The sequence below is a fragment of the Nocardia sp. NPDC060259 genome, assembly GCF_042728775.1.
In the GTDB taxonomy this organism is placed as follows: Bacteria; Actinomycetota; Actinomycetes; order Mycobacteriales; family Mycobacteriaceae; genus Nocardia.
This window is the reverse complement of the sequence record NZ_JBHXAY010000013.1, coordinates 55859-101055: the sequence shown is the minus strand read 5'-3', so window position 1 is coordinate 101055 and position 45197 is coordinate 55859. Positions and strand designations below refer to the sequence as shown.

At 68.4% G+C, this 45197-nt stretch carries 47 protein-coding genes and 2 pseudogenes (1 of these 49 cut by a window edge); 30 read left to right on the top strand and 19 right to left on the bottom strand.

Annotated features, from left to right (window positions below):
- Both ACFWF2_RS08485 and ACFWF2_RS08480 read left to right on the top strand, forming a co-directional pair.
- A partial coding sequence (locus tag ACFWF2_RS08485) for a thioesterase family protein (RefSeq protein WP_379305990.1) occupies positions 1-816 on the top strand: 816 nt, incomplete at its 5' end.
- A 14-nt stretch (positions 817-830) separates the two neighbouring features.
- Positions 831-2252, top strand: a complete 1422-nt coding sequence (locus ACFWF2_RS08480) for an MFS transporter (RefSeq protein ID WP_379305988.1) — start codon at positions 831-833, stop codon at positions 2250-2252.
- A gap of 8 nt (positions 2253-2260) precedes the next feature.
- Here ACFWF2_RS08480 and ACFWF2_RS08475 read toward each other — a convergent pair whose 3' ends face one another.
- Genes ACFWF2_RS08475 through ACFWF2_RS08445 form a run of 7 tightly spaced genes read right to left on the bottom strand, consistent with a single transcriptional unit; the run spans position 2261 to position 6462 of the window.
- Positions 2261-2491, bottom strand: coding sequence for a VOC family protein (locus tag ACFWF2_RS08475; protein WP_379305986.1), 231 nt, complete (start codon positions 2489-2491; stop codon positions 2261-2263).
- Positions 2416-2916, bottom strand: coding sequence for a hypothetical protein (locus ACFWF2_RS08470; protein ID WP_379305984.1), 501 nt, complete (start codon positions 2914-2916; stop codon positions 2416-2418). The genes ACFWF2_RS08475 and ACFWF2_RS08470 overlap by 76 nt, the downstream gene beginning before the upstream one ends.
- Complete coding sequence (locus ACFWF2_RS08465) at positions 2913-3326, bottom strand: NUDIX domain-containing protein (RefSeq protein WP_379305982.1); 414 nt, start codon at positions 3324-3326, stop codon at positions 2913-2915. Before ACFWF2_RS08465 ends, ACFWF2_RS08470 begins: the two co-directional genes overlap by 4 nt.
- Before the next feature lie 19 nt (positions 3327-3345).
- A complete protein-coding gene (locus ACFWF2_RS08460; RefSeq protein WP_189028763.1) occupies positions 3346-3825 on the bottom strand; it encodes a carboxymuconolactone decarboxylase family protein in 480 nt (159 codons plus the stop codon).
- Positions 3822-4901, bottom strand: a complete 1080-nt coding sequence (locus ACFWF2_RS08455; protein ID WP_379305980.1) for a dihydrodipicolinate reductase — start codon at positions 4899-4901, stop codon at positions 3822-3824. Before ACFWF2_RS08455 ends, ACFWF2_RS08460 begins: the two co-directional genes overlap by 4 nt.
- A gap of 60 nt (positions 4902-4961) precedes the next feature.
- Positions 4962-6074 carry a winged helix DNA-binding domain-containing protein gene (locus tag ACFWF2_RS08450; protein ID WP_379305978.1) on the bottom strand — a complete coding sequence of 371 codons (1113 nt, stop codon included), beginning with the start codon at positions 6072-6074 and terminating at the stop codon, positions 4962-4964.
- A 10-nt stretch (positions 6075-6084) separates the two neighbouring features.
- Complete coding sequence (locus ACFWF2_RS08445; protein ID WP_379085899.1) at positions 6085-6462, bottom strand: BlaI/MecI/CopY family transcriptional regulator; 378 nt, start codon at positions 6460-6462, stop codon at positions 6085-6087.
- A gap of 180 nt (positions 6463-6642) precedes the next feature.
- On the opposite strand from ACFWF2_RS08445, the pseudogene ACFWF2_RS08440 reads away from it, so the two are divergent.
- The 4 genes and pseudogenes from ACFWF2_RS08440 to ACFWF2_RS08425 form a co-directional block, all read left to right on the top strand.
- Positions 6643-7191: pseudogene (locus tag ACFWF2_RS08440) on the top strand (sigma-70 family RNA polymerase sigma factor); the annotation flags it as partial.
- A gap of 104 nt (positions 7192-7295) precedes the next feature.
- Positions 7296-7604: a flavodoxin gene (locus tag ACFWF2_RS08435; RefSeq protein ID WP_379305975.1), complete on the top strand. Its 309-nt coding sequence runs from the start codon at positions 7296-7298 to the stop codon at positions 7602-7604.
- Between the two features lie 32 nt (positions 7605-7636).
- On the top strand, positions 7637-8872 hold the full coding sequence (dinB, locus tag ACFWF2_RS08430; protein ID WP_379305973.1) for a DNA polymerase IV: 1236 nt from the start codon (positions 7637-7639) through the stop codon (positions 8870-8872).
- A 113-nt stretch (positions 8873-8985) separates the two neighbouring features.
- Positions 8986-9339 (top strand): PLD nuclease N-terminal domain-containing protein, encoded by a 354-nt coding sequence (locus ACFWF2_RS08425; RefSeq protein WP_379305971.1) that lies wholly within the window; start codon positions 8986-8988, stop codon positions 9337-9339.
- On the opposite strand, the gene ACFWF2_RS08420 is transcribed toward ACFWF2_RS08425, so the two are convergent.
- Genes ACFWF2_RS08420 through ACFWF2_RS08400 form a run of 5 tightly spaced genes read right to left on the bottom strand, consistent with a single transcriptional unit; the run spans position 9340 to position 14185 of the window.
- On the bottom strand, positions 9340-10218 hold the full coding sequence (locus tag ACFWF2_RS08420) for a phosphoribulokinase (protein ID WP_379305969.1): 879 nt from the start codon (positions 10216-10218) through the stop codon (positions 9340-9342).
- Positions 10219-10226: 8 nt separating this feature from the next.
- Positions 10227-11318, bottom strand: a complete 1092-nt coding sequence (locus ACFWF2_RS08415; protein ID WP_379305967.1) for a class 1 fructose-bisphosphatase — start codon at positions 11316-11318, stop codon at positions 10227-10229.
- Positions 11303-12322, bottom strand: coding sequence for an AAA family ATPase (locus ACFWF2_RS08410; protein WP_379305965.1), 1020 nt, complete (start codon positions 12320-12322; stop codon positions 11303-11305). Before ACFWF2_RS08410 ends, ACFWF2_RS08415 begins: the two co-directional genes overlap by 16 nt.
- Positions 12312-12734: a ribulose bisphosphate carboxylase small subunit gene (locus ACFWF2_RS08405; RefSeq protein WP_379305963.1), complete on the bottom strand. Its 423-nt coding sequence runs from the start codon at positions 12732-12734 to the stop codon at positions 12312-12314. Before ACFWF2_RS08405 ends, ACFWF2_RS08410 begins: the two co-directional genes overlap by 11 nt.
- Positions 12735-12742: 8 nt before the next feature.
- A complete protein-coding gene (locus ACFWF2_RS08400) occupies positions 12743-14185 on the bottom strand; it encodes a form I ribulose bisphosphate carboxylase large subunit (protein ID WP_379305961.1) in 1443 nt (480 codons plus the stop codon).
- A 124-nt stretch (positions 14186-14309) separates the two neighbouring features.
- On the opposite strand from ACFWF2_RS08400, the gene ACFWF2_RS08395 reads away from it, so the two are divergent.
- From ACFWF2_RS08395 to ACFWF2_RS08310, 18 genes and pseudogenes are all read left to right on the top strand, one after another.
- Positions 14310-15191 carry a LysR family transcriptional regulator gene (locus tag ACFWF2_RS08395; protein ID WP_379305959.1) on the top strand — a complete coding sequence of 294 codons (882 nt, stop codon included), beginning with the start codon at positions 14310-14312 and terminating at the stop codon, positions 15189-15191.
- A 60-nt stretch (positions 15192-15251) separates the two neighbouring features.
- Entirely contained in the window at positions 15252-16445 is a 1194-nt protein-coding gene (locus tag ACFWF2_RS08390; protein ID WP_379305957.1) for a hypothetical protein, read from the top strand.
- 94 nt (positions 16446-16539) lie between these two features.
- Positions 16540-17634: a hypothetical protein gene (locus tag ACFWF2_RS08385; RefSeq protein WP_379305955.1), complete on the top strand. Its 1095-nt coding sequence runs from the start codon at positions 16540-16542 to the stop codon at positions 17632-17634.
- Positions 17635-17733: 99 nt separating this feature from the next.
- Positions 17734-18135, top strand: coding sequence for a hypothetical protein (locus ACFWF2_RS08380; protein WP_379305953.1), 402 nt, complete (start codon positions 17734-17736; stop codon positions 18133-18135).
- A gap of 370 nt (positions 18136-18505) precedes the next feature.
- Positions 18506-18886, top strand: a complete 381-nt coding sequence (locus ACFWF2_RS08375; protein ID WP_189028737.1) for an NADH-quinone oxidoreductase subunit A — start codon at positions 18506-18508, stop codon at positions 18884-18886.
- Positions 18887-18896: 10 nt separating this feature from the next.
- Positions 18897-19451, top strand: a complete 555-nt coding sequence (locus ACFWF2_RS08370) for a NuoB/complex I 20 kDa subunit family protein (RefSeq protein WP_379305951.1) — start codon at positions 18897-18899, stop codon at positions 19449-19451.
- Positions 19448-20203, top strand: a complete 756-nt coding sequence (locus tag ACFWF2_RS08365) for an NADH-quinone oxidoreductase subunit C (RefSeq protein ID WP_379305949.1) — start codon at positions 19448-19450, stop codon at positions 20201-20203. The genes ACFWF2_RS08370 and ACFWF2_RS08365 overlap by 4 nt, the downstream gene beginning before the upstream one ends.
- Positions 20203-21516, top strand: coding sequence for an NADH dehydrogenase (quinone) subunit D (nuoD, locus tag ACFWF2_RS08360; RefSeq protein ID WP_379305947.1), 1314 nt, complete (start codon positions 20203-20205; stop codon positions 21514-21516). Before ACFWF2_RS08365 ends, nuoD begins: the two co-directional genes overlap by 1 nt.
- Positions 21513-22214: an NADH-quinone oxidoreductase subunit NuoE gene (gene nuoE, locus ACFWF2_RS08355; RefSeq protein ID WP_379305945.1), complete on the top strand. Its 702-nt coding sequence runs from the start codon at positions 21513-21515 to the stop codon at positions 22212-22214. The genes nuoD and nuoE overlap by 4 nt, the downstream gene beginning before the upstream one ends.
- A gap of 1 nt (position 22215) precedes the next feature.
- Positions 22216-23538 carry an NADH-quinone oxidoreductase subunit NuoF gene (gene nuoF, locus ACFWF2_RS08350; RefSeq protein WP_379305943.1) on the top strand — a complete coding sequence of 441 codons (1323 nt, stop codon included), beginning with the start codon at positions 22216-22218 and terminating at the stop codon, positions 23536-23538.
- A complete protein-coding gene (locus ACFWF2_RS08345; protein WP_379305941.1) occupies positions 23535-25994 on the top strand; it encodes an NADH-quinone oxidoreductase subunit G in 2460 nt (819 codons plus the stop codon). The genes nuoF and ACFWF2_RS08345 overlap by 4 nt, the downstream gene beginning before the upstream one ends.
- On the top strand, positions 25987-27771 hold the full coding sequence (gene nuoH / locus ACFWF2_RS08340) for an NADH-quinone oxidoreductase subunit NuoH (RefSeq protein ID WP_379305939.1): 1785 nt from the start codon (positions 25987-25989) through the stop codon (positions 27769-27771). Before ACFWF2_RS08345 ends, nuoH begins: the two co-directional genes overlap by 8 nt.
- The gene (locus ACFWF2_RS08335; RefSeq protein WP_379305937.1) at positions 27768-28589 is read left to right on the top strand and encodes an NADH-quinone oxidoreductase subunit J; all 822 of its coding nucleotides are present in this window, start codon (positions 27768-27770) and stop codon (positions 28587-28589) included. Before nuoH ends, ACFWF2_RS08335 begins: the two co-directional genes overlap by 4 nt.
- The gene (nuoK, locus tag ACFWF2_RS08330; protein ID WP_189028720.1) at positions 28586-28885 is read left to right on the top strand and encodes an NADH-quinone oxidoreductase subunit NuoK; all 300 of its coding nucleotides are present in this window, start codon (positions 28586-28588) and stop codon (positions 28883-28885) included. The genes ACFWF2_RS08335 and nuoK overlap by 4 nt, the downstream gene beginning before the upstream one ends.
- 1 nt (position 28886) lies before the next feature.
- Positions 28887-30773 (top strand): NADH-quinone oxidoreductase subunit L, encoded by a 1887-nt coding sequence (nuoL, locus tag ACFWF2_RS08325; protein ID WP_379305934.1) that lies wholly within the window; start codon positions 28887-28889, stop codon positions 30771-30773.
- Complete coding sequence (locus ACFWF2_RS08320) at positions 30770-32392, top strand: NADH-quinone oxidoreductase subunit M (RefSeq protein ID WP_379305932.1); 1623 nt, start codon at positions 30770-30772, stop codon at positions 32390-32392. Before nuoL ends, ACFWF2_RS08320 begins: the two co-directional genes overlap by 4 nt.
- Positions 32389-34011: an NADH-quinone oxidoreductase subunit NuoN gene (gene nuoN, locus ACFWF2_RS08315; protein WP_379305930.1), complete on the top strand. Its 1623-nt coding sequence runs from the start codon at positions 32389-32391 to the stop codon at positions 34009-34011. Before ACFWF2_RS08320 ends, nuoN begins: the two co-directional genes overlap by 4 nt.
- 2 nt (positions 34012-34013) lie before the next feature.
- Positions 34014-34441, top strand: a pseudogene (locus ACFWF2_RS08310) (hypothetical protein).
- Positions 34442-34477: 36 nt separating this feature from the next.
- Here the strand turns inward: ACFWF2_RS08310 and ACFWF2_RS08305 are convergent.
- The gene (locus ACFWF2_RS08305) at positions 34478-35089 is read right to left on the bottom strand and encodes a CGNR zinc finger domain-containing protein (RefSeq protein ID WP_379305928.1); all 612 of its coding nucleotides are present in this window, start codon (positions 35087-35089) and stop codon (positions 34478-34480) included.
- 185 nt (positions 35090-35274) lie between these two features.
- On the opposite strand from ACFWF2_RS08305, the gene ACFWF2_RS08300 reads away from it, so the two are divergent.
- The gene (locus tag ACFWF2_RS08300) at positions 35275-35664 is read left to right on the top strand and encodes an SRPBCC family protein (protein ID WP_379305926.1); all 390 of its coding nucleotides are present in this window, start codon (positions 35275-35277) and stop codon (positions 35662-35664) included.
- Between the two features lie 39 nt (positions 35665-35703).
- Here the strand turns inward: ACFWF2_RS08300 and ACFWF2_RS08295 are convergent, their stop codons facing one another.
- Together ACFWF2_RS08295 and ACFWF2_RS08290 are read right to left on the bottom strand one after the other, a co-directional pair.
- Positions 35704-36033 carry a hypothetical protein gene (locus tag ACFWF2_RS08295; protein WP_379305924.1) on the bottom strand — a complete coding sequence of 110 codons (330 nt, stop codon included), beginning with the start codon at positions 36031-36033 and terminating at the stop codon, positions 35704-35706.
- A 31-nt stretch (positions 36034-36064) separates the two neighbouring features.
- Positions 36065-36673 (bottom strand): TetR/AcrR family transcriptional regulator, encoded by a 609-nt coding sequence (locus ACFWF2_RS08290; RefSeq protein ID WP_379305922.1) that lies wholly within the window; start codon positions 36671-36673, stop codon positions 36065-36067.
- Between the two features lie 66 nt (positions 36674-36739).
- Between ACFWF2_RS08290 and ACFWF2_RS08285 the strand changes: the two genes are divergently transcribed.
- Entirely contained in the window at positions 36740-37744 is a 1005-nt protein-coding gene (locus ACFWF2_RS08285; RefSeq protein WP_379305920.1) for a saccharopine dehydrogenase, read from the top strand.
- Positions 37745-37762: 18 nt separating this feature from the next.
- Here the strand turns inward: ACFWF2_RS08285 and sigJ are convergent, their stop codons facing one another.
- Positions 37763-38686 carry an RNA polymerase sigma factor SigJ gene (gene sigJ, locus ACFWF2_RS08280; protein ID WP_379305918.1) on the bottom strand — a complete coding sequence of 308 codons (924 nt, stop codon included), beginning with the start codon at positions 38684-38686 and terminating at the stop codon, positions 37763-37765.
- Between the two features lie 176 nt (positions 38687-38862).
- Here sigJ and ACFWF2_RS08275 point away from each other — a divergent pair, with 176 nt between their 5' ends.
- Genes ACFWF2_RS08275 through ACFWF2_RS08265 form a run of 3 tightly spaced genes read left to right on the top strand, consistent with a single transcriptional unit; the run spans position 38863 to position 41926 of the window.
- Positions 38863-39984, top strand: coding sequence for an amidohydrolase family protein (locus ACFWF2_RS08275; RefSeq protein WP_379305916.1), 1122 nt, complete (start codon positions 38863-38865; stop codon positions 39982-39984).
- Positions 39981-40364 carry a hypothetical protein gene (locus tag ACFWF2_RS08270; protein WP_379305914.1) on the top strand — a complete coding sequence of 128 codons (384 nt, stop codon included), beginning with the start codon at positions 39981-39983 and terminating at the stop codon, positions 40362-40364. The genes ACFWF2_RS08275 and ACFWF2_RS08270 overlap by 4 nt, the downstream gene beginning before the upstream one ends.
- Positions 40365-40369: 5 nt before the next feature.
- Positions 40370-41926: a multicopper oxidase family protein gene (locus ACFWF2_RS08265; protein ID WP_379305912.1), complete on the top strand. Its 1557-nt coding sequence runs from the start codon at positions 40370-40372 to the stop codon at positions 41924-41926.
- Between the two features lie 6 nt (positions 41927-41932).
- Here ACFWF2_RS08265 and ACFWF2_RS08260 read toward each other — a convergent pair whose 3' ends face one another.
- Positions 41933-43069 (bottom strand): epoxide hydrolase family protein, encoded by a 1137-nt coding sequence (locus ACFWF2_RS08260; RefSeq protein WP_379305910.1) that lies wholly within the window; start codon positions 43067-43069, stop codon positions 41933-41935.
- Positions 43070-43131: 62 nt separating this feature from the next.
- On the opposite strand from ACFWF2_RS08260, the gene ACFWF2_RS08255 reads away from it, so the two are divergent.
- Positions 43132-44097, top strand: a complete 966-nt coding sequence (locus ACFWF2_RS08255) for a helix-turn-helix transcriptional regulator (protein ID WP_379305908.1) — start codon at positions 43132-43134, stop codon at positions 44095-44097.
- A 39-nt stretch (positions 44098-44136) separates the two neighbouring features.
- Here the strand turns inward: ACFWF2_RS08255 and ACFWF2_RS08250 are convergent, their stop codons facing one another.
- Both ACFWF2_RS08250 and ACFWF2_RS08245 read right to left on the bottom strand, forming a co-directional pair.
- The gene (locus ACFWF2_RS08250) at positions 44137-44964 is read right to left on the bottom strand and encodes an alpha/beta fold hydrolase (RefSeq protein ID WP_379305906.1); all 828 of its coding nucleotides are present in this window, start codon (positions 44962-44964) and stop codon (positions 44137-44139) included.
- Between the two features lie 108 nt (positions 44965-45072).
- Positions 45073-45197 carry the final stretch of an MFS transporter gene (locus tag ACFWF2_RS08245; protein WP_379305904.1) on the bottom strand. 1243 nt of this gene lie beyond the right edge of the window, so 125 of the gene's 1368 nt are visible here — the last part of the coding sequence; the start codon falls outside the window, past its right edge — the gene reads right to left on this strand; it ends in the stop codon at positions 45073-45075.

Here is a 45197-nt window from a genome sequence, read left to right as displayed (position 1 = left end):
ATCTTGAGTTGCATGATGAAACTCACTGGGCGGCTCGGTGCCGAATTCAGCCTCACCGCCACCGGATCGGGGCGTTGGCACGCCGACGTCGACGATTCCTGGCGCGGCTGGACCGGCCCACACGGCGGCACGCTCGCAGGCCTGCTGATCGAGACCGCGCAGCGGGCGAGCACCCGCGACTACCCGGTGCGCGCCGCCGACGTGCGATTCCTCGGCCGCCCCGCCACCGGCTCGTTCACCCTGAGCGCCACCGAGCACACCGTCGGGCGCAGTACGACGATCCTCGACGTCCTGGCCGCACAGAACGGCGCACCGGTCGCCGCGGCCACCGTCACCCTCGGCGCCACCGCCGCCACCGGGACCGGCGCGCACACCGCCCGCCCCGCGCCGGCTGTCGCCGCACCACAGGACTGCGCGCCGTTCCAGCTCCCGCCCGAGATCGTCCCGGTCGGAGCGCATTTCGTGATCCGGCCCGCCGCGGGTCCGCTGCCGCTCAGCGGTGCGGACGAGGCGATGATGTGCGCCTGGATCGGCCTCGATCCGGCGCTGACGATCGACGCACCGAGCCTGGCCGTGCTCGCCGACGCGCTGCCGCCCGGCCTGTTCCCGCTGCTCACAGCGCCGGTCGCGGTGCCAACCGTCACCTTGTCGCTGCAGCTGCACGCAGACCTCGCCGGGATCGGCGCCGCGCCGGTGCTGGTGCGCGCCGCGAATGTCAGCACCGGGGACGGCTGGTCTGTCGACGACACCGACATCTGGGACCGCGACGGCGTCCTGCTCGCCACCGCCCGCCAAACCCGCCGTGTCCTCGGCTGATCGGGGGTCTGCGCATGAATTCTGTTGCCGCCGAGCGTGCCACCGATCCCCGGGTGGTCCTCGCCGTGGTCTCGACCGGCGTCCTGCTGTCGAGTCTGGACCTGTTCATCGTCAATGTCGCCATGCCCGCCATGGCCGCCGACCTGGGTGCGGGGCTCACCGCGTTGTCCTGGGTGCTCAACCTGTACGCGATCGTGTTCGCCGCCCTGCTGGTTCCCGCCGGTCGCCTCGGTGACCGCAACGGCAATCGCGCGACCTTCCTGGCCGGGCTCGCGGTGTTCGTGCTCGGTTCGGCACTGTGCTCGGTCGCGTGGAATGTGGAGTCGCTCGTCGTTTTCCGCATTGTCCAGGCCGTCGGGTGCGCGTTGCTGACGCCGTCCTCGCTGGCCTTGGTTCTGGCCGCGACGCCACCGGAGCGGCGGGCCGGCGCGGTCCGGCTGTGGGTCGCGTTCGGTGGTCTCGGCGCCGCGCTCGGGCCGGTGATCGGCGGTCTGCTCGTCGAGCTCGATTGGCGCTGGGTGTTTCTGGTGAATGTGCCGATCGGGTTGGTGGCCTTGGTCATCGGTGTGCGCACACTGCCGCGTCCACCCGCCGAGCACGGTCCGCTGCCCGATCTGCTGGGTGCGGTGGCGTTGATCGGTGCGGTCGGGTCGTCCATCCTGGCCGTGGTCCAGGGGCCCGAATGGGGCTGGACGTCGCCCGGTGTCCTGGCCGCGTTCGCGGTCGCCGTCGGCCTCGGCGTGGTGTTCGCCGTGTCCTCGGCGCGCCACCACAGCCCGGTGGTGGATCCCGCGTTGTTACGTGCCCCGAATTTCAGTCTGGCGGCGGCGAATTCGCTCGTGTTCCAGATCGCGTTCGCTGGGATGTTGCTGTCGGTCACGCTGTGGGCGCAGAACGTGTGGGGATGGTCGGCCCTGCAGACCGGCGCGGCGATCGCGCCGGGACCGCTGGTCGTACCGTTCGTGGCCGTCGCCGCGGGCAAACTCATCAACCGCATCGGCAGCGGCCCCGTGATCGCCGCGGGCGGGCTGGCCTTCGGCGGTGGCCTGCTGTGGTGGGCGCGCGCAGCCGAACTCGCGCCGGACTACGTATCCGGCATGCTCGGCGGCATGCTGCTCACCGGCCTCGGCGTCGGCCTGACGCTGCCCACCGCGTTCGCCGCAGGCGCGGGAACCCTTCCCCCGCACCGCTTCGCGACCGGCACCGCGGTGCTGAGCATGGCCCGCCAGCTCGGCCTCGCGGTCGGTGTCGCGATCCTCGTCGCCCTGCTCGGCTCACCCACCACCCCGGCGGCCACTCTCGAGGCCTTCCAGCGCGCCTGGTACGTCACCGCCGCCGTCGCCATCCTGGCGGGCCTCATCGGCCTCGGTATCCGCCCTACGACACCGGCCGTGAAACCGGTCGATCAGCAAGAGCCGGGCCTCGTAGCAACCTGACCCGGCAGCTACCGGTGCTGGGTGATCATGACCTTGTTTTCGTCGGGGTCGGTAGCGGTGATGTAGGTGCCCCACGGTTGGGTGGTCACCTCGCTGACATCGACCCCGGCGGCTGACAGCTGGTCCCTGGTGCTGTGGATATCGTCGCAGGAACGCGCAAAGATCAGATCTGCCGCACCCAGGCGACGAAGAACAAAACCCCCGCCGCGGTGAATCCGACGGCGACGGGAATCAACCACCAGGACCCGGCTCGGCCGAGGACAGTGCGGGTCAACCGGAGTTGAAACCGGCCGAGAAGCGCGACGATACCGAGAAATACGGGGGCTATCACGAGGCTGACCGCCGCGTGGACCAGCCACGCGCCTGCCAGTGTGGGTCCACCCCAGGATGTTTCGTAGTCACTCGCGGCGACCAGGGGATAGGCGAGCCCGCGGACCAGGCCGAGCATGGTGAGCATCATCAGGAACCAGGCGACGATCCCGACCCCGGCCGACAGCACGGAGTGCGACACGCAACGCAGCGCCGAGACCCCCTGCGCGGAGACCGGTTCGTGCAGCAGCCGCCGGGGAACGCGCAATCGGGTGCGGACGGGAGTCAGGGCCAACGGCAGGGCGAGCAGGCCGTACGCGATGGTCCGCCAGATACCGCCGCCCCGGCCGGTCATCGTAGGGAACCCGCTGCGGCGAGGTCGTCGAAGAGGAGCTGGTCGACCGGCGGCACCAGATCCCGGTCGTGGTAGCCGAACCAGGCCAAGGCGTCGATCTCGCTGCTCGCGGTGAGCACACCGCGGTACTCGGCGGTGTAGCACGCCATCCGGACGACGGTGGCGTGGCCGTCGGCGATCGCGGCCTCGTAGGTGCCCACGTGGACGGCGCTGTCGGCGGCCAGGTCGACGGTCAGCTCCTCGGCGACCTCGCGGACCAAGGTCTGCAGGTCGGTTTCGGCGCCTTCCCGTTTGCCGCCGGGAATGAAGAACACGTCCTTGCCCCGGGGTCGGGCGCACAGGATGCGCCCGTCCTCGATCAGTACCCAGGCCACCGTGTCGATCAGCTGCTGTACCGGAGAGTCCACCACGGCCCGCAGCCTATCGCGGTCAGTGACCTGGCAGGACGCAGACGGTATCCAGACCGAGGACCCGGTTGAGGCGGCCGAAGGCGAGCCAGGACCCGATGCTCATGCTCAGCTCGACCAGCTCGGCCTGGGTGTAGTGCTCGAACATCCTGGCCCAGAACTCGTCGTCGAGGCCGTGATGATCGGTGGCGTAGCGTTCGGCGTATTCGGCGGCGAGCCTGGCCCGCTCGTCGAACCGATCGGTGGTGCGCCAGTTCGTCACGGCGTCGGCGAACTCCGGTTCGACCTTCTGCCCGTCGCGTTCGGTGCGCCAGTCCTGACAGAACAGGCACCCGTTGATCTGGGCGATGCGCAGCCGCGCCGCCTCGAACTCACGCAGCCCCAGGGTCGAGTGCTCGTAGACCGACAGCGAGAACGCGGCGGCGGCGACACCGATGCCGGGCACCATCTCGCCCCAGACGTAACCGATCGGGTCCTTGCCCTCGGGAATGTCGATGATCATGGCGATTTCCTTCCGAGTTTGCCGACCGCGGCCCGCAGCGGCACATCGAGTGCGTCGTAGAGTCCCGGTTCGGCGTCGACGAGCCAGTCGATGGCATTGACCAATCGGCCCACCGCCGTGGCGTTTCCGCCCGCGGCCCGGTTGCCGCCTTCGGCGGTGGCCTCGACGCTGACCTCGATGCGAGGCGTGCCCTCGATGATCACCCGGTGCGCGCCGTCGCCGTCCGGAGGCGTCGGCCAGTCCGGCGCGCAACTCGGATGGATGCGGGTGACATGCTCGATCACGATGCGCGGTTCACCGTCGACGATGCCCTGCACCTCGAACCGCACCGCGCCTTGGGTGCCCGCCTCGAACTCACCCATCTGCACCGTCTGCACGGTCGCGTCGAGTGCACGCCGATCCAGGGTCTCGCGGATCTCGTCGAGTTCGACGCCGAGCGCCCTGGCCATCAGCCGAATCTGCCCGCCCCACACCATCGTCGGGACCGACGGCAGCAGCATCGGCGGCTGATAGTCCATCGGCTGACCCATCCCGACCAGATACCGCACCGAGTCGGGTTGGTCGTAGGTGGAGTAGTCGAAGATCTCCTGGCAGCGCACCACATCCACGGTCGTGGCGAGCCCACTGATCAACAGCGGCAGCACATCGTTGCCCCAGCCGGGATCGACTCCGGAGACGAACAGCGAACCACCGCCGGCGGCAATGGCTTCCAGTACCGGGTCGCGGATCTCGGCGGGGGCGTTGACCGGGTCGTAGAGCGCGTAGAGAGCCGGGGTCACGACGACAGCGCCCGCACGGATCGCGCGCACGATGTCGGCGAGCGCGTCATCGGGACGGATGTCGCCGGAGGCCGCGTAGACGACCGCGCGCGGACCCGAAGCGAGCAGGGCGTCGATGTCGGCGGACGCGGGCACCCCTAGTCCGTAGTCGAGTCCGGCGAGTGCACCGGCATCACGGCCGACCTTGTCGGGGTTGTGCACCAGCACCCCCGTGAGTTCCAGCGCCGGATGGGCAGCCACGGCACGGATGGCCGCTCGGCCGACATTGCCGGTGCCCCAGACGATCGTGGGGATCATCGCGCGAGCGTAGCAAGCGCTTGGTTCGGTGTCCGGGATATCTGGAATCCCGGTTCGGGGTCAGCCTTCGCGTACCGTGAGCGCGGTGTCGCCGAGCGCCTCCGCGAGGCGGTCGGCCGCCGCGGACAGCGCTCGTTTCGGGAATCGGCCCGTGCCGAACAGCGAGACGACCACCTCGTCGTCGACCCGGTCCCAGGTCCCGGCGACCCGACCGTCTACCAGCACCAGCGGGGAGATCCAGCCTGCCGTTCTGCTGACCTTGGCGCGGTGCTCGGCGGGCAGTACCGCGGTGTCGGAGGTTCCTGGGCCCAGGATGTACTGGTCGAACGGGCCGAGCAGCTGGATCGTGCCGTCGAGGGTGGCGGTGGCGAGCTCGTCGACGAACTCGGTGGGAAGCCAGCCGGTCCGGCCCTCGACGGTCACCTGGGTCAGCGCATCACCCATCGCCGCGAACCAGCCACGCACGACTGTCTTGCGCAGGCTGTTGCGGCTGAGCCAGGCATCGAACGATTCCGGCGTCCCCGGACCGTAGGCGCCGAGATAGGCGCTGATCAGTGTCGGCGCGGCGGCGTCCGGTTGCGGCACGCCGGTCCAGCCGGGGATCAGGTGCGCCGGACTGGTGAAGGTGATCTTGGTGCCGCGCGCCGGGCCATGGCACAGCGCGCCCTGCCAGGCCAGCGGTTTGAGCACCGCACCCCAGCCGGAGCGCAACTGTTCGCCGAGGTGGGTGAAACCGGGCTCGGCAAGAACGGCTTCGACGAGCTCGTCGCGCGTCAGGACCTGATCGGCGAGAATCTTCGACACCGCGACGACCAAGGCCGCCACCTGATCCGGCGTCGCGCCGAAAGTCTTCTGCCAGGACGGCTTCTCCCACGTCCGGGCCGACCCGATCAGCGACAGTGCCGCCGCGGCCTGCTCGGGCACCATCGCGTGCAGGGTGCCGCGCATCGCCCACGTCTTGACCAGCGAGCCGGCCGTGAGCGCGTCGGCCACCGCGTCCTGCCCGGCGACGCCGCTGCGCAGCGCGACCGCGGTCTCCGCCGCCGAGGCGACCTGCGCCTGCACTCCGGCGAGCCTGGCCGCGACGGCCTCGGCTCCATTCACTGTCGGCTCGGTGACGAACTGCCTGCCCAGCCGCCACGCGAAAACCTGATCCCACCCGACTTCGAGCACGCCCACTCCCCTAGTTCTCCTCGCTGCGTCGCGTGGCAACCCGCCGCAGCGCCGCCCGCAGGCCCGCGAATTCGTCGTCGCTGATCCGGTCGACGAAATGGCTGAGCACGAGATCTGATCGGCCGCCGATGCCCAGCGCCTCGTGCATGAGCTGGGCGCTGTGTTCCTCGCGCGTCATCGTCGGCCAGTAGCGGTAGGCGCGACCGTCGCGCTGTCTGGCCAGCCAGCCCTTGCGGTGCAGGTTGTCCATGGTCGACATGACCGTCGTGTAGGCGATGTCGCGTTCGGCGGCCAGCTCGTCGAACAACTCGCGCACCGTCGTCGAATCCACGTCGCGATCCCAGAGACGGTCCATCAGCACCGCTTCGAGATCCCCGAAACCACGCACCGCCTACCGACTCCCTCATCACCACCGACTGCCTGAAACCGGCTTCACAGTACCGGCACGGTCCAGGTGAGGGGTTACCGCTGGGCAACCGCTCGCGGTATGACATGCGAGGTGGGTGTGGTTGCACCGGCTCGCCGTCTCGCGGAATCATCGGCGAATGCATTGCGCAGGGGTGGCCCGATGACCGAACCCGACCCGTTCGACACCTTCCGGCCGCTGCTGTTCACGATCGCCTACGAGATCCTCGGCAGTGCCGTCGACGCCGAGGATGTCTTGCAGGACAGCTACCTTCGCTGGCGCGACGCGACCGAGGTGACGCATCCGCGCGCCTACCTGGTGCAGATCGTCACCCGTCAGGCGATCAACCATCTGCGGACGGTGCGCCGCCGCCGCGAGGACTACGTCGGCACCTGGCTGCCCGAACCGATCCGCACCACCCCCGACGCCGGGCACGACGTGCTGCTGGCCGAGTCGGTGTCGATGGCCATGTTGCTCGTGCTGGAAACCCTCGGCCCCACCGAGCGGGCGGTGTTCGTGCTGTCGGAGGTGTTCGGCCACGGCCACGGCGAGATCGCGGAGATGATCGACAAGACCGATACCGCCGTCCGTCAGATCGCGCACCGGGCCCGCGCGCACGTCGCGGCCCGTCGCCGTCGGTTCGAACCCGACTCCGCCACCAGCCGTGCGGTGATCGGCCGCTTCCTGCTGGCCGTCGACACCGGTGACGTCGGCGCACCCAGGTGCTCGGCGCCCGCGTCGTCGCTACCGGCGACATCGACCCGGCCGAACTCGCCGATTACGACCTCGTCGGCTTCGGATCGGGCATCTACAACATGAATTTTCACCCGGAGCTGCGCCGGTTCATCACCGCCCTGCCGGTCGCGCACCGCGGCAGCGCGTTCGTGTTCCGCACCAGCGGATTCCCGGAACCACCGTTTCGCCGCTACACCCGCACCCTGACCCGCAGCATCGAGAAGAAGGGCTTCGACGTGGTCGACCTCTTCGGCTGCCGCGGCTTCGATACCTGGCTGCCCCTGCGCCTCGTCGGCGGCATCCGCAAAGGCCACCCCGACGCCACCGACATCGCCGCGGCCCGCGCGTTCGCCGAGAAATTGCGGGCAAGGACCACCGCCACGGCCTGACGGCCGTTTTGGTCGTACCTCGATGCGAACATATGTTCGTGTCCGATTCCGCTGTGCCGCGCCGCCCGCGCATCCAGTCCCGCGCCGAGGCGTCGATCCTGCACGCCGACCTGGATTCCTTCTACGCCTCGGTCGAGCAGCGTGATCAGCCGTGGTTGCGCGGCAAGCCGGTGATCGTGGGCGGCGGGGTCGTGCTGGCCGCGAGCTACGAGGCGAAGGCGTTCGGGATCCGGACGCCGATGAACGCGGGTCAGGCGTTGCGGTTGTGTCCGCACGCGGTGGTCGTCCCGCCGCGGATGTCGGCCTACGCCGAGGCGAGCAAGGCGGTGTTCGCGGTGTTCGGCGACACCACCCCGATCGTGGAGGGGATCTCGATCGACGAGGCGTTCCTCGATGTGAGTGGCTTGCGACGGATCAGGGGCGAGCCGATCGAGATCGCCCGCGCCCTGCGGGCGGAGGTCAGCAGCAAGGTCGGCCTGCCGATCTCGGTCGGTATCGCGCGCAACAAGTTCCTCGCCAAGGTGGCCTCGGCGGTCGCCAAACCCGACGGATTGCGCCTGGTGGAGCCCGGCCGGGAACTGGAGTTCCTGCACCCGTTGCCGGTCGAGCGATTATGGGGTGTCGGCGCCGTCACCGCCGCGACTTTGCACGCCAACGGCATCACCCGGGTAGGGCAGCTGGCCGAACTCGGCGAACCGCACCTGCGTGCCATCCTCGGAGCCGGTGCGGCCCGGCATCTGTTCGCCCTGTCCTGGGCGCGCGATCCCCGGCGCGTCGAGACCGGGAAACGCAGGCGATCGATCGGTGCCCAGCGCGCCCTCGGTCGTCGCCACCGCGAACCCGAGGAGATCGCCGCCTACCTCGACGGCCTCACCGACCGCCTCGGCCGCCGCCTGCGCGCCGCGGACCGGGTGTGCCGCACCGTCATCCTGCGCCTGCGATTCGACGACTTCACCCGCGCGACCCGCTCGCACACGCTGGCGGAAGCGACCGACGCCACCGCGTCCATCCGGCACGCCGCTCGGCTGCTGCTCGACACCGCCCAACCGCTCATCGCCGAACGCGGGATCACCCTGATCGGCTTGTCGCTGACCAATCTCGACGACGCCGACACCATGCAGCTGACCCTGCCGCTGGAGCCCCGCGCCGACAACACCCTCGACGCGACGCTCGACGATCTGCGCCGCCGGTTCGGTTCCGCCGCCATCACGCGCGCGGCACTGCTGAAGAGCGGTGAGGGGCTGTCGGTTCCGCTGCTTCCGGACTGATCGCGATCAGCCGCGGCCGCGTCGACCGGCTGCTCCGTGGGAACCGAAGGCCGCCATCGCCGCCGGGGCGGCCCACCACCGAGGTGCGGTGGGCGCCATGGGATAGTCGGCGCATGCCTTACGCCGTCCTCGGCTTCCTGACCCTCGCCCTGTGGGTGTATTGCCTGGTCGACATCGTCACCAGTCCCGACGACGGGATCCGCCATCTGCCGAAGATGGGATGGGTGCTCGTGGTCGTCCTCGTCCCGACGATCGGCGCCCTGCTGTGGCTGTTCGCCGGCAGGCCGATCACCCCGTCGCGGCCCGCGTCGACCACCCGCTTCAGCGAATACGATCGGCCCGGCCGCGCTGTCGCGACCAACCCCGACGACGACGAAGCGTTCTTGCGCTCGCTGCGCGAACGCGCCGAACAACAGCGTCGCGAAGCCCGCAGGCAGCAGGCCGAGCGCGACGGGGATCAGGCCTGATCACACGAATCGCTTGGGCCGCTTGTCCATCAACCGCAGGATGAGCGGCGTGAAGATCAACTGCATCGCCAGTTCCATCTTCCCGCCCGGCACCACGATGCAGTTCGGCCGCGACATGAACGAATCGTGCAGCATCGACAGCAGATACGGGAAGTCGATCACCTTCGGATCGGCGAACCGGATCACCACGAAACTCTCGTCGGCCGTGGGAATACTGCGCGCGATGAACGGATTCGAGGTGTCCACCGTCGGCACCCGCTGGAAATTCACATAGGTCCGCGAGAACTGCGGACAGATGTATTTCACGTAGTCCGGCATCCGGCGCAGGATCGTATCGATCACCGCCTCGCTGGAATATCCGCGATGGGTCTTGTCCCGGTACACCTTCTGGATCCACTCGAGATTGATGATCGGCACCACACCGACCAGCAGATCGGTGTATCGGGCGACATTGACCGCGTCGGTCACCGCCGCACCGTGCAACCCCTCGTAGAACAGCAGGTCACTGCCGGGCGCCAGATCCTCCCACGACGTGAACGTGCCCGCCGGCTGCCCGTACGGTTTCGCCTCCTCGTCGTCGTGGAGGTATTTGCGCACCTGCCCGACGCCGGACTCACCGTAATCCCGGAACAGCGCCTCCAATTCGGGCAGCAGATTCGCGTCCTCGCCGAAATGCGAGAACGTCGTATTGCGTTGCTGCTCGGCCTCGGCCATCGCGATCTTCATCTCCGAGCGGTCGTAGCGGTGAAACGAATCGCCTTCCACCACGACGGCGCTGATCCCTTCGCGCCGGAAGATCTCCTCGAACGTGCGCGTGACACTGGTCGTTCCCGCACCGGACGAACCGGTGATCGCGACAACGGGATGCTTGACCGACATGGCGACTCCTACTTGCGCTGATCGTGCTTGGCCGGACGGAACAGCGACCGCGAGCCGAACAGCGAGCTGTCGAAACTCGGACCGGCGTCCGGCTCGGAGTGGTAGCGCTCGATGCGCAGCACCTCGTTGCGGGAACCGAAGATGAACGGCACCCGCTGGTGCACCTCGGCCGGCGGCACCTTCATCACCCGGTCGTGCCCGGTGGTCGCCGCACCACCGGCCTGCTCGACGATGAACGCGATCGGATTCGCCCCGTACAACAGCGAAACCCGGCCCGGCCGTGCGGGATTGCGGGTATCGCGGGGATACAGGTACATCCCGCCCCTGGTCAGGATGTGGAAGGTGTCGGCGACCAGCGAGGCGACCCAGCGCATGTTGAAGTCACGTCCCCGCGGCCCGTCCACCCCCTCCAGGCATTCCTGCACATAGCGGCGCACCGGACGTTCCCAGAACCGTTCGTTGGCCGCGTTGATCGCGAAACCCGACGTGTCGTCGGGGATCCGCATATGCGGATGGGTCAGCACGAACGCGCCGATCTCCCGATCGAGAGTGAACCCGTCGACCCCGCTACCGGTGGTGAGCACCAGCATGGTCGCGGGGCCGTAGAGGGTGAACCCGGCGCACACCTGCGCCACACCGGGCTGCAGAAAGTCGGCGTCGCCCGGCTCCGCGGTGCCTGCCAGCACCTCCTGCGGTGCGCGCAGAATGCTGAAAATCGAGCCGACAGGCAGATTCACGTCGATATTGCTCGACCCGTCCAGCGCGTCGAAGGCCAGCAGATACTTGCCGCGCCGCTGAGTCGCGGGCACCGGCAGCGCGGTGGCGCGCTGCTCGGACAGCAACCCCGACAGGTGCCCGGTCCACTGGGTCTGAGCCACCATGATCTCGTCGGTCAACGCGTCGAGCCGCCTGCTCACCGACAGCGGCTCGTCGTCGTCGCGGCCCGATCCGATGATCGCACCGCGCGTCACCTGGTTGGCGATGATCTTGGTCGCCGTGGCCACCACGTTGACCAGCGCCGAGAACTCGCCCGACGAACCGGGATGGCGGTGTTCCTCCTCGATCGTGTAGCGGGTGAGGGTCTTCAATCCGTCGGGCATGGCGTCGCGGCCACCTCCTGCCCCGCGTCGTCGAACACGCTGCTGCCGTAGACATCCCGGTCGCACAGGGTGATCAGGTCGGTCTTCGACAGCGGCCGCGCCGCCTCGACGAGCCGTTTGGCCTGACGCAGCCGGCATCGGTCGATCGCATTGCGCACGCTGCGCGCATTCGAGAACCGCGGCCGGGTCATCCGCACCGTCAGATACTCCGCGAACGCGACGTGCGCGGCCGCGTCGAAGCGGAAGTTCTCCCCCGTCACCATCAATTCGGCGATGCCCATGAGTTCTTCGTGGGTGTAGTCGGCGAACTCGAGATGATGCGCCACCCGCGAGGACAGCCCGGGATTGGCCGAGAAGAAGCGGTCCATCCGATCCGGGTAACCGGCGAAGATGACGACCAGGCTCGCCCGCTCGCTCTCCATCTCCTGCAGCAGGATCTCGATCACCTCCTGCCCGTAATCGCGCTCGTTCTCGGGCCGGAACAGGTAGTACGCCTCGTCGATGAACAGCACACCGCCCGCGGCCTTGGCGATCGCCTCCTTGGTCTTGGGCGCGGTGTGGCCGATGAACTGGCCGACCAGGTCGTCACGGGTCACCGTGTGCACCTTCGGTTTCCGGATGTAGCCCAGCGCGTACAGCATCTGCGCCATCCGCAACGCCACCGTCGTCTTCCCGGTGCCGGGTCCGCCGGTGAAGCTCATGTGCATCGTCGGCCGCGAGGACTCCAGCCCGAAGCGCCGCCGCGCCCGGTCGATCATCAGCAGCGCCGCGATCTCGCGCACCCGTTCCTTCACATTCGCCAGGCCGATCAGCTCCGCGTCGAGCGCGGCCAGCGTTTCGGCCACGTCGTGGCCTGCCAGGTCGAGAGAAAGATCCAACAGCGCGTCCTCGCTCAGCAGTTCCTCGGTCGCGGTGGCGCCCTCGGCGGGCGGGCGCGACGGCCGGGCGTCGGTGACGCCCGGCCGCGGCAACCGGAATCCGCCTGCGGATCCGTCAGCCGCCATACCGCTGTCCCTGCGGACGATCGGTGGCATAGGAGCGCAGGCTGTAGATCTGGCGGCGATCCGAGCCCTCGGCCCGCGCCAGTTCGAAACCGGGCTCCTCGGCGGGGCGCTGCACCAGGAAGCTCAGCGCCGTCGTCTGTTTCGTGTAGGTCGCGTTATAGGCGGTGACCCGCACGTAGTGGCGAGGAAACGTCGCCCGGCAGGCGTTGATCTCGGCCATCACCCCGTCGGGTTCGTCGAGGTCGAACAGCGGCAACCCCCACATCTCCCAGTAGGTGTTGCGTGGGTGCGGATCGTCGGTGTACTCGATCGACACCGGCCAGTTGTTGAGCAGCGCGTAGCGCACCTGCGCCGCGATCTCTTCGTCGGTGAACTCGGGCAGATACGAGAACGTCCCGTGTCGCAGATACATGGTGCTCCCTACAGGCTCGGCGTCGGCACCGCGTCGGGTGCGTCGGTGGACGTGTAATCGAAGGTGACATCACCCCAGGTCGACAGCGCGACCTCGAGCGGACGGCACGTCGAGGCTGCCGTGCGCAGCACGTCGGGCCCCTCCTTGATCAGGTCGCGACCCTCGTTGCGCGCCTTGACCACCGCTTCCAGCGCCACCCGGTTGGCCTCGGCGCCTGCCGCGATCCCCAGCGGATGACCGATGGTGCCGCCACCGAACTGCAGGATCACATCGTCACCGAACAGATCGAGCAGCTGATGCATCTGGCCTGCGTGAATACCGCCCGAGGCCACCGGCATCACCCCGGGCAGGCTCGCCCAGTCCTGGTCGAAGAAGATGCCGTTGCCCAGATCGGTGGGAATGTGGTTCTCGCGCAAGGTGTCGTAGAAACCGCGGGTGGTCGCCGGATCGCCTTCCAATTTGCCCACCACGGTTCCCGCGTGCACATGGTCGACACCGATCAGCCTGCACCATTTCGCCAGCACCCGGAAGCTCACGCCGTGCGTCTTCTGCCGGGTGAACGTCGAATGGCCCGCCCGGTGCAGGTGCAGCAGTACCCCGTTGCGCCGCGCCCACTTCGACATCGACTGCATCGCGGTGTAGCCGACGGTGAGGTCCATCATGATGACCACCGAGCCCAGTTCCTTGGCGAACTCGGCGCGCTCGTACATGTCCTCCATGGTGGCGGCGGTGACGTTGAGGTAGTGGCCTTTGATCTCGCCGGTCTCGGCCATCGCCCGGTTCACGCCCTCCATCGCGAACAGGTAGCGGTCGCGCCAGCGCATGAACGGCTGGGAGTTGATGTTCTCGTCGTCCTTGGTGAAATCCAAGCCGCCTTTGCAGGCCTCGTAGACCACCCGGCCGTAATTGCGTGCCGACAAACCGAGTTTCGGTTTCACCGTCGCGCCCAGCAGTGGCCTGCCGTATTTGTTGAGATATTCACGTTCCATCACCGTGCCGTGCGGCGGGCCCTGGAAGGTCTTGACATAGGCCACCGGAATACGCATGTCCTCGAGCCGCAACGCGAGCAGCGGCTTGAATCCGAAGACATTACCGATGACCGAGGAGGTGAGGTTCGTGATCGACCCTTCCTCGAAAAGATCCAGATCGTAGGCGATGTAGGCGAAGTACTCGCCCGGCCTGCCCGGCACCTCGTCGATCCGGTAACACTTCGCCTGATACTTCGAGTGAGCGGTGAGCCGGTCGGTCCACACAACAGTCCAAGTGGCAGTGGACGATTCGCCCGCCACAGCGGCCGCGGCCTCGATCGGATCGACGCCAGGCTGCGGGGTCACCCGGAACACCGCGAGCACATCGGTATCCGAGGGCACGTAGTCGGGTGCGTAATATCCCATCGACGCGTACGACTGAACACCCGGATCCCAACGATCCCGTTCGGTTTCTTCCGCCATGGTTCCTCCTGTGGAATCGGCTGGGCGCCTATCGAATTCCAGGATGGGGCCCGCGACCGTCACAAACAATGTGAATGTTTCTGGGAACGCTCAACCGAAACGTTGAGTTTGCTACCGTCGGGTAATGGGCAGGGTGAGCGCGGGGCGGATGGAAACCTTCCTCGCGGTGGCCCGGCTGGGCAGCATTCGCCGCGCGGCCGCCCAGCTGCATGTCACCGAGGCGGCGGTGTCGGCCGCGGTCGCCCATGTCGAAAAGCAGCTCGGCGCCAAACTGATCACCCGGTCCGGGCGGGGGATCGCCCTGACCGAGGCGGGCAGGGTCTACGCCGAGTACTGCCGCGGGATCCTCGGCCTCATGAAGGAAGCGCACGCCGCGGTCCGGCAGGCCGAGGCAGGCCGGCTACGGATCGGCGTCGTCGCGACCGCGGGCGAATCGGTGGTGCTGCGGCCGCTGGCCTCGTTTCGTCACCGCTACCCCGATGTGGAACTGAGCCTGTCCATCCAGCCCCGTGACGTGCTGTTTCTCGAACTGCAGCACCACGAGACCGATCTCGTCATCGCGGGCCGCCCCCCACACGCGGCGAACCTGGTCATCCAGGCGCGACGCCCGAGCACCCTCGTCGTCGTCGGCGCCGGCGACACCCACGATCCACGCCACACCACCTGGCTACTGCGCGGCAACGGTTCGGGCACCCGCGAAGCGACACTCGCGCTGATCGACCGTCTCCAAATCGACCCGCCGACGCTGACCCTGGGTTCGCACGGCGCGGTCATCGCTGCCGCGCGCGAGGGGCTCGGTATCACCCTCATCCACTCCGATGCCGTCGGCGAGCACCTGGAATCCGGTGCGCTGCACACGATCGACGTGCCGGGCACCCCCCTCGACCGCGCCTGGCACGCGGTCACGACCCCGACCCCAACCCCGGCGACCCGGCTGTTTCTGGCCCACCTCATCGATCCGCTCGAAACCGGGACAGACGCTTTCCACGCCACGATCGGGCCGTAGCGGGACCGGCTCCGCCCTGGATCGGCCGAGTTGTCGGTGCGTCGTGCCACGATGCCGCGCATGACCCGACATCCGGACGCCGAACATCACCTCGAGCTGTTTCTCGACTACGGCCAGTTCGTCCTGCACGGTGGCGAGGGCGAGGAGGACGCTGAGCTGTCGTTGCTGGAGGCGGCGCTGGTCGAAGGGCCGTCCGCCGGTGACGGGCACACCGTCGTGGTGCGCAGTCCACACCAGAACAACTTCGAGATGCCGCTCGTCGTGCAGGTCTGGGCGACGCGTCCGCCCGCCGATGATGCCGACTGGCAACAGATCAGCGAAGCCCGGCTGCACATCGGCGAATACGGACTGAACATCAGCTCACCGGTGGACACCTGGGAAGCCGCACCGGTTCCGCCGGGCGACTACATCGTCGACATCGCGGGCACCGGGTTCGTCGGGTACGGCTGGCCCGGTACCACCACCCCTGGCGACCATTGGCGGATCCGGTTGTGGCCCGACGACGGGAGCGTTCTGCGGCCGCCACTGATCTGGAATGCTCCCGGGCACGACGTCAATATCGAGGCACCGCCCCTGATCGACTCGGGCATCCGCCTCGATCCCGAGGACCTTGCGCCCCGGCAGGTTCCCCACCTCGAAATCCCCTTCGGCGGGGAGAATCTCGCGACGAACGATCGCTCGGCCGACCAGGCACGTGGGTGGCAGCAGCAGGAACGTGAAGCGTGGGGTGGCGAGCCCATCGCCGCGCTCGCCGACGTCTACTCTGCTCGCGATCTCGCCGGCTACGACCGAGCGCTCGCCGAGTCGATCGCCGAGATGCCTGCCGATCGGCTCCGAAAGCTGAGCGAGTACTGCGCGCTGCGCGCCTACGAATTCGCCGGGCTCAGCGAGCGTCCGTGGGTGCGTCCCGCGCTCGCGGCACTGCGCTCCGGGGAACCGTTCCCCGAGCCGTTCCGGGATTCCGATGCCGCCTTCGCCCGGCTCGACGAAGACCAATACGGCCCTGACGCAGGCCGGTTCCAGGCCGTCGCCCGGGAACGCGCCGACAGACCCGCGCGTCGACCGAATCCCTACGACCGCGGCACCATCAGCCGACCGCACTTCGCCGTCAACACCCTGTTCCATGCCCGCCACGCCGATCCCCTGCAGGGCGCGCTGTCGGCGCTCAACGAAGCCGCGATCACCTTCGGCGACCAGGTCGAGCTGCTGTTCACCGGCATCCGCGCCGAATTCGGGCTGCCGCCGCGTCGCTGACCGCGACACCGTGGACGCTCACCCGTGCCGCGGGTACGGTCGTCGCCAGGGGGCTGATTCATCGTCTGTACGCAATCGAACGAAGGGGTGGGATATGTCGACCGAAGTGAAACTGTCCGGGGACGCGCTGGAACTGCCGGGCGGCGTGCGGGTGACCTTCATCCGCACCCTGCGACTGCCCGAGACGGGCACCTATCCACTGCCGCCCGGTCTCGGTACGTTCCCGCTGCGCCGGGTCGCCGACTACCCCGACACCGTGCCCGCCGAATGGCGCAAGCGCGGCGGCGTGATGCTGCCGGTCTACCAGCGTGAAGCCATGTGGCTGCGATTCTCCGCCACCACCCCCGCCGCGCTGAAGGTCGGTGTCGGCAAGGTCTGCGCGGTGTCGGGCAAGCCCTGGAGCGACACCCTCGGCAAGGATCCGCAGAACTACCTCGCGCTACCCCAACAGCCGTGGATGGACGGCATCAACTCCGGTGACGGCACGGTCCGCCAGTTCGTCGCGGTGCCGCTCGGACTCGGTGCGACCGTCGAGGGCCAGGTGACGGGCACCGAGCAATGGGGTGGTGTGCAGCTCGCCGTCCACGGGCTCACCGATGCCGCACTGGAGACCTGGAACGCCGCCGAACGCGCCAGGCGGCAACGCATGCCCGCCGCACCCACCGCACCGTGGCTCGCCGAGGAGATGGTCTACGGCGCAGCGCCGGCCGCACCGCACTACGTCGCCCCGGTCGCCTACTCCGCTCCCGGCAGTGCCCCGGCTCCCGGCGCCGCGCCCACCGGCTCGCCGCGTGCACGAGGAGCTCGCCCCGCCGCCAGGAAGATGGGTCTCGGCGCGGGCGGAACCATGCGCCAGGAAATCTTCGCCGACAAGCGCCCGATCGAGGACTACCACCCCGACGCCGACGGGCGTGTCTTCGTCCATCTCGCTTCCGCCGCCGAATGGCAGCAGATCACCGGCGAACCGGCACCGCCTACTCCGATCACCGCCCAGGCCTACGCCCAGCACAACCTGCCCTGGTTCGACTACTACGCCGCCGACGCCGACGACCTCCCGCCATCGACCGAACTCGCGGAGGTGAAACCCACCGGCGACTGGCTCGCCGACGAACACCCGAATCCGCCCATCGAACAGCCACTTCCGGTGATCCCCCTGGGCGACAAGAAAGTCCAGGACGGCGACTGGTAACCCGTGGGAGCCTGCGGTGGACTACCTTGCCCCGCAGGCCAACCGGCTGATCCGGCGAACCTGCCACGCGGCAGGCCCGCGCGGACGTACGATCCGTGCGTGGCCGAATCGAATGGTTCCACCCCGCTGCGAGTACTGGTCTACAGCAACGATGCCGACACCAGGCAACAGGTGATCCTGGCGCTGGGCCGTAAGCCGCGTGCCGATCTACCGGAGCTCGACTTCTTCGAGGTCGCCACCGCGCCGGTGGTCATCGAGCAGATGGATGCGGGCGGGATCGATCTGGCGATCCTCGACGGGGAATCCGCGCCCGCGGGTGGCCTCGGTATCGCCAAGCAACTCAAGGACGAGATCGAGGAGTGCCCGCCGGTGGTCGTGCTGACCGGCAGGCCCGACGACGCCTGGCTGGCGAACTGGTCGCGCGCCGAGGCGGCGGTGTCGCACCCGATCGACCCCATGCAGCTGACCCGCGCGGTGACCGGCATCCTGCTCGCCCGCTGATCGGCGGCAATCGGGCATCGTCCCGATCCCTCGGATAGTCCGAGTCGCACTGTTCTGTCCATCACCACTGGTAACACCAGTGGTTGTTCGTCGTGCGCGTATCCGGGATTACCCCCGGATCGCTCATGAATCGCGGTACCGAAATCGATCAAACCCCGCCCCGGAAACGCGCGGCGGACCACCGAAACGGCGGTAGTCTGTGCTCTAGCTCACACGAGCGCGGGCTCCTGTATAACGCTCCGCCATCGCTGCACAGCCTTGCGCGAGCCCCGTATCGGCGGACAACGTTGTCGGCCCCGTCTCGCCAAAGCTGCCGTCCGCGGCCGGGCCACACGGCTCGACCTGCTCCAGCGAGGAGGGGAAAGCAGTCGTGAATATCGAGGTGCCCGCGCTCGTACTCGGCGCCATCGCTGCCGCGTTCGCGGTGTTCTCCGTCATCATGGCGGCGCTGATCGGCCCGAAGCGCTACAACAGGGCCAAGCTGGAACCCTACGAATGCGGCATCGAGCCGACACCGCACGCCATCGCGGGCGGCCCGGGAAACGCCACGGGACAGCGCTTTCCGGTGAAGTACTACCTCACCGCGATGTTGTTCATCATCTTCGACATCGAGATCGTGTTCCTCTACCCGTGGGCCGTGCATTTCGATGCGCTCGGGCTCTTCGGGCTCGCCGCGATGGCGTTGTTCATCGTCAATGTGTCGGTCGCCTACGCCTACGAGTGGCGGCGCGGCGGCCTGAGCTGGGAATGAGTGGGAAATAATGGGTCTCGAAGAGAAACTGCCCAGCGGGTTCCTGCTGAGCACCGTCGAGGATTTCGCCGGCTACCTGCGTAAGGGCTCGGTCTGGCCCGCGACGTTCGGGTTGGCCTGCTGCGCGATCGAGATGATGGCCACCGGCGCAGGGCGATTCGACATCGCCCGCTTCGGCATGGAGGCGTTCCGCGCCTCCCCCCGCCAGGCCGATCTGATGATCGTCGCGGGGCGGGTCAGCCAGAAGATGGCACCGGTGCTGCGCCAGGTCTACGACCAGATGACCGAACCCAAATGGGTACTGGCCATGGGCGTCTGCGCGTCCTCGGGCGGCATGTTCAACAACTACGCGATCGTGCAGGGTGTCGACCACGTCGTCCCGGTCGACATCTACCTGCCCGGCTGCCCGCCCCGCCCGGAGATGCTGCTCAACGCGATCCTCGCGCTGCACGCCAAGATCGCCGAGACACCGATGGGCGTCAACCGCGAGGAAGCGATCCGCGCCGCCGAACAGGCCGCGCTGGCCAGCACGCCGACCATCCGGATGGAGGGCCTGCTGCGATGACGTTCGACGCTCCCGACAACACCGACAGCAATGCGGGACAGGACATTCCGGAGGAAGCCTCCACCGCGCCCCCGCCGCCGGCGCCACCCGAGGACGAGGTGATCGGCACCCGACGCGGCATGTTCGGCGTCACCGGTACCGGGGACACCTCCGGATACGGCGGCCTGGTCACCCCCGTCGCCCTGCCCGCGGGCACCCCACCGCCCTATGGTGGCTGGTTCGACGCGTTCGTCGGCACCCTGCGCGCCGCGCTGACCAACCGGGTGATCGCCTTCGACACCGTGATCGAGAAGATCGTCGTCTTCCGCGACGAGATCACCCTGCACGTGCGGCGCGAGCATCTGGTCGCCGTCGCGAGCGCGCTGCGCGACGACACCTCGCTGCGCTTCGAACTGTGCCTCGGCGTCAACGGCGTCCACTATCCCGACGACGAAGGCCGCGAACTGCACGCGGTCTATCACCTGATGTCGATCACGCACAACCGGCGGGTGCGGCTGGAAGTGTCGGCCCCCGATGCCGATCCGCACATTCCCTCGCTGTTCGCGGTGTATCCGACCACCGACTGGCACGAACGCGAGACCTACGACTTCTTCGGCATCCTCTTCGACGGGCATCCCTCGCTGACCCGCATCACCATGCCCGACGACTGGCGCGGCCATCCGCAGCGCAAGGACTACCCGCTCGGCGGGATCCCGGTGGAGTACAAGGGCGCGCGGATACCGCCGCCCGACGAGCGGAGGACCTACAGCTGATGACCGACACCGATTTCCGCCGCGACGAACCACAGATAGTCACCGTCGCAGGCCAGGACTGGGACCAGGTCAGCGAGGTGCTCGAGGGTGGGGGCGAAGAACGCATCGTCGTCAACATGGGCCCGCAGCACCCGTCGACGCACGGCGTGCTGCGCCTGATCCTCGAGATCGAAGGCGAGACCGTCACCGAAGCCCGCTGCGGCATCGGCTACCTGCACACCGGCATCGAGAAGAACCTGGAATTCCGCCCCTGGATCCAGGGCGTCACCTTCGTGACCCGGATGGACTACCTGTCCCCCTTCTTCAACGAAACCGCCTACTGCCTGGGCGTGGAGAAGCTGCTCGACATCACCGAGCAGATCCCCGAACGGGCCACCGTCGTGCGCGTCATGCTGATGGAGCTCAACCGGATCTCCTCGCATCTGGTCGCGCTGGCGACCGGCGGCATGGAACTGGGCGCGCTCACCCCGATGCTGTTCGGTTTCCGGGAACGCGAACTCATCCTCGACGTGTTCGAGACCATCACCGGCCTGCGGATGAACCACGCGTTCATCCGTCCCGGCGGACTCGCCCAGGACCTGCCCGACGACGGCGTCACCAAAGTCCGCGAACTCCTCGAGATCATGCCGGGCCGGCTGCGCGACATGGAGCATCTGCTCAGCGCCAACCCGATCTGGAAGAAGCGCACCCAGGACATCGGCTACCTCGACCTCACCGGCTGCATGGCGCTCGGCATCACCGGCCCGGTCCTGCGTGCCACCGGCCTGCCCCACGATCTGCGCAAGTCGGCGCCCTACTGCGGTTACGAGAACTACGAATTCGACATCCCGACGACCACCGGCTGCGACTGCTACGGCCGCTACCTGATCCGGGTCGCCGAGATGACCGAATCGCTCAAGATCGTCGAGCAGTGTCTCGACCGGCTGCGGCCCGGTCCGGTCATGGTCGACGACAAGAAGATCGCCTGGCCCGCCGACCTGAAGCTCGGCCCCGACGGACTGGGCAACTCACCGAAATACATCGGCAAGATCATGGGCACCTCGATGGAATCGCTGATCCATCACTTCAAGCTCGTCACCGAGGGCATGCGTGTGCCCGCGGGACAGGTGTATACGGCGGTGGAGTCACCGCGCGGTGAGCTGGGCGTGCACATGGTCAGCGACGGCAGCACCCGGCCGTACCGGGTGCACTACCGCGATCCCTCGTTCACCAATCTGCAGGCGGTGGCCGCGATGTGCGAGGGCGGCATGGTCGCCGACGTCATCGCCTCGGTCGCCAGCATCGACCCCGTCATGGGCGGAGTGGACCGATGAAGATAGAGCTCAAGCTCACCAGCAGGCCGGAGCCGTACCAGCCGCATGTGCGGCAGCGACTCGAAGTCGACGCCAAGGAGATCATCGCCCGCTACCCGCACCCCCGCTCGGCGCTGCTGCCGCTGCTGCACCTGGTGCAGGCCGAGGACGGTTATGTCACCGGCACCGGGATCGACTTCTGCGCGGATCAACTCGGCCTCACCGGCGCCGAGGTAACCGCCGTCGCCACCTTCTACTCGATGTACCGGCGCACCCCGACCGGCGACTACCACGTCGGCGTCTGCACCAACACCCTCTGCGCGGTCCTCGGCGGCGACGCGATCTATGAAGCGCTGCAACAACATCTGGGCGTCGGACACGGCGAGACCACCGCCGACGGCGCCATCACCCTCGAGCACATCGAGTGCAATGCCGCCTGCGACTACGCGCCGGTAATGATGGTGAACTGGGAATTCTTCGACAACCAGACCCCGGAATCGGCGCGGGCGATCACCGATGCCCTGCGAGCGGGCCATCAGGTACGCCCGACTCGGGGCGCGCCCCTGTGCACCTTCCGCGAGACCGCGCGCATCCTCGCCGGCTTCCCGGACGAACGCCCCGGCGCACTCGACGGAGCTCCGGGCGAGGCCACCCTGGCCGGGTTGCACGTCGCGGAAAACGGTGTGGCAGAAGATGATTCCGCCGGACAGGGGGCCTGAGATGACCACACTCACCCCCGTTCTCAGCGAGCACTGGGACCGCCCACAGTCCTGGACCATCGACAGCTACCGCGCCACCGGCGGCTACGAGGGCCTGCGCGCCGCCCTGCGGATGGCGCCCGACGACGTGATCCAGACGGTGAAGGACGCCGGTTTGCGCGGTCGCGGCGGCGCGGGCTTCCCGACCGGTATGAAGTGGTCGTTCATCCCGCAGGGTCCAGGCCCCGACGGCACGACGAAACCGCACTACCTCGTCGTCAACGCCGACGAATCCGAACCTGGCACCTGCAAAGACATTCCGCTGATGCTGGCCACCCCGCACACCCTGATCGAAGGTGTGGTGATCGCCGCCTACGCGATCCGCGCGGCCACCGCGTTCATCTATGTGCGCGGCGAAGTGGTGCCGGTGCTGCGCAGGCTGCAGGCCGCCGTCGCCGACGCCTACGAGGCGGGCTACCTCGGCCGCAACATCCTGGGCTCCGGGTTCGACCTGGAACTGATCGTGCACGCGGGTGCGGGCGCCTACATCTGCGGCGAGGAGACCGCGCTGCTCGATTCGCTCGAAGGCAGGCGCGGCCAGCCCAGGTTGCGGCCGCCGTTTCCCGCTGTCGCCGGGCTCTACGCATGCCCGACGGTCGTCAACAATGTGGAATCCATTGCCAGCGTCCCGGCGATCCTGCGCAAGGGCACCGAGTGGTTCCGGTCGATGGGCAGCGAGAAATCGCCCGGGTTCACGTTGTACTCGCTGTCAGGGCACGTCGCGCGACCCGGCCAGTACGAGGCGCCGCTGGGCATCACCCTGCGCGAACTGCTCGCCTACGCCGGTGGCGTCCGCGCGGGACACACGCTCAAGTTCTGGACGCCGGGTGGTTCGTCGACGCCGCTGTTCACCGCCTACCACCTCGATGTGGCTCTCGACTACGAAGGTGTCGCCGCCGCCGGATCCATGCTGGGCACCAAGGCCTTGCAGATCTTCGACGACACGACCTGTGTCGTGCGCGCGGTCCTGCGCTGGACGGAGTTCTACGCCCACGAATCCTGCGGCAAGTGCACACCGTGCCGCGAGGGCACCTACTGGCTCGTGCAACTGCTGCGCAGACTCGAAGCGGGCCAGGGCACCGAGGCCGACCTCGACAAACTCGCCGACATCGCCGACAACATCAACGGCAAGTCGTTCTGCGCGCTCGGTGACGGCGCGGCCAGCCCGATCTTCTCCTCGCTGAAGTACTTCCGCGACGAGTACGTCGAGCATCAGCGCCGCGGCGGGTGCCCGTTCGATCCGGCACGCGCCACGGTGTGGGCCTCAGGGGAAGGGAACCGATGACAGCGATCGCGCCAGGGAACAGCAGCGAGGTGGTTCCCGCCGACCTGGTGAGCGTCACCATCGACGACACCACCATCCAGGTGCCCGTCGGCACCCTGGTGATCCGCGCCGCCGAACTGATCGGCGTGCAGATCCCCCGCTTCTGCGACCATCCCCTGCTCGATCCGGTCGGTGCCTGCAGGCAGTGCATCGTCGAGGTGGAAGGACAGCGAAAGCCGGTCGCCTCCTGCACGATTCCGGTCACCGACGGGATGATCGTGCGCACCCAGCTCAGCTCACCGGTCGCCGAGAAGGCCCAGCGTGGGGTGATGGAGCTGCTGCTGATCAATCATCCGCTGGACTGCCCGGTCTGCGACAAGGGCGGGGAATGCCCGCTGCAGAACCAGGCGATGTCGACCGGCAGCGCCGACTCGCGGTTCGAAGGCGAAAAGCGCACCTACCCGAAACCGATCCCGCTGTCCTCGGCGGTGCTGCTCGACCGGGAACGGTGCGTGCTGTGCGCGCGGTGCACCCGGTTCTCCCAGCAGGTCGCAGGCGACCCGTTCATCGAGCTGATGGATCGCGGTGCGCTGCAACAGGTCGGCATCGCCCAGGCCGAACCGCTGGACTCCTATTTCTCCGGTAATACGGTGCAGATCTGTCCGGTGGGCGCGCTCACCGGCACCTCCTACCGATTCCGGGCGCGCCCGTTCGACCTGGTGTCCACCCCGAGTGTCTGCGAGCACTGCGCCTCCGGCTGTGCCCAGCGCACCGATCACCGGCGCGGAAAGGTCCTGCGCCGCTTGGCCGGTGACGACCCGCAGGTCAACGAGGAGTGGAACTGCGACAAGGGCCGCTGGGCCTTCACCTACGCCACCGAGCGCGACCGTCTCACCACGCCGCTGGTGCGCGGCTGGGACGGCGTGCTCGCACCGGCCTCCTGGCCAGAGGCACTCGCGGCCGCCGCGACCGGACTGCGGGCCGCGATCGGCAACGCGGGTGTGCTCGTCGGCGGCCGGGTCACCGAAGAAGAGGCCTACGCCTACAGCAAGTTCGCGCGCATGGTGCTCGCCACCAACGACATCGACTTCCGCAGCCGGATGCACTCCGAGGAAGAGGAACGATTCCTCGCGGCCCGCATCGCCGGACGCGGCGTCCAGGTCGACTACACGGCGCTCTCCACTGCCCCCGTCGTGCTGCTGGTGGGTTTCGAGCCGGAAGAGGAATCGCCCATCGTCTACCTGCGGCTGCGCAAGGCCGCCCGGACTAGCGGCACGCGCGTGGTGTCGCTGGCGCCGTTCGCTTCACGTGGGCTCGAACGCATGTCGGGTGCGCTCATCCAGACTCCGCCGTGCGGCGAAGCCGGTGTCCTCGACGCCATCGGTGCCGAAACATCAGCGGACGCAGCCGAACTGATGGCGCTGCTGCGCACGCCGGGAGCGGTCATCATGGCCGGCGAGCGACTCGCGGGCAGCCCCGGCGCGCTGTCGGCGGTGGTCCGGCTGGCCGACACCACCGGTGCCGGACTCGCGTGGGTGCCGCGTCGTGCGGGTGAGCGCGGTGCACTGGAAGCGGGCGTGCTGCCCGGGCTGCTGCCCGGCGGCAGGCCGGTTGTCGATCCCGCTGCACGTCAACAGGTTCGGCACCGTTGGCAGGCCGAGGAACTGCCCGTCACCCTCGGCCGCGACACCGCGGGCATCCTGGCGAGCGCCGCACAACTCGGCGCGCTGATCATCGGCGGCGTCGATCCGGTCGACCTGCCGGACCCGGCCGCGGCACTGGCCGCCATCGACGACGCCCGCTTCGTCGTCAGCCTGGAACTGCGCCACAGCGCTGTCACCGAACGCGCCGACGTCGTCTTCCCGGTCGCGTCCGTGATGGAGAAGTCCGGCACCTTCCGCACTTGGGAGGGCAGGCCACGCCCGTTCAGCGCCGCACCACTGGACACCACCCGCCGAGTCGCCGCACCGCTGTCGGACCTGCGGGTCCTGCACTCCCTCGCCGCCGAAATAGGGACGCCGATCAACCTGCCGGACCCGGCCTCCGCCCGCACCGAACTCGACGCCCTCGGCGCGTGGACCGGTGCGCCGATCTCCGCGCCGGAATCGACCAGCCAGACCCCACCCGTAACGGGTCCTGGCACCGCAGTACTTGTCGGCTGGCGGATGCTGCTCGACGCGGGCCGCATGCAGGACGGCGAACCCAACCTCGCCGGCATCGCCCGGCCGCCGGTGGTGCGACTGTCCGCCGCGACCGCCGCCGAGATCGAAGCCGCCGACGCCGATCACGTCATCGTCTACACCGACCGCGGCGAGATCACGCTGCCGCTGATGATCACGGACCTGCCCGACCGGGTGGTGTGGCTGCCGCTGCACTCGCCCGGGTCGACGGTCGCCGCCACCCTCGGCGTGACGCCCGGCGCCCTGGTGCGCCTGCGCCGCGCCGACGACAGGATGAAGGAACACCGTCATGAGTGATCCCGTGCTGCACCTCGCGGCCGATTCGGCACCTGTCTTCGGCACCGACCCGCTCTGGCTGGTGGTCCTCAAGGCACTCGGTGTGTTCGTGTACCTGATGCTGGTGCCGCTCATCGCGGTGTACGCCGAACGCAAAGTCGTCGCCAGGATGCAGATGCGCCTCGGCCCCAACCGGGTCGGGCCGAAGGGCATGTTCCAGTCCATCGCCGACGGCGTGAAGATGGCGCTCAAGGAAGACATCATCCCGGCGATCGTGGACAAACCGATCTTCGTGCTCGCCCCGATCATCTCGGTGATCCCGGCGTTCATGGCGTTCGCGGTCATCCCGTTCGGTCCCGAGGTGTCGATCCTGGGCCAGCGCACCCCGCTGCAACTGACCGACATGCCCGTCGGCGTCCTCTACATCCTCGCCATCACTTCCATCGGCGTGTACGGCATCGTGCTGGCCGGCTGGTCGTCGGGTTCGACCTACCCGCTGCTGGGCGGTCTACGATCCACCGCGCAGGTGATCTCCTACGAGATCGCGATGGCACTCACCTTCGCCACCGTGTTCCTGCTGTCCGGGACCATGGCGACCTCCGGGATCGTGACCGCCCAGGAAGGCACCTGGTACGTCTTCCTGCTGCTGCCCTCGTTCCTGATCTACTGCGTGGCGATGGTCGGCGAGACCAACCGGGCACCGTTCGACCTGCCCGAAGCCGAAGGCGAACTGGTCGGTGGCTTCCACACCGAGTACTCCTCGCTCAAGTTCGCGATGTTCATGCTCGCCGAATACGTCAACATGGCCACGGTGTCCGCGCTGGCGACCACCCTGTTCCTCGGCGGCTGGCGGGCGCCGTTCCCGATCAGCCTGTGGGAGGGCGCCAACTCCGGCTGGTGGCCGCTGCTGTGGTTCACCGCCAAGGTGTGGACGTTCCTGTTCGTGTTCGTCTGGCTGCGCGGCACCCTGCCCCGCCTGCGCTACGACCAGTTCATGAACCTCGGCTGGAAGCTGCTCATCCCGACCTCGCTGGTGTGGGTGATGATCGTGGCCACCGCGCGGGTCCTCGACATCGAGGGCATTCCCGGCCAGACCGCGATCCTGGTGACCGTCGGCATCCTCATCACCGCGGCGATGATCGCGATGTTCCTGCGCGCCGGCCGGGCCGAAGGCCTGCCACCGCTGCCGGAGGAACCCGCGAAATCCCCGGTGTTCCTCGGCTTCCCGGTCCCGCCGATGCCGCCGCGCCCGGCCGGCGAACAGCCCGAGATCGGCCTGTTCGAACCGCTCGCCGGTTTCGCGGTCACCGCGGCCACGATGTTCAAGAAGCCCAACACCGAGTCCTACCCCGAGCAGAAGGTGCCGACCGCGCCGCGCTATCACGGCCGTCACCAGCTCAACCGGTACGACGACGGCCTCGAGAAATGCATCGGCTGCGAACTGTGCGCGTGGGCCTGCCCCGCCGACGCCATCTTCGTCGAAGGCGCCGACAACACCGAGGACGAACGCTATTCCCCCGGTGAACGGTACGGCCGCGTCTACCAGATCAACTATCTGCGCTGCATCGGCTGCGGCCTGTGCATCGAAGCGTGTCCCACCCGGGCGCTCACGATGACCAACGAGTACGAGCTCACCGACGACAACCGCGCCGACCTGATCTACGAGAAGGACCGCCTCCTCGCCCCGCTGCGCGACGGCATGACCGCTCCGCCGCACGCGATGGCGCCCGGCACCGACGAAGCCGACTACTACCTGGGCCGGGTCAGCCCCACCCCGTCGGAAGAGGTGCTGCGATGACCACCGCACCCGTACTGGCCGCCGAGATCGCGTCCACCTCCACCGGTGAGGCGGTGCTGTTCTGGGTGCTCGCCCCGATCGCCGTGCTCGGTGCCCTCGGCATGGTGACCGCCGCCAAGGCCGTGCACTCGGCGATCTGCCTGGCCGCCACCATGATCGCGCTCGCCGTGTTCTACATCGCCCAGGGCGCACTGTTCCTCGGCGTCGTGCAGATCGTGGTCTACACCGGCGCGGTGATGATGCTGTTCCTGTTCGTGCTGATGCTCGTCGGCGTCGACTCGGCCGAATCACTGCGGGAAACGTTGCGCGGGCAGCGGATCGCCGCCGCGATCGTCGGTCTCGGATTCGGGCTGCTGCTCATCGGCGGCATCGGCGCGGCGCTGCGCGACAGCGCAACCAGCTACCCCGGACGTGGATTCGGCGGCCGCGACGTCATCGCCGAACTGGCCGAACTGATCTTCCTGCGCTACGTGTGGGCGTTCGAACTCACCGGCGCGCTGCTGATCACCGCGACCATCGGCGCGATGGTGCTCGCGCACCGTGACCATTTCACGCCGCGGCGCGGTCAGCGCGAGATGTCACGCGACCGGTTCCGCACCGCGGGCGAACGCGTCACCCCGCAACCCACCCCGGGCGTCTACGCCAGGCACAACGCCGTCGACAGCCCCGCTCAGCTCCCCGACGGCACCTTCGCCGAATTGTCGGTGAGCACGATCCTGCGTCACCGCCGCACCCGCGCCCACACCGAGGCCGCCGCGCTCTCGGTCGGTACGGGCAGCGACGTCACCCCGACGGCCGACGAGGAAGGCACCCGGTGAACCCCCAGAACTACCTGTTCCTGTCTGCGCTGCTGTTCACCATCGGCGCCGCGGGAGTGCTGTTGCGCCGCAACGCCATCGTGGTGTTCATGTGCATCGAGCTGATGCTCAACGCGGTGAACCTGGCGTTCGTCACTTTCGCCCGCCTGCACAGCAACCTCGACGGCCAGGTGATCGCGTTCTTCACCATGGTCGTCGCGGCCGCCGAAGTGGTCGTCGGCCTTGCCATCATCATGACGATCTTCCGTGCCCGCCGGTCGACCTCGGTCGACGACGCCAACCTGCTGAAGTTCTGACATGGGCACCGCAACGTTGTGGCTGCTGCCCGCCCTTCCGCTCGCGGGGGCCGTCGTGCTGCTCGTGCTCGGGCGCTTCGCCGACCGCTGGGGCGCCTACCTCGGCACCGCCGCCGCGCTGGCCTCCTTCGTGGTGGCCGCCGTCGCCTTCGTCGACATGCTGGGTCGCGCCGATGCCGAGCGAGCGATCCACCAGGAACTGTTCGAGTGGGTGCCCGTCGGTGACCTCCAGGTCGGGTTCGGGCTGCAACTCGATCAGCTCTCGATCTGCTTCGCCCTGCTCATCACCGGCGTCGGATCGCTGATCCACCTCTATTCGATCGGCTACATGAGCGACGATCCGGGCCAGCGCCGGTTCTTCGGCTACCTCAACCTGTTCCTGGCCGCCATGCTCGTGCTGGTCCTGGCCGACAACTACCTGGTGCTCTACCTCGGCTGGGAAGGTGTCGGTCTGGCGTCCTACCTGCTGATCGGGTTCTGGTACGAAAAGCCCTCGGCCGCAACGGCAGCCAAGAAGGCATTCGTGGTGAACCGGGTCGGTGACATGGGCCTGGCGATCGCCATGATGACGATGTTCGCGGTGTTCGGCTCGTTCGATTTCCGCACCGTCTTCGCGGCGACGCCCGGTGCGAGCGAGGGCACGCTCACCGCGATCGGGTTGCTGCTGTTGCTGGCCGCCTGCGGCAAGTCCGCGCAGGTCCCGCTGCAGTCCTGGCTCGGTGACGCCATGGAAGGCCCGACACCGGTCTCGGCGCTCATCCACGCGGCCACCATGGTCACCGCGGGTGTGTACCTCATCGCCCGCTCCAACCCGATCTACAACCTCGCGCCCGACGCGCGCACGGCGGTCATCGCCGTCGGCGCGGTGACGCTGCTGTTCGGTGCGATCGTCGGCTGCGCCAAGGACGACATCAAGAAGGCACTGGCAGCCTCGACGATGAGCCAGATCGGGTACATGATCCTGGCGGTCGGTCTCGGCCCGGCCGGCTACGCGTTCGCGATCATGCACCTGCTCACCCACGGCTTCTTCAAGGCGGGCCTGTTCCTCGGCGCCGGTTCGGTGATGCACGCGATGAACGACGAGACCGACATGCGGCGCTACGGCGGGCTGCGCACGCTGCTGCCGATCACCTACGTCACCTTCGGTCTGGGCTACCTGGCCATCATCGGGGTGCCGCCGTTCTCCGGGTTCTTCTCCAAGGACAAGATCATCGAGGTCGCGTTCGACTACGGTGGCGCGACCGGCATTCTGCTCGGCACGGTCACCCTCGTCGGCGCCGCGCTCACCGCGTTCTACATGACACGCGTCATGCTGATGACGTTCTTCGGCGAGCGCCGCTGGAAGCCTGACACCCACCCGCACGAAGCGCCCGCGGTGATGACCGGCCCGATGATCCTGCTCGCGTTCGGTTCCGTCTTCGCAGGCGGAATGTTCGTCTGGGGTTCCTCGCTGCAGCACTGGCTCGAACCGGTCGTCGGCTCGCATCACGCGGAACCCGTCGTGCCCGCGGGCGTGGTCACCGCGCTGGCGTTGACCGCCGTCGCCGTCGGTGTCGCGGTCGCCTACCGCAAGTACGCCGAGAGCCCGGTCCCGGAGATCGCTCCCGAGAAGGTCACGGTGTTCACGACGGCCGCGCGCAAGGATCTCTACGGCGACGCGGTCAACGAGGCGGCGTTCGAGCGTCCCGGTCGCCATCTCACCCGCGCGCTGGTGTTCCTCGACGCGCGCGGTGTCGACGGCATCGTCAACGGCACAGCCGCCGGGATCGGCGGACTGTCCGCGCGAATCCGGCGGATACAGACCGGTTTCGTGCGTTCCTACGCCCTGTCCATGTTCACCGGCGCGGCCCTGGTGGCCGCTGCCCTGCTGGCGGTGAGGTTCTGGTGAACTCGTTTCCCTGGCTGACGACACTCTGGCTCGCCCCCGCGATCGGCGCCGCGGTGGTGCTCGCCGTGCCCGCCGCGCACCGGAATGTGGCCCGCGCACTGGCTTTCGCGGTGTCGATCGGTGTGCTCGCGGTCGCCGTCACGGTGACGGTCCGGTTCCAGCCCGGCGGCGACCAGTACCAGTTCGTCGAATCGCACGAATGGATTCCGGCGTTCGGCGTCGGCTACACCCTCGGCCTCGACGGCATCGCCACCGTCCTCGTGCTGCTGACAGCGGTGCTGATGCCGTTGCTGATCCTGGCAGGCTGGCACGACGACACCGCGGCAGGCGGCGGGCGCAGGTCTGCCCACATCTACATGGCACTGATGCTGCTGGTCGAGTCGATGGTGCTGATCTCCTTCCTCGCCCTCGACATCCTGCTGTTCTACATCTTCTTCGAGGCGATGCTCATCCCGATGTACTTCCTCATCGGCGGCTTCGGAGCACGCACCAGCGATGCCGCCATCCGCGCGCAACGCTCGCGAGCCGCGGTGAAGTTCCTGCTGTACAACCTGTTCGGCGGACTGATCATGCTCGCCGCGGTCGTCGGGCTGTATGTGCTGACCGCGCAGGCAGGGCTCGGCGACGGCTCGGCGGGCACCTTCGATCTGCGGACCGTGGTCGCCGCGGCCAACAACGGTCAACTCGGTGGCAGCACCGCGGTGGTGAACGCGCTGTTCCTCGGGTTCATGTTCGCGTTCGCGGTGAAGGCACCGCTGTGGCCGCTGCACACCTGGCTGCCTGATGCCGCCGTCTCGGCCACCCCGTCGAGCGCGGTGCTGATGATGGCCGTGGTCGACAAGGTCGGCACGTTCGGCATGCTCCGGTATTGCCTGCTGCTGTTCCCGCTCGCCTCGGACACGTTCGCGCCGTTGGTGATCACCCTCGCGGTGATCGGCATCGTCTACGGCGCGCTGCTCGCGATCGGGCAGACCGATGTGATGCGCCTGATCGCCTACACCTCGATCTCGCATTTCGGGTTCATCATCCTCGGTATCTTCGCGATGACGACCCAGGCGCAGTCCGGGGCGGCGCTCTACATGGTCAACCACGGACTGTCCACGGCCGCGCTGTTCCTCATCGCCGGATTCCTCGTGTCGCGGCGCGGTACCAGGATGATCGCCGAGTTCGGCGGTGTGCAGAAGGTCGCGCCGGTGCTGGCGGGCACCTTCTTGATCGCCGGCCTTGCCACCCTGTCGCTGCCGGGTCTCGCACCGTTCGTCAGCGAATTCCTGGTCCTCATCGGAACCTTCGCCAAGTACAAGGTGGCGGCGGTCGTCGCGACCGGTGCGCTGGTGCTGGCCGCGATCTACGTGCTGTGGATGTACCAGCGGATGATGACGGGTCCGGTGAAGCAGGGCAACGAGCACCTGCGTGACCTGGTGCCACGCGAACTCGCCGTCGTGGTGCCGCTGCTTGTCGCCCTGCTGGCGCTCGGCTTCTATCCCAAACCGGTCCTGGACCTGGTGGATCCCGCGGTGGGACACACCCTCTCGACGATCGGCAAGCACGATCCCGCTCCGACGGTCCCCGCTCCCGAAGCAGGTGCGGCCGCCCCGCCCGCAGGCGGACACAAATGAGGACGGACTCCGTGACCATCAACGAGCTCGCGGCCACCCTGCCCGCGCCGAGCATCGAATACCACCTGCTCGCACCGATGCTGATCGTGTTCGCGGTCGGCGTGGTCGGTGTGCTGGTCGAGGCGTTCGTGCCACGGCCTTCCCGCTATCTCACGCACGTGGTTCTCGGATTGGCCGGTGTGCTCGGCGCATTGGTTGCCGTCATCCTGCTCGCGGGAACCGAGGGCACCGCCGTGGTGGGTGCCGTCGCGGTCGACGGCGTGACCCTGTTCCTGCAGGGCACGATCCTGGTGGTCGCGCTGCTCGGCCTGCTGTTGATCGCCGAGCGGGCCGCGGTGCCGCGGGCCCGCAGCGGGCCGGGCACCTGGAGCCGGGCAGCTGCCGTCCTCGAACGAGGTGTCGACGCGTTCACCCCGCAGGCATCGGCGGTGCCCGGCAGCGCGCACGAGCTGGCAGCTGTGCGGGCCGGAGTGTCCACCACCGAGGTGTTCCCGCTGACCATGCTCGCGCTCGGCGGCCTGCTGTTGTTCCCCGCCTCGAACGATCTGCTGACGATGTTCGTCGCGCTCGAAGTGCTGTCGCTGCCGCTGTATCTGCTGTGCGGGCTGGCCCGGCGCAGGCGGTTGCTGTCGCAGGAAGCGGCGCTCAAGTACTTCCTGCTCGGCGCGTTCTCGTCCGCGTTCTTCCTCTACGGCGTCGCCCTGCTGTACGGGCAGACCGGCACCGTCTCGCTGCCCGGCATCGGTGCGGCACTGGACACCCAGCCCGAGAACACGACGCTGGCGCTGCTCGGTATCGCGATGCTCGCTGTGGGGTTGCTGTTCAAGATCGGCGCGGTCCCGTTCCAGGCCTGGGTGCCCGACGTCTATCAAGGTGCGCCGACGCCGATCACCGCGTTCATGGCCGCCGCCACTAAAATTGCCGCGGTCGGTGCGACCCTGCGGGTGCTGATGGTGGCGGCCGAGGCGCTGCGCGACGATTGGCGGCCGGTGCTCGCGGCGGTGGCGGTGGCGACGATGGCCGTCGGCGCGGTCATGGCGATCACGCAGACCGATGTGAAGCGGATGCTCGCGTATTCCTCGATCGCGCACGCGGGCTTCTTGCTCGTCGGCCTCGTCGCCGCCGACAGCGCGGGTGTCGCGGCGATCCTGTTCTACCTGCTGGCCTACGGTCTCGGCACGGTCGGCGCCTTCGCGGTCGTGACCCTGGTGCGCGACTCCTCCGGTGACGAAGCGACCGCGCTGTCGCAGTGGGCGGGTATGGGCCGCCGGTCCCCCTGGTTGGCTTCGGTTTTCGCGCTGCTGCTGCTCTCGTTCGCCGGCTTGCCGCTGACGAGCGGTTTCGTCAGCAAGTTCGCGGTGTTCGCGGCGGCCTCGGGGGCGGGCTACACCTCGCTGGTCATCGTCGGCGTGGTGTGCAGCGCGATCGCGGCGTTCTTCTATATCCGGGTGATCGTCCTGATGTTCTTCACCGATCCCCCCGCCGACGCCCCCACCGTGACCGCACCGTTCGCGACGACCCTGGTGGTCGCGTTCAGCGCGGGCGCCACGCTGCTGTTGGGTGTCTTCCCGCAGCCGCTGCTCGACCTGGCCGAAGAGTCCGCCACGCTCATCCGCTGACCATGCCCTCCGACGATCCGCTCCGCGGCCGACCCTCGACCAGCCACGAACGGCAGTCGGGGCGGCCGTGGGATGCGTCCTATCGCGACGGCCCCGCACCGTGGGACATCGGCGGTCCGCAACCGGCTGTGGTGCGGCTGGCCGAGGCGGGCGGATTCTCCGGCGAGGTACTCATACCTTCGACGAGACCGAACGACACGACTACGCGGCGAGCCTGGCCTCGGTTCTCGACCACGGCGGGACCCTCTACGTTCTCTGCTTCAGCGACACCGGCACCGACCCCGGACCCCATCCCGTCAGCAGGGAGTCACTGTCGGCGCCCTTCGATGCCGACGAAGACTGGCGCGTCGACTCCATCGAATCGGACAGCCTCCGAACACGATTCAGCGATGCCACGCCCGCCTGGCTCGCGACCGTCCGTCGCTGGTAGGGGCCGGAGCCGGGCTGTTCGGCTCTGTGTTGTGCGTCAAGATCTCGGCAGTGCCGGTTCTGGCGCACTGGAACGGCGGTGGTGGTTGCGGGCTTTGGCGCGGTTGCCGCAGAGGTCCATAGAGCACCAGGTGCGACGGCGGTTACGGGAGTGGTCGTAGTACGCCCAGCGGCAGCTCGGTTCCCTGCAAGCTTTGAGCCGTTGCCAAGTGCTGGTGGCAACCGCCTCGGCGACGGCGATGAGCAGCCGGGTCAATGCGGCATCGATCGGGTCGCCGGTGGCAGGGATCAGCTGCGGGGGCCGCGCGGTGACGTCGAGTGTCATCGGCAGGGCGGGTGCGAGCCGGGCGAAAATGGTGCCGGCGGTGGGGTTCAGACCGTCGGGGCGCGGACTGTCGACCGGCTCGGCGTTGTTGCCGGCGATCAGCGCGCGAAGTCCCTCTCGGATCTGTTCGGCTCGGTCCCGGTGCTGCGGTGTGGCGTTCGCTGGTGCGGTGACCAGATTCCGCTCCTGTAGCCAGGCGACGAGCTGCTCAGGGGAGGCGATGTCGTCGCGGTCGGCGCGGCGGGTGTTGATGAACTCTTCGATCCAGCGCAACTGGCCGGGCGCCGTTCCGGCTTGGTCGTTGTCTGGGCGCGGTTCCACCATGACGCCATCATAACCACCTATTGACGTTGGATGGGTATGTAACTACCGTATTCTTTACGTCAGTTAGATCATGGGGGTGCGGCGATTCGACGAGGACGGATGGGTCGTGCTCGCCGACACCGACGGCAACCAGTTCTGGGTAGTAGCTCAGTAGAAAGAGGAAGTAGGCGACCATCATGGCTTCAGTGACCAAAGAGATTGCGATCGCGGCGGATTCGGACGCGGCGTGGCAGATCCTCGCCGACTTCGCCGACGGGCCGGTAAGGATGGCTCCCGGGTTCGTCCTCGACAGCACAATGGACGGACCCGACGTGCGGGTGGTGACATTCGCCGGCGGAACGGCGCTGCGGGAGCGACTGATTACCCTCGACCACCCCGGCAAGCGGTTGGTCTTCTCCGTCGTGGGTGACACCACGCGACCGGTACACGACAACGCGACGATTCAGGTTTCCGCGCGCGACAACGGGCACTGCACCGTCACATGGACACACGACGTGCTACCTGCCGAACTGGCCACCGAGTGGGGCCCCGCTATGGCACACGTGCTGGAACTGTTCAAGAAGACCCTGGAGTAGAGCTCGCACACCGAATCCGGCCTGACCTCGGCGTCGGCGTCATGGCCGTTCTGTCGGCAGCTCCCCGTACAACTGCCGCGCACGGGTGGTCAGCAGCGGCAGTACGATGGTGCGCCACGTCGGCAGGTGCACTGTTTCCGACCGGCCACCGGCCACGAACTCGCGTTCGGCAGCGTCATCGTCGATGTCGACACCCACCAGGAGGGCGAACTCCTCCCGCAGCAACGCCGCGAACTCCGTCGCGGTCTCCGGTGCGGGCACGGCACAGATCCTGTCGCGCAACACATCCCACGCCACCGGATCGCCGGGCGCACCCCACTGCCGCAGTCGCCGATCGAAGAGTCGAGCTATCTCGGAAGTATCTGGCACCCGCCGAATCCTACCGAGGGGCGAGAGTATGTCATCGGCGCTGGGCGACGCCGATGCTGCCGATGATCAGGTCGGTGAGGGCGGCGACCGCCTCGTCTGCGGTTGTCGCGCCTCGGTTCAGCTCGGTGCCCAGGGTTTCGGCGGCGCCGAGGACCGCGACGCAGCGCAGTCGGAGCGCGGCGGCGTCCAGGCCCGAGTAGGGCAGCAGGGCGGTGGCCATCCAGTCGCGGTAGCTGTCGAGCATGTCGTGCTGGATCGCCTGGACGTCCGGGTTGCCTTTCAGGGCGGCGGAGATCGCGTCGAACTCGGGCATGTCGGTGGCGCAGGCGAAGTAGGCGGCGCTCATCACCCGCGCGATCTCCTCGACGGTGGGTTCGGCGTCCCGCACGGCGTGCTCCGCGGCGAGGCGGTGTCGTTCGTCGAGCCTGCGGTAGAGGGCCAGCAGCAGTTCGGGGCGGGTGCCGAAGTGGTCGTAGACGATCGGCCTGCTCACGCCGGCGGCTTCGGCGAGGGTGACGAGGGTCAGCCCGTCGGTGCCGTGCTCGCGCACCGTCGTCAGCGCGGTGTCGAGCAGTTGTTCGCGCCGGGCCGCCTTGGACAACCGAGGTGATCGTGCGGGCATCGTCCTCCCTTGCGTCATGCCACCAGTTTAGCTACAAAGAGTAGGTTACAAAATGTAGCTTAGTGGCTGGGAGAGGAAATCACCATGGCGCATTCACCCTCCGTCCTGATGCTGGGCGGTTCCGGACAAGCCGGTTCCGACACAGCGGCCCTGCTGCGTCGCTGGCACCCGACGCTGCCGCTCACGATCGCAGGCCGCGATCTGGACCGCGCGCAGCGGGTCGCCGACTCACTCGGCACCGCGAACGCCGTGACTGTCGATCTGCGGCGGCGCGATCTCGGTCTGCCTGCCGAGGCGGCTTACTCGGCAGTGGTCGCAACGCTGTGGGACGACCGGCTCAACGGACTGGGCTATGCCCAGGACCACGGGTTGCCGTACCTCAGCATCTCGAGTGGACTGTTCGATATCGGACCGGAAGTCGTCACGGGCGCCCAACGGGCAAGCACCGCACCGATTCTGGTGGCGAGCCACTTCCTCGCCGGCCTCGCGGTGCTCGCGGCACTGCACGAGGCGCGGGAGTTCGACCGGATCGACAGCGTCCGGCTCGCCGCCGTGCTCGATGAGACCGACACGGGAGGGCCCGCCGGTGTCGCCGATCTCGAACGCTGGTACGCCGTCACCTCGGCGGGCCTGGTGCGCCGCGACGGGATCTTCACCTGGCTCGCTGCCGAGGATGCCCAGGTGGAGGTGCGCACTGTCGACGGCACCAGTCTGACGGGACAGAGCATCCCGATCCTCGACGTGCCGAGCCTGGCGATGGCGACCGGGGCGCCCGATGTCCGGGTCGACCTGGCGGTCGGGGAATCCCCGAGCAGGCGCAGGGGAGAACCCGCCTCGATCGAAATCGGCATCGACCTGCACGGAATCGACGCGGCGGGAGCGCCGCAGCGCAGGAGCCGCTACCTCGTCCATCCGGCCGGGCAGCGGCCGTTGACCGCGCTCGGAGTCGCTCTCGGTGTCGAACGACTGCTCGGACTGCGCGGTGACGAGGTCGGCCCCGGTACCTACACGCCGGAGGCGTTGATCGATCCCGGCTATGCCGCGCAGCGGATGGCCGAGGTGGGAGCCGTCCTCGTCGATGCAGGCTGAGCGGGAGAACCGCCTGGGTCATGACCCGAGCATGCCGGGGCCGGCGGGGGTCAGGTGGGTGAGTTTCGCGGGGTTGGTGACCGAGTAGACGCCGACCACGGTGTCGTCGGCGGCGACGTCGAGGACGACGACAGCCAATGGCGCGTCGCCGTCGAAGACGACCGCGCACGGGTCGCCACTGACGGTCCGCCACCCGACCCGGTAGCCGTCGAGGCCCCCGGCGGCGACGGCAAGAAACACCTGCGCCACCGGCATTCGCCCGTGCACCGGGCGCAGGCTGGTCGCGGGTCCGGTGCCGCCGCCGTCGGTCCACAGGGTGACGTCAGGGGACAGTACGGCCAGCAGTTCCTCGAGGTCACCACCCATCGCGGCGGCGACGAACCGTTCGGTCACCGCGCGGCAGACCCGGGGGTCCGCCTGGGTGCGTGGCCTGCGGGCCTGCACGTGCGCGCGGGCGCGGTGGGCGAGCTGGCGGACCGCCGCGGGCGAGCGGTCGACGATGGCGGCGATCTCGGTGTGCGGGTAGGCGAAGACCTCGTTGAGGACGAACACGGCGCGTTCGAGCGGGGTCAGTGATTCCAGGACCACCAGCATCGCCATCGAGAACGACTCGGTCCGCACGACCGCGGCGGCTCCGTCGTCCTCGGGTGCGTCGTCGACGAGTGGTTCGGGAAGCCATTGGCCCACATAGTCTTCGCGTCGACGGCTGACGGCGGCGCGCCGGGCCAGCGCCTGGTTCACCGCGATCCGGGTCAGGTAGGCGCGGGGGTTGTCGATGCGGTTTCCGCGCGCTCGCGCCGCCCATGCCAGCCACACCTCCTGCAGGACGTCCTCGGTGTCGGCGACGGTGCCGAGCATGTTGTAGACCACCGAGAACAGCAGTTCGCGGTGGTTCACGAAAACGTCGGTCGAGTCGGCGGTGTCATCGCTGTGTTCGGCCACGGTGTCCTCCTTCGGAGCGGAAAGGTGTCGCTACAGAGAGGTGCGCGGCCGCCTGATATGTGACAGGGGTGCCCGTGCGTGTGATCCATCCCACGCGCACGCTGTTCGCCTGTCACAGTCGACGATCCGGTTCCACTCCTTGTTGGCGAATCTGCTTCTCCCACCTGGAGGTTGCCATGCGCACCCGTATCCGTGACGTCCGTGTCTTCGACGGCGAACACATCCTCGACCGCACCTCGGTCCTCGTCGACGGCGATCGAATCGTCGCCGAGGACGACGGCCCCGCCGACGTGATCGTCGACGGCACCGGCCGCACCCTGCTGCCCGGCTTGATCGACGCCCACACCCACACCTTCGACACCGGCGACCTTGCCCGCGCCCTCACCTACGGCGTCACCACCGAACTCGACATGTTCTGTCTCCCGGCGCGGTTGGCCGAGCAGCGGGCTGCGGCGGACCGGCGCGACGATCTCGCCGACTTCCGGAGCGCGGGCACCCTGGCGACCGCGCCGGGTGGTCATCCGAGTCAGCTGCTGGCGGTGCCGGGGGTCGCCGAACTCGATGTCGCCCTGTTCGACACCATCACGGATCCGGCCGAGGCGGGTGAGTTCGTGCGGGCCAGACTCGCCGAAGGGGCCGACTATCTGAAGATCGTCATCGACGACGGCGCCGTCCACGGGCTCGAGCTGCCGCCGTTGTCCGCGGCTACGGCGAGCGCACTGGTCACCGAAGCGCACGCGGCGGGTTTGCCGGTGATTGCACATGCCGTCACCGAGGCCGAGGTACAGATCGCGCTGACCGCGGGAGTCGACGGTCTCGCACACGTGTGGACCGACTTCTCTTCGCGCACCGCAGATCTGATCGCACAGATCCTGGACCGTGACATCTTCGTGGTGAGCACCCTTGCCTACTTCGAGGCGATCACCCAGGGCCGCGAGAACGTCGCCGACTGCGCTGTGCCGGGGTCCTTCGACGACGCGATGCGTGTCGCAGGCGCCCTGCACGGCGCTGGAGTGGCACTGCTGGCAGGCACCGACGCCACGCCGTTCGTCCCCGCTCACGGCACCGGGCTGCATCGCGAACTGGTGCTGTTGACCGAGGCCGGACTGACCCCACCGGAGGTGCTCGCCGCCGCGACCAGCAGACCCGCCTGCCGTTTCGGGCTGACCGATCGCGGCCGGATAGCTCCCGGCCTGCGCGCCGATCTGCTGCTCGTCGACGGAGATCCGACCATCGACATCACCGCCACCCTCGCGATCACCGAGGTGTGGCGGCGCGGCGTGCGGCAGGCCCGATGACCGCGGCCGAGACCGCCTACACCTGGCCGGTGGCGCTGTTCCGGACCACAGCGACCGTCGCGGCGGTGCTCGTCTTCGCCCAGGCAGCCCTGGCCGGTGGTTTCCTCGCCGGACATTTCGAGGCATTGGCACTGCACAGCCGCAACGGCGGCCTGGTCGCGATGGTGTTGTTGCTCCAGCTGATCTCGGCGGTGTTGTTGTGGCGATGGGGCGGTGGTCCGGCATGGCCGGCGCGCACCGCGGTGGTCCAGGCGCTGATCGGTGCGGCGCTCATCCCGCTCGGTGAGCAGCGAGTACTCGCGGTGCACATTCCGCTGGCGGTCGGGTTGGCGATCGGAACGGCGTTGCTGGTGAGCTGGGCGTGGCGGTGGCAGCGGTGAGTGGCATGAGCAGGCGGGGATTGCTGCGCGCGGGAGCCGGTGTCGGTGCGGCCGCGGCGCTCGGTGCGGCCGGTTGGGTGGGCGTCCCACGGATCACGGCACCTGGTCAGCCGGGTGTGCTGCTACCCAGCGCCACACCGGTGCCGCGTCCGTTCCACACGGAGTTGCCGATCCCGGCGGTGCTGCGGCCTGTGCGCGCCGACGCGACCACCGACTATTACGACATCGTCCAGCAGAGCGCCCATCTCGATATCCTGCCCGGACTGCGGACCGAGGCGTGGACCTATCACGGCACCTTCCCCGGCCCGACCATCCGGGCACGGTCGGGCCGTGCCACCGCCGTGCGCCACCGCAACGAACTCCCCCATCCGACGGTGGTGCACCTGCACGGCGGACACACACCGGCCGACAGCGACGGCTATCCGATGGATGTGGTGCTGCCGGTCGGTGCGACCGGCACCCCTGCCCGAAGCCACGGGCACGGGCTCATCACCGCCACCGGCTCGGTCGCACACGGTGAACGCACCTACCTGTATCCGAACAGACAGCGCGCGGCCTCGCTCTGGTACCACGACCACCGGCATGGGTTCACCGGTCCGGCCGTCTGGCGTGGCCTCGCCGGGTTCCACCTGATCGGTGACGATGTCGAGGACGCCTTGCCGCTGCCGCGCGGTGACCGCGACATTCCCTTGTGCATCAGCGACCGGTCCTTCGCCGCTGACGGATCGTTCGCCTATCCGCTCCTCGACCCGTCCCTGCACACCCCCGGCGTCACCGACCGGTACATGAACGGAGTGCTGGGCGACGTGATCCTCGTCAACGGTGCACCGTGGCCGCGGCTGCGGGTCGCGCCGGTGCGCTACCGGTTCCGGCTCCTCAACGCCTCCAATGCGCGCCGGTACCGGCTCGCGCTCGAACCCGCTGTTCCCGGCGGTGGATTCGTGCAGATCGGCAGCGACGGCGGCCTGCTCGACCACCCGATCCGGCACCGGCACCTCGACATCTCTCCCGCCGAACGGTTCGACGTCGTCATCGATTTCGCCGCCTACCCGCCCGGCACCGAGGTCCGGCTCCGCAACACCCTCGGCACCGGTTCGGCGGCCGATGTCCTGCGCTTCGACGTCAGCGGACCACCTGTCCAGGATGACACCGCCGTCCCGGACCGGCTCACCGACCTCGAGCGCTTGGACCCGGCTACCGCCGTCGCCGAACGCACCTTCCTGTTCCAGCTGCGCCCCGACGGCTGGACTGTCAACGGCGCTCCCTACGAACCGGGCCGGGCGCTGGCGGACCCGCGCCGCGGCACCGTCGAGATCTGGCGGTTCATCACCGATTTCCACCATCCGGTGCATGTGCATCTGGACCCGTTCCAGGTGATCGCCCGCAACAACCGGGCACCAGGGCCGTTCGACGCGGGCTGGAAGGACACTGTCGACGTCCGGCCCGCCGAGATGGTGACGGTCGCGGTCCGCTTCACCGATTACGCGGGCCCGTTCATGCTGCACTGCCACAATCTCGAACACGAGGACATGGCGATGATGGCCGACTTCCAGGTGCGGTGAGAGCGGTCAGCGCAACGGCCGGAAGAATTCCCGCACATCGCCGACGAACACATCGGGCGCCTCCATCGCCGCGAAATGCCCGCCGCGGTCGAATTCGCTCCAGCGCACCAGGTTGTTCTGTTTCTCGGCGATACCGCGAATTGTGCTGTCACCGGGGAAGACCGCGATGCCGGTTGGCACGCCGGAGCTGGGCAGGTCGGCGCCCCACTGCTGGGATTCTTTGTACAGGCGCATCGAGGAACCTGCCGTGCCGGTGAACCAGAGGATCGCGACCTCGGCGAGCAGCGCGTCGCGATCGAGCGAGTCCTCGGGCAGGGCGGCGGCGGGATCCTTGTAGGTGTTGACGACGTCGACGACCCAGCCGAGCAGTCCCGCGGGTGAGTCGGTCACCGCGTGGGCCAGGGTCTGCGGGCGGGTGCTGTGCACGCTCGCATAGGCGGAGGTCTCGTTGCCGCTCCAATCCTGGAGTGCGGCAAGCTTTTCCTGATCCTGTGCGGAGTAGCCCGCGCCGTCGTCGTCCCAGGCGGGAATGGTGATCGCGGCATTGAGATGGACCCCGGCGACATGGTCGGTGTCGATGCGGCCCAGGTGCGGGGCGATGAACGACCCGGCATCGCTGCCCTGCGCCCCGTAGTGGGAGTAGCCGAGTCTGCTCATGAGCTGCGCGATCAGGACCGCTGATCGTTCGGTGGCGGCCTGCCCCTGCTGTCGGGTGGGACCGGAGAAGCCGAAACCGGGCAGGGTCGGGATCACCACGTCGAAGGCGTCGCGTGGGTCTGCGCCGTGGGCGCGGGGGTCGGTCAGCGGCCCGATCGTCGCGGCGAAATCGGTGAACGGCCACCCGTGCACGAGGACCAGCGGCAGCGCGCCGGATTCGGGTGAGCGGACATGGGTGAAATGGAGGCGCTGCCCGTCGATGTCGGTGACGAACTGGGGCCGGGCATTGCGCGCGGCTTCGGCGGCGCGCCAGTCGAAACCGGTGCGCCAGTAGTCGGCGAGACCACGCAGGTAGGCGGTGGGCAGGCCGTAGGTCCAGCCGGTCTCGGGCAGGTCCTCGGCCCAGCGGGTGCGGGCGAGGCGGTCGTGCAGATCGTCGAGGTCGGATTGCGGAATATCGATCCGGAAGGGGTGGATGTCGCTCATGCCGACCACGCTACGAACCGCTTAGGCCGGAATCGGACCTAAGCTGCGGGCATTCTGGAGGCATGTCCGAAACGTCGGCCCGATTGCTTCGCCTGTTGTCGCTGTTGCAGACCCACCGCGCGTGGTCCGGCGCCGAGCTCGCCACCAAGCTCGACGTCACGGCACGCACGGTGCGCCGGGATATCGAACGGCTGCGTGGGCTCGGCTATCCGGTGCAGGCCTTGCAGGGAACGGCGGGCTATCGGCTGGGCGCCGGTGCGTCGATGCCGCCGCTGCTGCTCGACGACGAGGAGGCGGTGGCCGTCGCGGTCGGTCTGCGGACCACCTCGGGTGGCACCGTCACCGGCATCGAGGACGCCTCGCTGCGGGCGCTGGCCAAGCTGGAACAGGTGCTGCCGTCGCGGCTGCGTCACCGGTTGAGCACCCTGCAGCAGTCGATGGTGCGCGTCGCCGCCGAGGCACCGCGTGTGCCGTCGGAGAGGCTGCTGGCGATCGCGGACGCGTGCCGGCGGCAGGAACGCCTGCGGTTCGACTACACCGATCACACGGGCCGTATCTCCGTGCGCGACACCGAACCCGACTCGCTGGTCAATGTCAGCAGGCACTGGTATCTGGTCGCCTGGGACGTCGACCGGGCGGACTGGCGATCGTTCCGCGTCGACCGGCTGCGTCCGCGGATCCCGACCGGCCCGCGCTTCACCCCGCGCCCACTGCCCGGCGGTGACGCGGCCACGTATCTGTCGCGCAGGCTCTCGAGCGCGTCGTGGCCGTGGCGCACCGTCGTCACCTTGCACCGGCCTGCCACCGAGATAGCCGAACGTCTGTGGCCCGGTACCGGTGTTCTCGAACCGGTCGACGACAAGTCCTGTCTGCTGCATCTCGGCGCGGACTCCCCTGCCTCGCTGGCCTGGATGATCACCGCGCTGGACACCGATTTCACCGTCACCGGCCCACCCGAACTCGTCACGGCACTGCGCAGTTTGAGTGACCGCTGCCGTGCCGCGATCGATGCACCGGATGCCGACTAGCACCGACTGCCCGCCGACGACGCCCTGCCCCAGCACCTCTCACGGCTCGTCGAGGACTTCCTGCAGGCGGGCGGCGAACGCGGCCGGCCCACCGACGAATCCGGTGTGATCACCGGGGAACAACACCGGCTCGATCCCCAATGCCGCCGCCAGCTCTCGCGACGTGCGGTCACAGAACTGCCCGGTCGAGTCTGCGCCGATGCCGACGATCACGCGGGTGGGCGCGGAGCGCAGCAGTGCCAGGTCGGGCACCCAGCTGGTGGTGGCACGCAGTTCATGGTCGAACCAGTGGCGTTCGCTGTCGACCTGTCGTGGGTCGCGGTCACCGCCGAACATTCGCTGCACCTGCGCGTCCGGGATCGCGAAACCGGTCTGGGCGAAGAATTTCCGCCACGCGCCGAGCACGTCGCCGGAGTCGTAGGTGGCGATGATGCCCTCGGTGACGGCGCGCTGGTCCGCCGCGTCGGACAGCAGCTCACGCAGCGGCGGTTCGTGGGCGACGACGGTGGTGACCAGGTCGGGACTGGTCTGGGCGAGCGCCAGCGCGCTGACGGCGCCACCGCTGGAACCGAACACCACCGCCGGACCGGCGTCGAGGTGGGTGATCAGCCGGGCGAGGTCGTCGGCGCGGGCGAGCACCGTCGAATCCTGCTGCGGGTCGTCGAGGGGGCTGGCGAAATGTCCACGTGGGTCGGTGGTCAGCACGGTGTTGGTGGTGGCGAGTTGTTCGGCCAGCGGCGCGAACGCGGCGGCGTTCATCGGCGCACCGACGAGCACGAACAGCGGTCCCGTCCCGCGGACCTCGTAGTACAGGCGGGCATCGGGCACCACGAGGGTGCCGGTAATGATGGCGGAGCTGGCGGTCATCAGACTCTCCCGGATCTCGGCTACAGGTAGCACTCATTGAGACGGTGGCCGATCCGGGAACTCATCGCTCGCCCGCGAAAACATTTTCGCGACAGCCGACTCCGCAGGTCAGGATGATTTCGCCGGGGCAAGTCGGGCGAGGACGAGCACCAGAAGACCGCACGCCGCCACCACAGACCACCCGACCCGCGCGCCGTCGATCGGATCTGGCGCGGCGATCAGCCCGCCCGCCA

Coding starts and splice junctions, on each gene's coding strand:
- ACFWF2_RS08480 (WP_379305988.1), top strand. CDS start 831: ATGAATTCTGTTGCCGCCGAGCGTGCCACCGATCCCCGGGTGGTCCTC.
- ACFWF2_RS08470 (WP_379305984.1), bottom strand. CDS start 2,916: ATGACCGGCCGGGGCGGCGGTATCTGGCGGACCATCGCGTACGGCCTG.
- ACFWF2_RS08460 (WP_189028763.1), bottom strand. CDS start 3,825: ATGATCATCGACATTCCCGAGGGCAAGGACCCGATCGGTTACGTCTGG.
- ACFWF2_RS08455 (WP_379305980.1), bottom strand. CDS start 4,901: ATGATCCCCACGATCGTCTGGGGCACCGGCAATGTCGGCCGAGCGGCC.
- ACFWF2_RS08435 (WP_379305975.1), top strand. CDS start 7,296: ATGAATTTTCACCCGGAGCTGCGCCGGTTCATCACCGCCCTGCCGGTC.
- dinB (WP_379305973.1), top strand. CDS start 7,637: ATGTTCGTGTCCGATTCCGCTGTGCCGCGCCGCCCGCGCATCCAGTCC.
- ACFWF2_RS08425 (WP_379305971.1), top strand. CDS start 8,986: ATGCCTTACGCCGTCCTCGGCTTCCTGACCCTCGCCCTGTGGGTGTAT.
- ACFWF2_RS08420 (WP_379305969.1), bottom strand. CDS start 10,218: ATGTCGGTCAAGCATCCCGTTGTCGCGATCACCGGTTCGTCCGGTGCG.
- ACFWF2_RS08415 (WP_379305967.1), bottom strand. CDS start 11,318: ATGCCCGACGGATTGAAGACCCTCACCCGCTACACGATCGAGGAGGAA.
- ACFWF2_RS08410 (WP_379305965.1), bottom strand. CDS start 12,322: ATGGCGGCTGACGGATCCGCAGGCGGATTCCGGTTGCCGCGGCCGGGC.
- ACFWF2_RS08405 (WP_379305963.1), bottom strand. CDS start 12,734: ATGTATCTGCGACACGGGACGTTCTCGTATCTGCCCGAGTTCACCGAC.
- ACFWF2_RS08400 (WP_379305961.1), bottom strand. CDS start 14,185: ATGGCGGAAGAAACCGAACGGGATCGTTGGGATCCGGGTGTTCAGTCG.
- ACFWF2_RS08395 (WP_379305959.1), top strand. CDS start 14,310: ATGGGCAGGGTGAGCGCGGGGCGGATGGAAACCTTCCTCGCGGTGGCC.
- ACFWF2_RS08390 (WP_379305957.1), top strand. CDS start 15,252: ATGACCCGACATCCGGACGCCGAACATCACCTCGAGCTGTTTCTCGAC.
- ACFWF2_RS08385 (WP_379305955.1), top strand. CDS start 16,540: ATGTCGACCGAAGTGAAACTGTCCGGGGACGCGCTGGAACTGCCGGGC.
- ACFWF2_RS08370 (WP_379305951.1), top strand. CDS start 18,897: ATGGGTCTCGAAGAGAAACTGCCCAGCGGGTTCCTGCTGAGCACCGTC.
- ACFWF2_RS08365 (WP_379305949.1), top strand. CDS start 19,448: ATGACGTTCGACGCTCCCGACAACACCGACAGCAATGCGGGACAGGAC.
- nuoD (WP_379305947.1), top strand. CDS start 20,203: ATGACCGACACCGATTTCCGCCGCGACGAACCACAGATAGTCACCGTC.
- nuoE (WP_379305945.1), top strand. CDS start 21,513: ATGAAGATAGAGCTCAAGCTCACCAGCAGGCCGGAGCCGTACCAGCCG.
- nuoF (WP_379305943.1), top strand. CDS start 22,216: ATGACCACACTCACCCCCGTTCTCAGCGAGCACTGGGACCGCCCACAG.
- ACFWF2_RS08345 (WP_379305941.1), top strand. CDS start 23,535: ATGACAGCGATCGCGCCAGGGAACAGCAGCGAGGTGGTTCCCGCCGAC.
- nuoH (WP_379305939.1), top strand. CDS start 25,987: ATGAGTGATCCCGTGCTGCACCTCGCGGCCGATTCGGCACCTGTCTTC.
- ACFWF2_RS08335 (WP_379305937.1), top strand. CDS start 27,768: ATGACCACCGCACCCGTACTGGCCGCCGAGATCGCGTCCACCTCCACC.
- nuoL (WP_379305934.1), top strand. CDS start 28,887: ATGGGCACCGCAACGTTGTGGCTGCTGCCCGCCCTTCCGCTCGCGGGG.
- nuoN (WP_379305930.1), top strand. CDS start 32,389: ATGAGGACGGACTCCGTGACCATCAACGAGCTCGCGGCCACCCTGCCC.
- ACFWF2_RS08305 (WP_379305928.1), bottom strand. CDS start 35,089: ATGGTGGAACCGCGCCCAGACAACGACCAAGCCGGAACGGCGCCCGGC.
- ACFWF2_RS08290 (WP_379305922.1), bottom strand. CDS start 36,673: ATGACGCAAGGGAGGACGATGCCCGCACGATCACCTCGGTTGTCCAAG.
- ACFWF2_RS08285 (WP_379305920.1), top strand. CDS start 36,740: ATGGCGCATTCACCCTCCGTCCTGATGCTGGGCGGTTCCGGACAAGCC.
- ACFWF2_RS08275 (WP_379305916.1), top strand. CDS start 38,863: ATGCGCACCCGTATCCGTGACGTCCGTGTCTTCGACGGCGAACACATC.
- ACFWF2_RS08270 (WP_379305914.1), top strand. CDS start 39,981: ATGACCGCGGCCGAGACCGCCTACACCTGGCCGGTGGCGCTGTTCCGG.
- ACFWF2_RS08265 (WP_379305912.1), top strand. CDS start 40,370: ATGAGCAGGCGGGGATTGCTGCGCGCGGGAGCCGGTGTCGGTGCGGCC.
- ACFWF2_RS08260 (WP_379305910.1), bottom strand. CDS start 43,069: ATGAGCGACATCCACCCCTTCCGGATCGATATTCCGCAATCCGACCTC.
- ACFWF2_RS08255 (WP_379305908.1), top strand. CDS start 43,132: ATGTCCGAAACGTCGGCCCGATTGCTTCGCCTGTTGTCGCTGTTGCAG.
- ACFWF2_RS08250 (WP_379305906.1), bottom strand. CDS start 44,964: ATGACCGCCAGCTCCGCCATCATTACCGGCACCCTCGTGGTGCCCGAT.